Genomic DNA, 56,091 nt, shown 5'->3' with positions numbered 1-56,091 from the left:
TCTTACCACCAGCATTGGGACCGGAAATAACAATGATCCTGTTTTCTTGATGAAGTTCTATAGTCTGTGGAAAAGTCTTTTCCCCTTTGCGCTTATTGTTTAAAAATAACAACGGATGATATGCTTCCCTCAGATACAACCTATTGTCTGCATTGATTTCAGGCATTAAAGCGTTGATATCTTCCGCGTACTTAGCTTTTGCTGCTATGACGTCTATTTGTGTTAGAAATTCTTGATATGCGCTTAAAAGAGCTCTAAATGGTCTAATTTGGGAAGTTAACAGCTTAAGGATACGCTGTACTTCTTCCTTCTCTTCAAATTCTAGGTTGTTTAGCTCTCTGCTGTACTTTAAGGCAGCTTCCGGTTCTATGTAAACTATACTTCCTGTCTTTGATGTACCCATGACGGCACCTTTGATTTTTTTACGGTACATGGCCTTGACCGCCAACACGCGTCTATTTTCTACGACCGATTCCCTTATTTCATCAAGGTAATCCGAGGCTTGGTAGGTGTTAAGGGCAGCACCAAAACTTTGGCTGATTTTTCCCCTTACGGCATTAATTTGTCGTCTTATGGCAAATAACTGATCGGAGGCATTGTCTTTAACCTCTCCAAATCGATCAATTACGCCATTGATTAGATTGGGTATTTCAGTATTGGGTTCAAGTTTAACGGCAAAATCATTTAATAATGGATAGTAATCCTTGAATTTTTTAAAAAATTTTTGATGTTGTGCCACCGTTAAGCAAATACTGGCTATACGTTTAAAACCTTGGAGTTCTAAAGTGGTGTTTTCAATTTTCAATAGCTTTAAATCGGTATTGATACTATCAAAACCATGATTTGGAATACGATTTTCACTTACTAATGAAGATAGGTATTCAGCAGTTTTGCCCAGTTCAATTTTGATGACCTCTTCCGTAATGAAAGGGGCAATTTGTAAAGCGGTTTCTTTACCTAGTTCAGTATGGCACCTAAGGGATACTTGTTGTAATACCGATGGAAATTCTAGGTCTTGTAATGTTTTGGAATGTATGTTGGCCACGTTATCTTAATAATAAGTGGCAAAGGTACACATTGACAATGAAATCTAATAGATGGAGCAATTATCGGTTGATCCGATGAAATGTGTTCTGGGGCTAATTAATGGAATTATGTTTAGTATTTAATTGTTATGACATGAGTTGACTTGTGATAATCATAATATTACATTTGAAAAAGATGAATGATCTATTGAATACCTTACAAAATAAACTAGTTCCAAGTTGGCGACATCAACTCGTGGGTGAATTTGAAAAGCCTTATTTTAAAGATCTTATACAATTTGTGGACAATGAGTATAGTGAGCACACTTGCTACCCCAGTAAAAATGACATCTTTGCGGCATTTGATTATTGTGATTTTAATGATGTAAAAGTTGTAATTATAGGGCAGGATCCCTATCATGGTCCTAATCAAGCTAATGGATTATGTTTTTCGGTAAAGGATGGTGTAAAACATCCACCATCATTAGTGAATATATTTAAGGAACTGGAAAATGATATAGGCAAAACATACCCGCAGAGTGGAAATCTTGAAGATTGGGCTAAACAGGGTGTTTTATTGTTAAATGCTACGCTTACCGTACGGGAACATGAAGCCGGAAGTCATCAGAAAAAGGGGTGGGAAACATTTACCGATGCTGTTATAAGATCGCTTTCAGAGAACAGAGAGCAATTGATTTTTCTATTATGGGGTGGCTTTGCCAAAAAAAAAGCGAAACTGATCAATGCAAAGAAGCATTCGATTTTAACATCGGGTCACCCATCGCCATTAAGTGCTAATCGTGGGTACTGGTTTGGTAATGGACATTTTTCTGCCAGTAATAAAATTTTGAATGATTTAGGCAATAAAATGATAACGTGGTAAGTTAGATAATAAATAAATACTTTAAATTTAGTAGGTATCAAAAGGTACACCACTCAATCAAACAAACTAAAACTACTTAAATGAATAACTTAGACAGGCTGAATACTATTTTACTGGTCGATGATGATGATGCAAGTAACTTCTTGCATTCTATTTTTATCAATAAGCTGGATATGGACGTCAATATTAATTCTGCATTAAACGGTCAAGAAGCTTTAGATTTTATTCTAGGTAAAGGTCAAGAGCAGTTGGAATTACCTTGTATGGTCATGTTAGACCTAAGAATGCCGGTGATGGACGGTTGGCAGTTTATGAAAGCTTATGAGGATATGGTTCCTAAAAAGCTTAAAGATCAAATAACCATTGTTCTAGTTACAATTAGTGATAATAAAGACGATAAAGAGAGAGCTAATACAAACAAATATGTTGCCGATTATGCGCAAAAGCCTTTGTCAGATGATACCTTTAAAGCATTGATTCAAAAGCATTTTAGTTTAGCGACAATATAAAACTATTTTAAAATATCTGTTACGGGAATTGAATCTTCTATAAGATTTAGTTCCCGTAATGTGTTTTGTACATGGGTCAAAGTCTCTGCGGGTAGCTGTTTTTGACTCCAATCGGTTATTTGCAACCACTCTTGAATATCTTCCAATTGTTGATGATACCTATTTGCTAGCGTAGTATCTATTTTAGGTATTTGTTTAAATTCTCTAGTATAGGTATTGATTATCTCAAGTATATGATCTAGAATTCCGCTATTTTCTTCAAGAAAGGTGTTGGTTCCTACAAGAACAAAACAAGGCCATGGTGTAGGGCAATTTCCTAAATGTCTAAAAGTACCTTTATCTACCAAAGGCTTTGTGGTAAAACGCTCCCACATAAAATAATCAGCATCACCAGAAGCTAAACCATTAATTGCACCTTCAAGATTGTTTATAATGTTGAATTTTAGATTATAGGTGTCCCATCCCATTTGCTTAGCTTGAACGTAAGCCATTAAATGGCTGCCACTGCCAAAGCGACTAATGGCTGCAGTGGTATTTTCTAACGCATTTAATGATTGGAACGAACTTTTGGCGTCTACGTGTATACCCCAAAGCAGGGGAGATGCAATATATTCTTGAATAATTTTTACGGGGTTACCTTCGGTGATGCTCTTAATAATACCTTCTGTCAAAATGATTGCCAGGTCTGTTTCCCCATCCTTGAGCATTTGGCTCATTTTACCTGTTCCTTCAGGTATATCTGTCCATTCAAGTTGAATACCACGCTCCTCAAAAGCACCTTCTTCAATGGCTAGATGCCAAGGAAGGTTAAAATGTTCTGGAACTCCAATTATCTTAACCGTTTTCATTCAATTTACTTTTTAGATAGTCATAGATTGCGTATTGTGATCTTGTTGGTGCGTCACCATCGGCCATATCGACTTTTTTGTTGGTGTTGTTTACATCAAGTATACGTGCTTTTTGATTGTCATTTAGCTGCAATGACAGAATATGCTTCAATTCGTTAAAGATGTCCTCGTCCAAAATGGGTGTTAATACCTCAATTCTTCTATCAAGGTTACGGGTCATCCAATCAGCCGACCCAATGTACATTAGTTCGTCTCCGCCATTTTCAAATAAATAGATACGCCCATGTTCCAAATACCGATCTACAATACTAGTAATGTACACGTTGTCTTTCATGCCGTCACTAGGATTTTCGTTAGATGTTAAATAGCAACAGAACCCTCTTACGATTAACCTTACATGAACACCTGCATTAGCAGCTCTGTACAGAGCCTTGATCATGTTAGAATCTTCAAGGCTGTTCATTTTCGCAGTAATACCAGCTTTCTTTCCGTTCAATGCCGCCGTAATCTCATTTTGAATAAGGTTCATAAACGTAATTCTGGTTGTAAACGGCGAAACCAATAAACGCTTCAATTTAGGTACGATCAATTTACGTTCCAGCACCTGAAAAACCTGGCTTAAATCTTTGGTTATTTTCTTATGAGCGGTAAATAAACCGTGATCACAATAAATTTTGGATGTTTTAGCATTAAAATTACCAGTGCCAATATAAGCGTAGCGCTTTTCAATTTCGCCCTCCGTTCTATATACCATGGCAATTTTTGAATGCACCTTTACTTGTGGTATGCTGAAAATTACTTTAGCGCCTTTCTCCTCAAAAATACGTCCCCATTTAATGTTATTGGCTTCATCGAACCTTGCTTGTGCCTCTACGAATAAAGTGACCTCTTTATGATTATCCAATGCGGTCAATATGGCATCTGCTAGAGATGATGACTTGGCAATACGGTAAATGGTCATTTTTATAGCTTTTACCTGTGGGTCTGTGGCTGCTGCTGTCAAAAAATCTTCAACCACCTTAAAATCTTGGTACGGAAAATGTACCAATTGGTCTTTTGTGGCAATACTATTAAATATATCCGTTGTAAATGATAATTCTGGGTGAGGCAATGCCGGTTTCCCTTGGTATTGTAAATGTGCTGTTCCATCTGGAGCGGGAAAAGAGAAAAAATCGGATAAATTATGGTAAGTGCCGCCTGGTGAAAGATCAACGTCTCCTAGTTTAAAATCACGTTTCAATGAATCTATGAGCCAATTTGGCATTGACTCATCATAAAGTAGTCTGGTGGCCTGACCGGATAGGCGTTTGTCCAAAGAATTGTAAATTTTCTCAACAAGTTCTACATCAGAGTAATCGTCATCCAAATATAATTCCGCATCTCTAGATAGTTTAATAGAATAACAACCAAGGACCACTTTTGACGGAAGTAATTTTTCAATATTAAGCCTTATTGCATCATCTATATAGCAAAATTGATGACCATCTCCTGGAATAGGAATAAAGCGTTCTTGTCCATCTGTTGGTATTTTAACAAGGCTATATTCATCTCCAGGGTGTGCTACTACTAAATAAAGCGCACCATCGGTTAAAAATGCATTTTCCTCATGAATCTCACATGCATCTTTTATGTCATTCAAAAACAGCTCTTCTAAAAATTGCTTCTGGTTTTCACTAATGTTTTTGGAGTTCTTAATGAATATGTCATGTTCTTCCAATTGAGCTAGGGTAGAAGCTATGACTTTGCCAAATTGTACTTGTTGTTCGTTTACGGTTTGTAAAATATGCTGTAAGGTAGAATTAGCCTTGAACATTAATTTTTTACGAAACTTTTTATCAAGATTTTTAATTTGACGAAGCTGAGAGACACGAACCTTAAAATACTCATCTAGATTAGATGAGAATATCGCCAAAAACTTTAATCGCTCTAACAACGGTGTGTCACCACTTTTAGCTTCAAGTAGAACACGCTCGTTAAAATAGAGCCAATTAATATCCCTATGCTTTAAATTGTCTTTTTTCATTGTAAGATTTGCGTAAAAATAAGTAGTACAATTTTAAGATTATTGTAAATCTATGTTAAGCCAATCTTTCTAAACAGAATTCAATAAGTTTATCTACCGAAGCGGTTGGGGTAGTAGAGAACTCCCCGGTTGACCTGTTCGCTAAAATACAATTTAGTGATACGGCCTCGTGACCTAGTAGCTGTGAAAGGGCATAAATACCCGAAGTTTCCATCTCAAGGTTGGTCAATTGAAGATCATTATAGGAAAAAGAGGATAATTTCTCCATTAATTCCATTTGACTTGGCTTAATTCGTAATTGTCGCTGTTGAGGACCGTAGAACCCTGTATTTGTTGCTGTGAATCCTAATCGTATACGATTATCCGTAAACAGTTCTCCTAGTTTTTTTGAGTAGGATAGTACGTATGGCCTTGCTTTGGTCTTATGCCAAGAGGTGTGTGCTATGAATGATTCTTCTATTTCTGGATAATTGATGTTATTGTGCTCATAGAAATGCAAAAGCCCATCAAATCCTATAGCATATTCACTTATTAAAAACGAATCAATGGGTATGTTGGGTTGTATGGCCCCACTGGTCCCTATTCTAATAATATTTAAAGAAGTGTGCTCTTTTTTTAATGTTCTTGTCTTAAAATCAATGTTTACCAATGCATCTAACTCGTTTAAGACAATATCAATATTATCCGTACCTATGCCGGTAGAAATAACAGAAATTCGTTTGCCGTTCAAATGCCCGGTATGGGTATGGAATTCACGCTTTCCTTTTCTGACCTCAATGGTATCAAAAAAACGGGAAACCTGACCAACCCTATCTGGGTCGCCAACGGTGATAACTGTGGTTGCAATATCTTCTGGTAATAAATTCAGATGATAAATACTGCCATCTTCATTGATGACAAGCTCAGCAGGCTTTAGTTGCATGCTATAATTTTAAGATTCGGTTCGTAGTAGTATTATAAAGGAAATTGTACTTTAAAGCACCTCCTAAATACACATCGTTGTCTTGAATACAAGAATAATAGCTTGTTTTGCCTTCTAGGATTTCCTTTCCTTTTTTGGAAATACGGACAGGATTTAAGCTGGTGATCAAAGGTTTTAATCGTGTTATGGCACGATCATATTGAGTATTGGAAAAACCAAGATTTCCCTGATTTTTAAGCAGCACATCCATGTATTCTGTTTTGGACTTTGGTTTTTTGTCAATGGCCAATTTTAAAATGGTATTCTCCATATCATTAAGTCCGTTATTAATGCTTGGAAAACGTTTTAAGTGGGATTTTACGGCATCACCTAAATAATCAAACTGATAATCCTTAAAGTCGGTCAGGTTCTCTAACCGAATAGGGTTATTGCTACAGTAAAGTTGCCAAACATAATCGGCATATTCGGTATCATCTTGTGTTAATACCTTTTTGTTTTTGTAAAGACCCAATAATTGTTCGTCAGATAGCTCGTTAAGGCTATACATCTTATCAGATTCATCTTCCTTACCACTACATACCAAAGATATTTGGGCATATTTTCTATGGGTGAGAAGCCAGCTAATGACCGCTAGCATATTCACTTGACAAAAAAGATCATATTCGAACCAAAGTACGATATGATCTTGTTGTTTATGACTACAGAGCGATCTGTATTCTTTGAGTGTCTTTTCTATAAACCACGATTTTGAAACTTTATAATTTTTATGGAGAAACTCAAAACGTGCTTTCCAAAATGTTTCCGTACCTACGTTAGGCAGTGTTTGGCCTTCACAAAGCATTTCGCGCCATGTAATGACGTCACCGTCTAAATTTAATTTCTGAAGGCGTTCGGTAAAAACATCTCCATTGGTAATGTGTAAGAGAGAACTCATACCAGGTTTGATTTAGTTAGAATGATTAAAAATAATACTTATAACAACGTTATAAAATTATTTAACAGAAAACAAATGATAGTTTTAAAGACTGAAATAATGTTAAATTAACCGCCTACACGCTTCACTGCAAAGCCTTTATCTTTAAGTATTGACATGATTTTATCGCGATAATCTCCTTGAATTATAATTTTATCGTCTTTAAAACTGCCACCAACACTCAATTTCGTCTTTAGTTCTTTGGCCAATTTCTTAAAATCTTCGTCTGCACCGGTATAACCTTCCAATATTGTAATGGGTTTACCTTTGCGTTTCTCGTACTTACAGATTATTGGGTCGTCTTGAAGCCAAATAGGGTTTTTCTCCTTATTTTCTACCTCGTTTTCTTCGGGTTCGTGGTCTGGAAAAAGATTCTTTAACTGGTCTTTTAGATCCATGGTTATTATTTTTTAATTAACCCTAACTCAATTAATCTTTCATGTAAAAATTCTCCAGCAGTAATATCTTCATATAGTTTAGGATGCTCATCATCAATACAGTTCTCTAAACAGTTTAGCGGCATTTCGCTAACAGGATGCATAAAGAAAGGAACAGAATATCTAGAAGTGCCCCAAAGTTCCTTAGGAGGGTTAACCACCTGATGGATTGTGGAAAGCAATTTATTATTTGTTAATCGTGACAGCATATCGCCAACGTTGATCATTAACTCATCTGGCTTTGCAATGGCATCTACCCATTCGCCTTCGTGGTTTTGCACTTGTAAACCTTTACCATGTGCACCCATTAAAAGGGTAATCAAATTTATATCGCCATGTGCAGCAGCTCTAACGGCATTCTTTGGCTCTGACTTTATAGGTGGGTAGTGGATTGGACGTAAAATTGAATTTCCGTTTTTTATGAAGTTATCAAAATAAAACTCATCTAAGTTTAAGTGAAGGGCCAATGCGCGTAAAACGTATTTTGCCGTTTTTTCCAACATTTTATACGTTTCCTTACCTACTTTGTTAAACTCAGGTAATTCTTTTACAATGACATTTGCAGGATATTCCTTTTCTAACTTATCATTATCCTCAACATACTGTCCAAAATGCCAAAACTCTTTTAAATCACCTTCTTTTCTACCTTTGGCATGTTCTTTACCAAATGAAGTATAACCACGTTGCCCGCCTATGCCTTCAATTTGGTACCCGTCTTTTACATCATCAGGTAAATCAAAAAAAGCTTTTATCTCTGCATAAAGCGAATCTACCAGCTCATCGGACAGGAAATGTCCGCCCAACGCAACAAAGCCAATCTCTTCAAAGGCTTTTCCAATTTCATTTATAAATTTCTGTTTTCTTTTTGGATCTTCCGAAAGAAAGTCAGTCAAGTCTACACTAGGTACCAAACTCATATTTTAAAGATTTTACGTAAAATTAATAATTATTGCTGATTTAATAGCGTTGTTATAATCGATACTTGCTATATCCATTTTTGTTACATTTATAGTTTAATAGTCTAAATTGACCTTATCAATGAATTACACCGATTTTAAAGTAACGGAAGACGTTAAGTTAAAACTTTATAAATCAATGCTTAAACCTCGTATGGTAGAGGAGAAAATGTTGATATTACTGAGACAGGGCAAAATTTCCAAATGGTTTAGTGGTATTGGTCAAGAGGCTATTTCTGTAGGGGTAACTACGGCTTTAAAGGAAGATGAATATATATTGCCCATGCATAGAAACTTGGGTGTTTTTACAACCAGGGAAATTCCATTATATAGATTATTTGCGCAATGGCAAGGTAAAGCTAGCGGATTTACACAGGGTAGGGACCGTAGCTTTCATTTTGGCACACAAGATTTCAAGATTATCGGTATGATCTCTCATTTGGGTCCGCAGTTAGGTGTTGCAGATGGTATTGCTTTGGCTCATAAACTCAAAAAGGAGAAAAAAGTAACTGCTGTATTCACAGGGGAAGGAGCAACAAGTGAAGGAGATTTTCATGAAGCGTTAAATGTCGCCGCTGTTTGGGAACTTCCTGTACTTTTTTGTGTTGAAAACAATGGGTATGGATTGTCTACTCCCACAAACGAGCAATTTAAGTGTGATAATATCGCCGATAAAGGTGTGGGTTATGGTATGGAATCGCATATTATTGATGGGAACAATATTTTAGAAGTTTATTTTAAAGTTGCTCATTTGGTAAGGGATATGCGTATAAATCCAAGACCAATTTTGTTGGAATTTAAGACGTTTCGCATGCGCGGACATGAAGAGGCCAGCGGAACAAAATATGTGCCTCAAGAGCTTCTGGATACCTGGGCGGCTAAAGATCCGCTAGAAAATTTTACGACTTATTTGATCGGCGAAAATTTGTTGACTCCAGAAAGTATGGCGGCTTACAAAACTGAAATACAGGTAGAAATTGATGAACATTTGAGAATTGCTTTTGCTGAGGATACTATTAAACCTAATGAAACTATAGAGTTAGGTGATGTGTATCAAAAATTTGATTATAAAGAAGTTAGACCTAGTAAATTTATTACAAAAATCCGTTTGGTAGATGCCATATCAGAAGGTTTGAGACAGGCTATGAAGAAGTTTGATAACCTGGTGATAATGGGACAAGATGTCGCTGAATACGGTGGGGTATTTAAAATTACCGACGGGTTCGTTAACGATTTTGGTAAAGAAAGAGTACGTAATACACCTATTTGCGAATCGGCAATTGTTTCGGCTTCTATGGGTTTGTCCATAAACGGTATGAAGGCGGTTATGGAAATGCAATTTGCGGATTTTGCCAGTAGCGGATTTAATCCTATTGTAAATTATTTGGCAAAGAGCTATTACAGATGGGGAGAAAACGCAGATGTAGTTATACGAATGCCCTGTGGTGGTGGGGTAGCGGCAGGTCCTTTTCACTCCCAGACCAATGAAGCATGGTTTACCAAAACACCCGGTTTAAAAGTTGTGTACCCCGCGTTTCCATATGATGCAAAAGGATTGCTTGCTACGTCAATTGAAGATCCGAATCCGGTATTGTTTTTTGAACATAAAGGGTTGTACAGAAGTGTATACCAAGAAGTACCTGTTGATTACTATACCCTGCCCTTGGGGGAAGCCAGTCTTTTAAGGCAGGGAGATCAAATAACTATTATTACCTATGGTGCAGGAGTGCACTGGGCATTGGAAACTTTAGATAAGCATACGGAAATTAGGGCAAATGTATTGGATTTAAGAACTTTGCAACCCCTAGATACAAAAGCTATTTATGATTCGGTTATAAGAACAGGAAAAGTTATAATACTACAGGAAGATAGCCTTTTCGGCGGAATTGCAAGTGATATTTCTGCAATGGTCATGGAGAATTGTTTTGAGTACCTGGATGGTCCAATAAAAAGAGTTGGTAGCTTAGAAACGCCAATACCTTTTAATGCCGAACTAGAAGCACAATATCTTGCAAAATCTAGGTTTGAAAAAGATTTGCTAGAGCTCATAGCTTATTAAAGGAAACAGGTCAACAAAAATGTTAAAAGAGGCAATAAGTATATTTGTTTAAGAGCATCTTTGCAGTGTCAATTGGTCGAAAATATAAAAAGTTTCCATCCAAATAATGACAAACGACGTATATAGATCAAACCTAAATAATTTACTTATGAAAAAAATGATTTTGCTTTTTAGTGTGGTACTCTTAATATCCTCATGCTCAATTTCGAAGGATGCTAGGGGCAAGCGCAACCTACTAAGCGGTACTTGGACCTTGAACAATGTTTCTTTTGAGGGTAATACGGGCAATGTTAAGGCTGTTTTGTTCAATGATGTTGAAGATATTTGTTTAGAGGGCAGCGAATGGTTCTTTAGAGATAATAACAGCACTGGTAGATATACCATTGACCAATCCACATTTTGTACAGGGGGCGATCGTTATATTAGATGGTCAGTTGTAGAACGTGAAGAAAATTATACAAGCCAACTACAGTTCAAATTCATTAACGAGAAAAACCAGGATATTTCCGGAGGTGCGGGTTACCGTTTAAATATTGAAAACCTTACGGAGTATGCAATGACCCTAAAATCTAACGTTATGGTAGAAGGATCACCCGTGAACGTAGTTTATGAATTCAGTAAAAAATAATTACCTACTTATAAATTAAATAAAGTATATGAAAACAATGATATTACGCAAAACTAGTTACATAATCGCTCTTGCCATGGTAATGAGCTGTAGTACAGTAAAAAATGCAAATAAAACCCAAAAAGGTGCAGTAATAGGCGCAACGGGTGGAGCGGTAATCGGTGGTGTTTTAGGAAATAACGTAGGTAGTGGAAATAATACCGCTCTGGGTGCAATTTTAGGTGCTGCCATAGGTGGCGCTGCCGGTGGATACATAGGAAATAGAATGGACCGCCAAGCTGAACGTATAGAAGAGGAAATTCCAGGAGCAGAAGTGAAAAGGGTAGGTGAAGGTATCAATGTTACGTTTAACGAAGATGCCGGAGTTTATTTTGACACCAATAAATCAAATGTACAAGGTACATCTGCAACTACATTGAACAAATTGGTTGGTATTTTCAAAGAATACCCAAAATCAAATATTTTGGTAGAGGGACACACTGATAGTGCAGGTGCAGAAGAGTATAACCTTAATCTTTCTAAGCAAAGAGCGGAGTCGGTAACCAATTATTTGATAAGCCAAGGCATAGACGCTAGTCGTTTTGATACCAAATGGTATGGAGAAACACAGCCAGTTGGTGATAACAGTACCGCTGCGGGAAAAGCAAAGAATAGACGTGTGGAGTTGGCAATTGTTGCCAGTGAGTCTCTAAAACAAGAAGCTAAAACCCAGACGAACTAAGATTTTCAAGTTTGGTATTGAGTTAAAAATAAAAGCCCTGCATTGCAGGGCTTTTTTGTTTTTGGTGTAACTTCCATGCAATGAAGGAGCATAGCATACTGATAATTGGAGGTGGTCTAGCGGGACTTTGCGCCGCGGTTCATTTGGCTATGGAAGGATTGGATGTTGCCATATTGGAGAAACAGACTTATCCACATCATAAAGTATGCGGTGAATATGTGTCTAAAGAAGTTGAGCCATATTTACAACGTTTGGGTATAGACTTAAGAGCCAAAGGAGCTATAGAAATTTCCCGGTTTAGTATGAGTGCCATTGATGGTTATAGTATAGTAACCAAACTGCCTTTGGGCGGATTAGGTATAAGTAGATATGCATTTGATAACTACCTATATCTACGGGCAAAAGAACTTGGGGTCATTTTTTATTTTGAAAAAGTAATTTCTACGAGGTTTAAAAATGATCAATTTACCGTGGTAACAAATGTAAAGAACTATACGGCAAAAATAGTCATTGGCGCATATGGTAAGCGTTCTGTACTAGATAAGAATCTCAATAGAAACTTCAGTAGAAAGAAGTATTCTTGGTTGGCGGTAAAGGCACATTATAAGGTTGCTGATTTTCCAAAGGGTATAGTAGCATTACACAATTTTAAAGGAGGTTATGGTGGCTTGTCCCAAACAGAAACAGGAGCAATAAATTTTTGTTATTTAGCACACTACAAAAGTTTTAAAGCTTGTAAAGATGTGGATAGCTACACACAAGAAATTGTTGGGGAAAATCCGTCTTTAAGAAAATTTCTAGAAAATTCCGAACCTGTTTTTGATAAACCCATGACCATAGCACAAATATCCTTTGATAAAAAAGACAGTATAGTAGACCATATGCTAATGTGTGGAGATACTGCGGGACTTATACATCCACTCTGTGGCAATGGTATGGCTATGGCAATACACAGTGCTAAAATTGCTTCAGAACAGATTGTTCTATTTTACGGTCAAAGCAAATATAGTCGTGTTGCTTTAGAACAAGGTTACCGGAAAGCTTGGTCTAAAAATTTTGCTAGAAGATTATGGTTTGGCAGAATATTACAAGGCATATTATTAAATGAAAAATGGGTTTCAATAGGCTTAAAAACCATTGGAAGATCAAAAACAGTATTAAGATATATTATTTCAAAAACACATGGTAAGCCTATAGTTTAATGATAGATTTTAAGCATAGAAGTGAAGAAGTGGAGATTATGGATACCTACAAAGGTACCAGCTCCGAGCTTGAGTTAATATTAAATGATATTAATAGGGTCAATAATTTGCTAGGTGGTTACCGTATTACTTTAAATGCTGTTTTTGAATTACTTAGGTTTAAAAAGAAAGAATCGTATACGATTTTAGATATGGGTTGTTCCGATGGAACCATGCTGAAAAAGCTTGCGTCTGCAGCCAGAAAGAAGAATATGGACCTTAAATTAATAGGAATAGACTTAAATGCAAAAGCACTGGAGTTGGCAAAGCGGAATACCATAGATTATCCAGAAATTAGCTATATACAGGCTGATATTCTTTTGCATGATTTCTCCAATTTAAAAATAGATATTGTGATGTCTACATTGACCCTTCACCACTTTACGGATGATGGTGTTTTAAAGTTTGTAAATCGGTTTGTACAATTAGCTTCAATTGGGGTGGTCATCAATGATTTGGAGCGTAGTCCGGTTGCCTATTACTTGTTTAAAATATTTAGTTGGTTTTTTATAAAAACTGAAATTGGCAAAAAAGATGGCTTATTATCTATTCGAAGAGCAATTAAAATAAATGAATTGCGACAAATAGCTCATAGGGTTTCTAATGTTACGCATCACATACAATGGAAATGGGCATTTAGATATGTATGGGTTTTAAAAAAGAAGTAGTAGATTGAAGAATAAGAAAGCTATGAATTACACAAGAATTGTAACTGTCACCAAAGAATTACCACCGTATTATAGAAATACCGAGGATATTATTCCCCTTGTTGAATATTGGTTAAGTGGGCAAGAGCAACGGTTTACCAGAAAAGTGGTTAAAATATTTGAAGGCGCTGCGGTAGATAAACGTTATTCAATTATGCCACCGGAAGATGTGTTTCAAACAACTTCTTTTGAAGATAAGAACAAGATTTATAGCAGAGAGGCCAAACGTATGGGGGGCAATGTTTTAAAGAAAGCCTTGGGCAAAAGTAATTGGGCGGCTTCATCAATAGATTACATTATTACGGTTAGTTGTACAGGTATAATGATTCCATCGTTAGATGCATATTTGATCAATGAATTGGGTATGCGACAAGATGTAGTTAGACTTCCCGTAACAGAAATGGGTTGTGCAGCTGGCGTTTCTGAGCTCATATATGCACACAATTTTTTGAAATCCAATCCGGGTAAGCGCATTGCCTTGGTATCGGTAGAAAGTCCCACCGCAACCTTTCAGCTTCAAGACTATTCCATGGCAAATATGGTGAGTGCGGCAATTTTTGGTGATGGGGCGGCATGTGTGTTATTATCATCCGAAGAAAATGCAATTGGACCTAAAATAATTGGAGAGGAAATGTACCATTTTCATAATGCTACCCAAATGATGGGGTTTGACCTTACCAACCACGGATTGAAAATGATACTTGATCCCGCAGTACCCGAAACCATTGCTGATCATTTTGCAGAAATAGTACATCCTTTTTTAGGAAAGTACGGTAGTTCCATTCAGAAAGTAGACCACTTGGTATTTCATCCTGGTGGAAGAAAAATTGTGCAGACCGTAGAAGCTTTATTTGGCGCTTTAGGTAAAAACATTGATGACACTAGAGAGGTATTGCGTCTTTATGGAAATATGAGCAGTGCTACGGTGCTCTACGTTTTAGAGCGCTTCATGGATAAGAAAATTCCGGAAGGAGAGCAAGGGCTCATTCTAAGTTTTGGACCAGGATTTTCGGCACAACGGATATTAATAGAATGGTAGTATATTTTAGGTATGGAAAATAGGTATTGGGCATTAATTTTAGGCGGTAGTAGCGGGTTAGGGTTGGCAACGGCAAAGAAATTGGCTTCACATGGCTACCACATCATCATAATTCATCGGGATAGACGAGCAAATATGGATATCATCGAAGAACATTTCAAGGAAATTGAAGCATTAGGCAATCAATTACTGGCAATGAATGTAGATGCCTTAAATGCTGAGAAAAGAAAAGGAATTATTGATGATATAAGGCAGAAGTTGCCTTTAGGGCATAAGATTAAGGTAATGGTACATAGCGTGGCAAAAGGAACATTAAAGCCTATGTACTCCAAAACAGCACCTACCTTAACAGATGTAGATTTCAGAATAACTTTTGACGCAATGGCATTAAGCTTGTTCGATTGGACAAAAGCCTTGGAAACAGCAGGGTTGTTTGCTGATGATACTAGGGTAATATCGTTTACCAGTGAAGGTAATATCAAGGCCTTACCTAATTATAGCGCTGTTTCAGTGGCTAAGGTGGCGTTAGAGGCATTGACAAGAAGTATTGCACTGGAGTTCGCTTCCGTAGGTATAAAGGCAAATTGTATACAAGCGGGTATTACAATGACCAAATCATTATCAATGATTCCCGGTTTTGAACAAATTAAAGAAAATGCCCTGAGTAGAAACCCTAATAATCGTTTAACCACTCCAGAAGACATTGCCAATGCAGTGTATTTACTTACCACTGATGAGGCAAAATGGATAACGGGTACCGTAATCAAGGTAGATGGTGGTGAAAGTTTATTGTAAATGTAAAACATATGAAAAAATCATATTCTTATATATTGGACCAATTGCCTTATGCGCATCCTTTTTTATTTGTAGATGAAATTTTAAATGCGCATGATACTGGTATTGATGGCTCATATACGTTTAAGGCTGATGCTGATTTTTATAGTGGTCATTTTAAGAATAACCCTGTAACGCCTGGGGTCATATTGACGGAGTGTTGTGCCCAAATTGGTTTGGTGTGTTTGGGCGTATATTTAATGGGGAAAGATGAGGCAGAGAAAACGGTTGGTATAAGTATGAGCAGTTCGGAAATGGATTTTTTATTACCTGTTTTTCCTGGAGAACGGGTAAAAGTAATTTCAGAACTGAAGTATTTTAGATTCCAGAAATTAAAGTGCCATGTAAAAATGTATAATGAACAAGATAAATTGGTCTGTAAAGGTATATTGGCAGGCATGATGAGATAGTTAATGGGTAGACGCGTTGTAATTACAGGTTTAGGAGTTTGTGCACCAAATGGTGTAGGTCTTACTGATTTTACCCAGGCATTATTGGATGGTAAAAGTGGCATTAGGCATCAACCAAATTTAGAGAAACTTGGCTTTGGTTGTCAAGTAGCGGGAGAGCCCTTGGTGAAAGATAATTTGATCAATTCTTATTTTACTCCCTTAGAAAGAAGGGGGCTAAATGCTTCGGGAATTGTGTATGGTGTAATTGCAGGTGTGGATGCTTGGAATGATGCGGGACTTGTTAAGAACACGACAAATGAGCCTAGTTGGGATCGTGGAATTGTTTTTGGAACAGGTATACTAGGGGTAGATAAATTTAGGGAAGCCATTCATTTAATAGATGATGGTAATGTGAGAAGATTGGGTAGTACTTCGGTTATTCAAACCATGGCAAGTGGAATTAGTGCTTATTTAGGAGGTATGTTAGGGTGTGGAAATCAAGTGACCACCAATTCTGCAGCTTGTACCACGGGAACAGAAGGTATAATTATGGCTTATGATAGAATAAGCCAAGGAAAGGCGGAAATTATGCTCACAGGTAGTTGTAGTGACAGCGGACCGTATGTGTGGGGAGGTTTTGATGCCATGCGTATATTGCCTAGGGGATATAATAATGACCCGGCAAAGGCGAGCCGGCCAATGAGTGCAACTGCAAGCGGATTTATACCGGGTAGTGGGGCAGGAGCTTTGGTATTAGAATCTTTAGAAAGTGCGCAAGAACGTAGTGCACACATATACGCCGAAGTTTTAGGTGGGGAAATCAATAGTGGAGGGCAAGTAGGTGAAGGTTCTATGACAGCTCCCAACAGCTTGGCGGTACAACGCTGTATTACGAATGCTGTAGTCAATGCCGGTATAGAAGCATCGGATATAGATGTTGTTAACGGACATTTGACGGCTACCTCAAAAGACGGCTTGGAAATTGAGAATTGGAGCGTGGCCTTAAATAGAAAAGGGGCGGATTTTCCTTTAATCAATTCTTTTAAAGGTGCAGTAGGTCATTGTTTGGCAGCTGCAGGTAGTATAGAATGTGTGGCAGCTATTCTTCAATTTAAAGAACAAGTTGTTTTTAAAAATATCAATTGTGAAGATGTTCACCCTGAAATAACTGAACTGATTGCAGATTCATGTATCCCAAGAAAGACGTTAGAATATGCACCTAGTATAATAGCCAAAGCCAGTTTTGGATTCGGAGATGTCAATGCCTGTGTAATTTTTAAAGCGTTTACTAAATGACCCTATAAGTTTATACCGAATAGTATTAAAAATTGAATAGTAGTATGCAAAAAGAAGAAAAGTATCAAAAATTAAAAAATATAATAAAAGTCTACCTTCCTGAAGACGTAGCGTTTTCTGATATTTCAGAAGATAGCCATCTGATGAACGACTTAAATATCAATTCTGCCAACTTGGTAGATATTGTGTTGGATGTGGAGGATGCTTTTGATATTCGGTTAGAGAACGAGGATATGGAAAAAATGCAGACCGTTAATGATGCCGTTGCTATTATAGATGCAAAATTAAATACAAAATAATGTTAGCTCTCCGTACCGTGTTCCTTGTTCTTATCCTTAATTAGAGTAGATGCAAGAATACCGGAAATCAGTGCTACCGAAATTACGGTCAGCGAGACCCATTCAGGTAAATGAACATAATGTGAGAAAAGCATTTTTAGACCTACGAAAGCTAAAATAACCACTAAGCTATAATTGATGTACCTGAATTTTTCTAGCATTCTAGATATTAGAAAATACATAGATCGTAAACCTAAAATAGCAAGTATGTTAGAGCTGAATACAATAAACGGGTCAGCTGTTATCGCTAATATGGCAGGTATACTATCAAGTGCAAAAAGAATATCTGTCAATTCGATCACTATTAATGCAACAAAAAGCGGTGTAGCAGCATTGAGCCCCATTCGTTTAACAAAAAAATCGTGACCATGCATAGTCGTCGTTACGGGGTAAATCTTCTTTATTTGTTTAAACACAAATGAATTTTTGGGGTCAAAATTATCGTCATCGCCCTTTAACATTTTAAAGGCGGTATACAATAAGAATACTCCAAAAACGTAAATGATCCATTCGAATTTGGTTATTAATGCAACACCAAATAAAATCATTAATGCTCTAAATACGATTGCCCCTAGAATTCCCCAAAATAGCACACGGTGTTGGTATAAAGGCGGAATTTTAAAGGATGAATAAATAACGGCGATTACAAATACATTGTCCACACTAAGTGAAAGCTCAATGAGATAACCCGTTATATATTTTAAAACGGCGTCATTTGGCGTAAGTGCAGTTGGGTTGTCAATTATTTCCGCATTGAAGAGCCAATAAATAACACCACTGAATGCTAGGGCAACCGTTACCCATATAGCGGTCCAGATGCCTGCCTCCTTAGATTTGATTACATGTTCGTTCTTGTGGAATACCCCTAGGTCAAGGGCAAGAAATACAAGTACAAATGCGATAAAGACTATCCAGACTATCATATAAAATTTTTGAAGTTGCAAAGGTATTAAAAAATGGAAAGTAGCACTGTGATTTGTTTAAAACGTTAATGCTTGATTATCATTTATTTAAATACCTTATCGTTTTTGCAAAGGTGATATTTGTGTTTAAAAAGCATTACATCTTTTGACTATATTTTTAGCCTATTTGCCATAAGTATCTAAAAAGCTTGGCAGATTACCTTTTGCAGTTAAAGCGAGCAATACTTTCGATGAAGTGCAAGTAAGTTGCTAGTTTTTTGACCGGTAGTAATAAAATTGCTACTTTAAGGGTAGAACAACTATATGAAATGAAAAAACTAGCTCTTTGGGGTGGTGTTTTCATGTGCCTTTTTTTGGGGATGAACACTGCTGTTGCACAAAATTCAGATACTGTTAGTGCAAAAGTAAACAAACGCCCTTTGTTGAATCAATTTGAATCCGATTACGTTTTAACTGCTTCGGAACGAATTGCATTGAAACAAAGTCGTATCGCATATCAATATCGTGTAAAGGAAATCTTGGATTCTGTTGAAATATCGGATCGTAAAAGAAAACGGTTGCTTTTAGAATTAAAGCGAAATCCTTTCTCTGAAAAAATTAAAGAAGCGGTCGCGGAATATACGTTGATTGAAGAATAGGAAGTGGTATAAAAAAATGCAGTCTAATGAGACTGCATTTTTGCTTTTCTTTTTTCTAATTGTCGGTGTAAATCCTCAATCGAAGAAGCTATGGAAGCTTCAAAACTAGCTGAAGAGGATTGCGCAAATAATCGCGGTCCCGGTGCACTTAAGCGTATGTTGCAAACCATACCTGTGTCGGGGGAAGAGGTATTCTCTTTTTTGAAAAAAACATCGGATCTTACAATAAAATCATACTTATCCAATAATTTCTCTAATTTTTGCGCTGCCATAATCTCTAAACGATTACTGGCTTTTACATCGTCGTATTCAAAATTGATATTCATAGGCTATAAGTTTAGTTTAAGATACTCATTTTGGTAATGCTTCACAATTAAAAATATCTTAATAATATGGTAGGTCAATATTAAGTTTTGCTAACTGTTTTGTTTTTATAAGGTTAGCAGTTTCGGTTCCATTTTAAAATTAAGTTAAACTTACACAAACATAGTACAAATATGAAGTGTTTATCTTAAATTGAAGTAAAATTCCCACATTTTTACTTTTAAATCAACCGCCATGGAAAATGTACAGGATAAATCTCAGTGCTTAGGTAAGTTGGAACGTTGTAAAAACACTATCCAACATTTTAAAATTAGGGTAGATTCCTATTTATATGAACCTACAACGATGGCATTGTTTGAAACCAAGGTGCATTTGAAAAATACGATTAAGAAGCTTTCAGAGGTTAATAAAAGTTTGCTTGAGTATTTAAAGTCTACTAATGATCTATTGCCGGATCAATACAACATGGTCAATTTTCATATCAGGGAAACTTCTGAACTTGAATTCGATTTTATGGAGTACACGTTAAAATTTAGAAAGCGTATTGATTCAAGACAAACCGTTTAAAAGCTTATTTCTTAGGTGATTGGTAAATTTGAATATTATTTTTCTTTAACTATTGGGTTTCTTTACATTTTAAAATAATTGTTCTTAATTTAGAGGTAGAACACTTATGAAATTGATATGAAACTATTTATGCGGCTAGCTATTTGCTGCACATTTTTTTGTACTAGTTTGTTGTACTCACAACAGAACACTACGCCTTCTGTAAAACCTAATGAAGAAGATGAAGGACCAATAATGTTTCAGTTTGAGCCTAATTATGAAACTGCCGTTATGTTGCAAAGGGCAGCTTTAAAGCAAAAAATAAAGGCACTTGATACATTGGATATTTCAGATAGAAAACGTCAACGATTGATAAAGGCATTGTACAAAGAGTCCCACAGTGTCAATTTTAAGAAATCGGTTTTAGCGAATACCGAGTTCGAGGAAGAAGAATTTGAAGATTAATTTACACTCTTTGGCATAAAATTGGTAGCGATTAGGGTGTGTAAAGTTAAACCTTATGAAAGCACCATTTTTATTTGTACTTATCTGTTGTATCATGTTTAGTTGTAAATCATCTAAAACCTTAATTGATGATGCGCATCCTATACATGCCTTAATTTCGTCAAAGAATTTTGAGTTTTCAGCTAAATCTGCTAGTCCCATGGCTACGCAGAGTTTAACTGCTATTGCCAACAGCGGACTTTTACCACCTGGAAATAGTGTTTCTAGAATAGACTTAAATGGTAACGGATATTTTTTAAAAGTATTCAATGATAGTGTTTCCGCAAATTTGCCTTACTACGGTGAAAGACAATTTGGAGGTTCTTACGGTATTGCGGATGGGGTTGAGTTTAATGGTGTTCCCAGCGACTATGAACAAATTTTCAGTGAAGACAAACAAAAGTATATCATCAACTTTCAAATAAGCAACAAAACGGATCGGTATACTATAACCATGCATATATTTCCAAATAAATCTTGTTTGGTAAATGTGAATACTACCAATAGGAATACTATTCAATATAATGGTAATGTTGAATCCTTACATTCTGAAAATATAGATTAAGTTTGGTCGTAATTAAAGGTAATCGATCATAAAGGGTAGGCTTTTAAAGGTTTACGTGCTAATAATGTTAAGATGAGGCTAAAAAAGGAAGGTTTTTCTATAATCTTCGTTATTCCCTATTAAGAACAATACCTTTGTATCTTAATTAAGTGAAATAGTAGAAATTAATAGTATGAGCAAAGTAAAAGCAGATAGTCAAGTACGTGTACATTACACAGGAAAATTAAGTGATGGTCAAGTATTTGATAGTTCGGTAGACAGAGAACCTCTAGAAGTAAAATTAGGACAAGGTAGTTTGATTCCCGGTTTTGAAAAAGGTTTGTTGGATATGGAACCTAACGAGAAAAAGACTATCGTCATAGCTAAGGAAGATGCATACGGGGAAAAGCAAAAAGAGCTTTTTCAAACTGTACCAAAATCTGAATTACCAGCTGAAATTGAGCCAAAAGTAAATATGGCTTTAATGGCCACTAATGCAGATGGTAGTGAAAGACAATTGCGCGTAGCAGAAGTAAATGAAAATGACATAGTGGTTGATGCAAATCATCCATTGGCCGGTGAAGATTTGACCTTTGAGCTAGAGCTTGTTGAGATCAAATAAATAAACTCGGTAATAAATTAAGAACCGCCTAATAGGGCGGTTTTTTTTTGGTTTAATTTCTAATGTTTTAAACCATTGAAATATTATATTTGGGTATGTATTTAAAAACACTGTTAATCATAGTTTTGGCTACTGCCATGGCAAGTTGTAAAGATGTTAACACCAACACTCAGAAGGCAACGGTTAATGAAGATAATGTAGTTGAAAAGAAATCGACTGCTACCTATGAAGATTTGGAGGGCAACGCAATTTCCTTAAGCGATTATAAAGGCAAACGGGTACTCTTAAATTATTGGGCTACGTGGTGTAGGCCATGTATTGCGGAAATGCCGGATATGGAAAAGGCGCAGGCTATATTAGAGAATGAAAATTATGTATTCTTATTTGCTTCGGACCAGTCCGTGGCAAAAATTGAAAAATTTAAAGAGGCACGAGGTTTTAATCTGAATTTTATCAAATTTAATGGTGTCTATGCAAACAAAGGGGTAAGTGCCTTACCGGCTACCTTCATCTTTAATGAATTAGGTGAACAGGTGTTACGTTTTGATGGAGGCTTAAAATGGGACAGTCCAGAAATGATTGAAAAACTTAGAGCTGTTCAATAATGCGTAAATTAATATGTACTGCTGTTGTATTCTTGGTTTTAGGTATCAGTTTTGGGTGCAAAAATTCAACCACTAAACCGGAACCCAATAAGCAGCTGCCACTGGTGCAAAAAATGACTTCTCCTGCTGCCATGGCTAGCTCTTTACCTCATATCATGGTAAATAAAGATGTTGCCTTAATGTCTTGGGTAGAAACTGTTGATGATACTTTGACCACTTTAAAATATTCAGAATTAGTGGATGGTGAATGGCAAGAATCAGAAAGTATACTGAGTGGTACAAACTGGTTCGTGAATTGGGCAGATTATCCTATGATCTCTGAAAATAATGGTAGCCTTTGGTCTCACGTTTTAAAAAAATCTAGCCTTGGCACGTATTCTTATGATATTAAAATGAACGTGAAACCAAAAGGAGAAACACATTGGAATACAGATTTGCGTTTGCATACGGATGGCACGCCTACTGAACATGGATTTGTAAGTATAGTTCCTTATCAGAACAATTTTTTTGTGAATTGGCTAGATGGAAGAAATACCGAAATAAATGAATTAGGGGAGCGCGGGGCAATGACACTGCGTGGTGGTGTAGTTTCTGCAACGGGTAAACTTATTGAGGAATATGAATTAGATGACAGGACTTGCGATTGCTGCCAAACAACTTCCGCGATTACCGATAACGGTCCTATTGTAATTTATAGGGACCGATCAAATAAAGAAGTTCGTGATATAAGTATAGTTCGTCAGGTTAACGGGGCGTGGACGGCACCTAAAGTAATACATGAAGATGATTGGCAGATCAAAGGATGCCCCGTGAACGGTCCTAAAGTTGATGTTTTAGGTAATAATTTGGTCGTAGCTTGGTTTACCGGTGCTGGCAATAAACAAAAAGTACAACTGGTATTTTCCGCTGATGGTGGTGCTCAGTTTTCAACTCCAATTACCATAGTTGAGGGAAAGGTAATGGGTAGGGTAGATGTACTTTGGGCAGATGAGGAAATCGCTGTTGTGAGTTGGATGGAAGCAAATGATAAGAACGCTTTGTTCAAAGCAATGGCAATTACTTTGAGCGGGAAAACGTCTCAGCAACAAGTAATTACCGAAATGGTAGATTCTAGAAAATCCGGTTTTCCTCAAATGGAAATTATGGAAGAGACCTTGTACTTTGCTTGGACGGAACAGGAAGCAGCCGTCACCCAGGTTAAAACCGCAAAAATGCAGGTAGAAGCGTTATCGTTTAATTAACCGAAATCAATTCAACTTCAAATATTAATACTGAACCGCCTGGTATTCCATTGACATCAAAACTACCATAACCTAGGTGTGCCGGTATTAGTAATATTCCATTTCCTCCCTCATTAAATAAGGGTATACCCTCGGTCCACCCGGAAATCACTTGGTCTAATCCTATGGTAAGTCCATCCGTATTTTGGTCAAAAACACGTCCATCAAGTAAGTATCCTTTGTAAGAAACGGTTACATTCGATGTTGCTGTAGGTTTTGCGCCCTCTCCTTGGTTTTCAATAATGTAATGTAGACCAGAATCCGTTTTTTGAGATTGAAGAAAATTATCTTCTAAATACGTATTAATTTGCTCTTCGTTGATTTCAGTATAATCAATTGGTTCAACAACTATAGGATTGGTATCATCCGATAACTTGCAAGAAACCAATGCGGTAAAAAGAAAAAAGCAGGTAATATATTTCATATGTTTTTTAAGGTAAGATACGTTCTAGGTTGATTATACTTTTACTCCTTAAGAAGTAATTAACCCATTTTAAAAATGATAAACTTAAACTTTTAGGCAATAAAGGTGTTCACAGAGAACCTTACACTACAATGCTTATATAAGTATTTTTGAAATTTAAGTGCTTGGGATTGCGACTCAAAAATAACAGCTTCTGTAATACTGTTGGCTAAAACAAGATGCCCAATTAGGTATTCTACGTAGTAGGTGTTGTTTTCAGAAAGAAGAACAAAATTTGGTTTCGTTGTCACGCTTATTAAATTATGGTACTAAAATAAAGTTTTTATTTTATTGATCCTAATTTTTTCTTTTTTCCTTGTTGAACAGTCTTGAGATCGTAGTGATTTTACTTTTACTGTTTCTGAAGAAAATGTTGATGTTCATCTATTTGTTTAGATGGTGAATGATTAATTTGGATTGTTTTATGATGGATAAAATCAATAGAATTAGCAAAATAGCACCTTTTGTATTAAGATAATTAGTAATTTTGCATGTAATGAAAATGTTAGCTCACAAATTTATCTCTGTTGTTATGGCAGTTGTAGTGCTTTTATCTACAATGTCATTTAGTGTAGATATGCATTATTGTGGAGATATGTTGGTTGATTTTTCTATCATGGAGCAAGTGAAAACTTGCGGTATGGAAATAGTTAAAACTGATTGTGAGAACACCACTATAACGGAAAAATCTTGCTGTACAGATGCTCAATTGAATGTTGAAGGAGCGGAAAGCATGAAAGTATCGTTTGATCAATTATCTTTTGATCAACAGGTTTTTGTGGCTACATTTACTTATTCTTATATCAATCTTTTTCAAGGAATTGATTCTAATAAATTTTCCTATAAAGATTATTCCCCTCCGTTTGTCAAACAGAATGTGCAAGTGCTGCACCAGACGTTTTTAATTTGATTTATTAAATAGTTCCGGTTTTTGATCGGAAATTGAGCCCTACAGGATACCTGATTTGGGCATGTTTTGTTTGTTATTGTTTTAACATCTAAACTTTTAATTCAACTATTTAATATCAATGATATATGCTAAATAAGAGCATTAAATTTCTCATAGAGAACAAGTTGGTTGCTGTATTGTTACTGGTCTTGTTTGTATGTTGGGGTATTGTAAGCACTCCTTTTAATTGGAACACGGGTATTTTACCTTCTAATCCGGTGGCAGTAGATGCCATTCCCGACATTGGTGAAAACCAACAGATTGTTTTCAGTAAATGGGAAGGTAGATCTCCTCAAGATATTGAGGACCAAATTACCTATCCTTTAACGACAACCTTATTGGGTATACCTGGGGTTAAGACTATCCGTAGCTCATCTATGTTCGGATTTTCCAGTATATATATCATTTTTGAGGAAAATGTTGAATTTTACTGGACCCGGAGTAGAATTCTTGAAAAACTAAATTCACTACCTAGTGGTCTGCTACCGGACGGAGTAAACCCCACTCTAGGTCCAGATGCAACAGGGTTAGGACAAATTTATTGGTACACTTTAGAAGGGCGTGATAAAGATGGCAATGTAACTGGTGGATGGGATTTACAAGAATTACGTAGCATACAAGATTATTATGTAAAGTACGGTCTTGCATCGGCTGGCGGAGTATCTGAAGTAGCATCTATTGGTGGGTATGTACAGGAATATCAAATTGATGTGGAGCCTGAAAAAATGAGGCAGTACGGTATTGGATTGGGAGATGTAGTTAAAGCGGTGAAGGAGTCCAATCAGGATATTGGAGTGCAAACCTTAGAGATGAACCAGGCGGAATATCTGGTTAGAGGTTTAGGCTATGTAAAATCAATTGCAGATATAGAGAATGCCGTAGTTACCTCAAAGGATTTTGTTTCAATACGTGTTAAGGATGTAGCTAACGTTCACTTGGGACCACAAACTAGAAGAGGTATTTTAGATAAGGAAGGTGCAGAAGTTGTTGGTGGGGTTGTAGTGGCTAGGTATGGCGCCAATCCGTTAGAGGTAATAAACAATGTAAAGGAACAAATTACAGAGATATCTTCTGGTTTGCCTTCAAAAATATTAAAGGACGGTCGTACATCTCAATTGACCATAGTACCGTTTTATGACCGTACGGAACTTATTCAAGAAACCTTGCATACTTTGGATGAGGCGCTTACCCTAGAGATTCTTATAACCATTCTTGTAATTATCGTAATGGTATATAATCTGCGTGCATCCATCCTAATATCGGGATTATTGCCCGTTGCCGTATTAATGGTTTTCATAGCAATGAAACTATTTAATGTAGACGCTAACATTGTGGCCTTATCGGGTATAGCTATCGCTATTGGTACCATGGTAGATGTAGGTGTAATCCTGGCGGAGAATATGATAAGACATCAAGAGGACGATAAACTACGCCTTAATGCCAATGGGGAGGAATACACTACCAATGAAATTATTTATAATGCCACTTCAGAAGTTTCTGGAGCCATACTAACGGCGGTTTTAACCACTATCATTAGCTTTTTGCCTGTATTTACCATGATAGGGGCAGAGGGAAAACTTTTTAGGCCATTGGCATTTACAAAAACCATGGCATTAACGGCATCACTGGTTATTGCACTTTTCTTAATACCGCCCATTGCCGCATTTCTTTTCAGAAAAAGAAGTATAAAAACAGGTACGGCCTATGTTGTAAACGGTCTTTTCGTTTTACTTGGTATCACTGCGGTTATATATGGTTTTTGGTTAGGATTGCTATTAGTTGCCTTTGGGATAATTGCTTTTTTAAAGTTGAAATCATTTATCTCTACAAGCCAAGAAAATCTTATCAATATAGGTGTTTCTACTTTAGCAATCGTAATGTTATTGGCAACGTATTGGAGACCACTTGGTTTTGATCGAAGTATTATTTTGAACTTGATTTTTGTCTCCATTATCTGCTTTGGTCTTTTGGGGGTTTTTGCAGTTTTTAGAAGATATTATGATCAAATTCTGCGTTGGGCACTAAAAAATCGTTTGCTCTTTTTAACGATTCCCACTACTGTTTTGCTATTGGGGTTCTTGATCATGAGAAATACGGGTAAGGAATTTATGCCGGCACTTAATGAAGGTTCTTTCCTCTTAATGCCCACTTCTTTGCCGCATGCCGGTGTAGAAGAGAATAAGCGTGTATTGCAGCAGTTAGATATGGCCGTAGCCGGTATTCCTGAGATAGAGACGGTGGTAGGTAAGTCTGGTAGAACGGAGTCTGCACTTGATCCAGCTCCGCTATCCATGTATGAAAATATGATTCAGTATAAGTCTGAATATATGCGGAATAGTAATGGTGATAGACAACGTTACAAAGTAAATAATGATGGCTTGTTCGTTCTCAAAAATGGTCAGTTTGTCATAAACCCGAATAACCAGATTAATGAAGACGCCAGTTACAAAGCTTCACAGCTTAAGACAACTGCTACAAATAAAGATCTGATAGCGGATGAAGACGGATTATATTATAGAAATTGGCGCCCCGAAATTAACAGTCCAGATGATATTTGGAACGAGATCGTTAAAGTGACCAAATTTCCAGGTGTGACTTCTGCCCCAAAATTACAACCTATAGAGACCAGGCTTGTAATGCTACAGACCGGTATGCGTGCTCCAATGGGTATTAAGGTGAAAGGTCCTGATCTTAAAACCATAGAGAATTTTGGGCTGCAATTGGAATCTATTTTAAAAGAAGTAGATGGGGTCAAAAAGCAAGCTGTATTTGCAGATCGTATTGTTGGTAAACCATACCTGCTAATTGATATTAAACGTGATCAGCTAGCGCGTTATGGACTTTCTATTATGGATGTGCAAGAGGTGTTGCAGGTTGCCGTTGGGGGTATGCCATTAACACAGACCGTTGAAGGAAGGGAGCGTTATGGTGTAAGGGTTCGTTACCCTAGGGAATTAAGGTCCAATCCCGATGATTTAAAGAACATATATGTTCCTATAAAAAATGGGTCTCAAGTACCCTTGGATGATCTAGTTACTATTAGGTATGAACAGGGTCCGCAAGTAATTAAAAGTGAAGATACTTTTTTAATAGGCTATGTATTGTTTGATAAATTAGATGGTTTTGCCGAAGTAAATGTTGTTGAGAGTGCCCAAGCTTTAATTGATAAGAAAATTGAAGAAGGCAGCTTAACGGTACCTCAAGGTATAAGTTATCGCTTTACGGGAACTTACGAAAACCAACTAAGAGCAGAGAAAACCCTTTCTATTGTGGTGCCCATGGCATTATTGATCATTTTCTTGATCTTATATTTTCAATTCAGGTCGGTAACCACATCCTTAATGGTGTTTACGGGTATAGCGGTTGCTTTTGCCGGCGGGTTTGTAATGATCTGGCTTTACGGACAAGATTGGTTTTTTAATTTTAGCTTGTTCGGTGAAAACCTGCGCACACTTTTTAATATGAAGACCATTAACTTAAGTGTGGCCGTTTGGGTTGGTTTTATTGCCTTGTTCGGTATTGCTACAGATGACGGCGTGGTCATGGCAACCTATTTGACCCAGACATTTGATAGTGAGAAACCTACGGATAAGACTGGAATTAGAAAAGCAACTTTAGAAGCTGCAGGTAAACGCATTCGTCCTTGTTTAATGACTACCGTAACCACAATATTGGCATTGCTACCGGTATTGACATCCACAGGAAAAGGTAGTGATATTATGATACCTATGGCAATTCCAATATTTGGAGGAATGATTATAGATATCACTTCATACTTTTTAGTTCCGGTATTGTTTAGCTGGAAAAAAGAATATCAACTTAAAAAATTAAACAGATGAAAAATAGTATTCTAAATCTCTGTTTTTGGTTTGTTGTTCTTTCCGTAAAAGCACAACATGTTCAAAAGTATATAGAAGAAGCGGTTGAAAATAATCCTGAGATTCAATCTCTGGAATTAAGATATCAAATTGCGGATGAAAAAGTAAATGAGGCGGCTTGGATTCCTAATACGGAAATAAGTGCCGGCTATTTTGTAAGTGAACCAGAAACTAGGGTTGGAGCACAACGTGCAAGGATAGGGGTAAAACAAATGTTGCCATGGTTTGGTACAATTACCGCCCGTGAAAATTACGCTACCTCAATGGCAGATTCGGAGTATGTGGAAATCGTTATCGCAAAAAGAAAATTGGCGCTATCGGTATCCCGATCATATTATGAGTTATTTCTAATACGTTCAAAGCAAGGAATACTTGAACAAAATATTCAACTATTACAAACCTATGAGCGCCTGGCATTGACCTCGGTACAAGTTGGAAAGGCTTCTGCGGTAGATGTTTTACGATTACAGATTCGCCAGAATGAGCTACAGCAGCAAATAGAAATACTAGAAGAAGCTTTTATTTCTGAACGGGCAGCCTTCAATATTTTACGCAATAGAGAAGAAAATTCAGCTGTGGAAATAGTTGCCTTATTGGAAATTCCCAATGAAGATTTTGGTATAGATACAGAAAAACTTGCCCTTAACCCAGAGCTATTAAAATATGATAAACTTTATGAGTCTGTTGTAAAATCAGAATTGCTTAACCAGCGTGAAAGTGCACCTGCAATTGGGTTTGGTATAGATTATTTACCGGTTAGCGAACGTACCGATATGGTCTTAGATGACAATGGTAAAGATATTTTAATGCCCATGGTTTCAGTTTCAGTGCCCATTTTTAATCATAGGTATAAATCTATTTCCAAGCAAAATGAATTACGAAAACAAGAAATAGAATTTCAAAAGAACAGTCGCCTTAATGTATTGGAGTCTGCTTTTGCAAAAGCGATATCAGAACGTAACCAAGCTAGGATAGCCTACAACATTCAAAGTAAAAATGTAGCGCAGGCCAAAGATGCCGAGCAAATTCTAATTGCCAATTATGAGACCGGCACAATTGACTTTAATGATGTGTTGGACATACAGGAACTACAGCTCAAATTTGAGTTGAATCAAATAGCATCTATTCAGCAATACTACCTGCAATCGGCAATTATTAATTACTTAATAGACTAGGCTATGGACAAGAAATTATTTGTAAAGAATATGGTGTGTAGTCGCTGTATTAAAGTCATTAGAAGTGAAATTGAAAAGTTAGGTATTACATTGAAAAACATTGAGTTAGGTACAATTACTTATACGGAAAATTCTAGTAATGACTTTGTAAATATACAATCGGCATTAGAGCAAAATGGTTTTGAAATATTACTTGGTCAAGAGCAACGATTGGTAGAACAAATAAAAATTGAACTCATTAAGTTGTTACAAACATTACCGTTTCATTTAGAACATACACTGTCTAAGTATTTAGAGGGTTTAATGGGCTTGGAGTATTCAAAAATCAGTAAGATATTTTCCGTGAATGAAAATGTTACTATTGAAAAATACTTTATAAAACTTAAGCTGGAAAAGGTGAAAGAATTGGTGCAATTGCAAGAATACAACTTTACCGAAATTTCACAATTACTTGATTATAGCAATGTAAATCATTTAAGTAGGCTTTTTAAGAAAGAAACAGGTATGAGTTTAACGGAATATAAAAACAATCAGTTGAATAGAAGAAACACCTTAGACGGAATTACGTAGATAAGAACCATAATTATGACACAATAAATTTTAATTAGTGCATAATTTTATTTGGAAAAACTAGCATATGAAAATCAATAAAATACTAATGTTTTTAATAGCCTTGACTTATGGAGTTTATGGTCAAGAAGAACAAGGTAACGTTAATAATCTTCCAGTAAGAGAGCACACGATTACATTACGTGAGGCTACTGTTAATAAGGCGGGAAAAGATGTTATGGGTATGACCGTTGACGGTACAATTCCAGGTCCAACTTTAGAATTTACAGAAGGGGATTACGCGGTTATATATGTGAAAAATGAAATGAGTGTAGAGACTTCTGTGCATTGGCATGGTCTATTGCTACCAAACTTTTATGATGGAGTACCATATTTGAACACGCCGCCTATAGAACCGGGACATACTCAAAAATATGAGTTTCCAATAAGGCAAAGTGGAACCTATTGGTACCATTCCCATACTATGTTACAAGAGCAAAGTGGTGTTTATGGTTCTATTGTTATAAAGCCAAAGGAAAAAACTTTAGAGTATGACAAGGAGTTGGTTTTGGTGCTTTCTGACTGGACTAATGAAAAACCTAGGAACGTACTTAGAAACCTTAAACGTGGAAATGAATGGTATGGCATTAAAAAGGGAACGGCTACACCCTTGAATCAAGTTATTTCTCGTGGGGCTTTTGGGGCACAATTAGATTTTTGGCGACAACGTATGGAAGGTGCGGATATTGCAGATGTATATTACCCAGCTTTTTTAATTAATGGGGAAGAAAGTATTGAATATTCCCAGTTTAATCCTGGCGAAAAAGTGCGTTTAAGAATTATAGACGGGGCAGCATCTACATCATTCTGGATGACCTTTGGGGGCAGTGATCCGTTGTTAGTGTCGGCCGACGGTCTTGACGTAGTACCAGTTAAAAAGAATAAAACATTTATAGGGATAGCAGAAACATATGATTTTATTGTGACTATTCCTGCAGAAGGCAAAATAGAATTCAAGATTATGGCGCAAGATGGATCGGGAACGGCATCCGCGTTTCTTGGTACTGGCAGAATTTTACCTGCTCCTACAATTCCTAGACCCGATAAGATTGGGATGATGCAGAAAATGGCAAAGATGGATATGAAAATGGGGGCTCATGCCTTGAAGTTTCGTCCTAAAAAAGATGAGCGTTTTGAGATCAAGGCCGAATATGGAATGCAAATGGATAAAATGGAGCATTCAAAAACGGCAGAAATGGATATGAAGAAAGATAAACCAATGTCTGGTATGAATATGACCAAAGACTCAATGTCAAGGTCTATGGATCATTCTAATATGTCAGGAATGAATATGAATAAAGAGCAGACTATGCCAGCAACGCAAATGGAGGGTATGGATATGTTTGCCGAATATAATTATGATTACTTAAAGTCGCCCGAAAAAACTAGCTACGACAAAAATGTTCCCGTCAAAGAAATATTATTAAATCTTACGGGTAATATGAACAGGTATATTTGGAGTATGAATGGAGTACCATTATCTGAAGCCGACAATATTAAGATAAACAATAAAGAGGTAACTCGTATTACTTTCAATAATCTTACCATGATGCACCATCCTATGCATTTGCACGGGCACTTTTTTAGGGTACTCAATGATAATGGTGAGTATTCACCTTTAAAGCATACTGTAAATGTACCGCCCATGCAACAGGTTACTATAGAGTTTTATGGTAATGATGGCGATGAATACGGTGATTGGTTTTTTCACTGTCATATACTTTACCATATGATGGGGGGTATGGCTAGGGTAGTTTCTTATGATACACCTAGAGATCCTAGAATGAAGGATTTTCCGGTCTCCAAAATTATTGATGAAACAAATGAATGGTATTCTTGGGGTATGGCGGATCTGGCTTCCCATACTAGCGGATTTAATTTGGTTACATCAAATATTAGAAACCAATTCAATGTTACACTTGAGTATGGTTGGAACCAAAACTTGGAAGCTGAAGTTACGTATGAATATTATTTACATGATTATTTGCGTGTATTCGGAGGGGTAAACATGGAAAATGAAATTCAGGATAGTTTAGATGAATTAAGTACAACAGCTGTTATAGGTGTAAGGTATTTGACTCCGTACCTGTTTAATTTAGACGTTCGTACGGATAATAAACTAAGACCCCGTATTGGTGTTGGTCGTAGTGTAATGATATTTCCTAAGCTATCTATTTTCGGATATTATGAATACCAAATTGATTTAGGGTTGGTCAATGACCTTCCAATGAACAAAGACTACGTTTCAGAAACTGTGTGGAGTGCGGGAGCGGAATATATGCTTTCCAGAAATTTTTCACTAATGGGTAGTTATGACAATCGTTTTGGAGCGGGAGCAGGATTATCGGTAAGGTTTTAATCAAATAATGAATATTAAATAAATAAAAATGAAAACAAAGAAAAGAAGTATAGTTTCAGTAGCATTGCTTGCTACTATAATGTTAACTGTGTCATGTAAAGACGCAGATAAAAAGTCAACACCTTCGCCTAAAGAAAATGTAGAAAAGCAAAAGGATATGGGGAAATCAGGGACTATGGGCAGTGAACAAAATGCAAGCTCAGAAATTATTCTTGAAGATTACTTCAACTTAAAGAATGCTTTGGTCCAAGATGATAATAATAAAGCCCAAAAGCTAGGCGGTGCACTTGCGAAATCATTGGGTAACCTTAATAGATCGGCATATACAGAAAGTCAACAGGTAACTTTAACGGATATTATTGAAGATGCAATAGAACACTCGGAGCATATTTCGGAAAGTGATATAGACCATCAACGCGAACACTTTAAAATACTGAGTAAGGATATAACCGATATGATCGCTATTACAGGTAGTGAAAATACATTGTATGAGCAGTTTTGTCCAATGTATGATGGCGGTACAGCTTGGTTAAGCAAAAATGAGGCTGTACTTAACCCATATTATGGTAGCTCAATGTTAAAATGTGGTAAAGTACAGAGAGAAATCAACTAAGTGAAAAAGATAAAATTCATAGCCTACATAGGTCTCGTTGTATTAGGGATTATTCAATTTTTTCCTACGGATAAGAATGAAAGCAACTTGATTCTTGATACTGACTTTATGAAAGTGAACAAAGTGCCGTTAGAGGTTGAGAAACAGATTAAGGTGTCTTGTTATGATTGCCATAGTAATAACACAGTATATCCTTGGTATAGTAAACTGCAACCAGCGGCATGGTTCTTAGAAGATCATATCAATGAAGGTAAAGTAGAGTTGAATTTTAGTGAATGGGGAGCATATTCTAATCGAAGAAAGGTTAGTAAGCTTCAATCTATCATAAAACAAATTGAAAATTCAGAAATGCCACTTTATAGCTATACACTAATGCATAGAGATGCAATTTTTTCTGAACAAGAGAAATTAATGGTAATTGATTTTATGAGTAGGTTAAAAGATAGTAAAGAATAAAGTCCTGATACAGGAAGTGTATTTCTTATGTTAATGGTTAGTGTTTAATCGCTTCCATATCAGGCATTTTTTAAGGTTTAATAACAATTTTTTTTCGGTTCAGGTTAAGCTGTTCCCAATTAATTGTTGAATTTATGGTAGTCCAAGTAAGGCGTTATAGAATCGGTTTTCTATGCTAAACCTTATGATTAAGAAATTAAACTAAAGTGCATTATGAAACACGTTTATCACATACACGGAATGACATGTAACGGATGCCGAAGTCATGTTGAGCAGACACTTTCAAAAGTTGATGGTGTTACCAATGCATCTGTAGATTTAGAAAAAGCGGAGGCAACTATTGAAATGCAATCGCATATTCCAATAGCGACTTTTCAGAATGTACTGGAGAAAGAAGGCGGTACATATTCTATTCATGGTTCTAGTGAAGATTTTAATAAGGATGTATCTAAGAAAGATAACCATGTAAAGAAATCAAAGAAGGGTAACGGCACCTTTTATTGTCCCATGCATTGTGAAGGTGATAAAACGTATGATAAGCCGGGTGATTGCCCGGTTTGTGGTATGGATCTGGTTGAAGAACAGAACCTCTCTTCTACATCATCAGAACAGTGGACTTGTCCTATGCACCCAGAAATAGTTAAAGATGAAGCGGGATCATGTCCTATATGTGGTATGGATTTGGTTCCTATGGAGGCTGATAGTTCTGCAGAAGAGAAAACCTATAAGAAATTGCTCAAAAAATTCTGGATCGCATTAGCATTTACCTTGCCCATATTCATTATTGCTATGAGCGAAATGATTCCGGATAACCCTTTATATAAGGTTATGCCCCAGAAACAATGGAACTGGATTCAGTTTGCCTTATCAATTCCGGTGGTGTTCTATGCTACGCTCATGTTTTTTGAAAGAGCGTATAGAAGTATAAGGACATGGAATCTTAATATGTTTACCTTAATTGGTATCGGTGCCGGTGTCGCATGGCTTTTTAGTGTCTTTGGTATGTTGTTTCCAGATTTTTTTCCAGCACAATTTAAAACGGAATCCGGTGCAGTGCATGTGTACTTTGAAGCCGCAACGGTAATATTGACGTTGGTATTAATGGGTCAGGTATTAGAGGCCAGGGCACATAGCAAAACAAATTCTGCGGTAAAGGAACTATTGAAACTTGCCCCAAATAAAGCCATAAAAGTTGTGGATGGCAAAGAGGAAGAAGTAGCTATAGATACCATTGAAAAAGGAGATGTTTTACGAGTAAAGCCAGGTGATAAAATTCCTGTAGATGGTAAGATTACTAAAGGAGACACTACTGTGGACGAGTCCATGATCTCTGGTGAACCCATACCGGTAAATAAAACCGTTGGTGATCATGTTAATAGTGGAACCATAAACGGAAACCAATCTTTCTTAATGCAGGCGGAAAAGGTAGGCAGTGATACCCTTTTATCTCAAATTATCCATATGGTGAACGATGCTAGCCGTAGTCGTGCGCCTATACAAAAGTTGGCCGATACCGTTTCCGGGTATTTTGTACCGGTGGTTGTCCTTGTTTCCCTAATAACATTTGTAGTATGGGCGATCTGGGGTCCTGATCCTGCTTATGTATATGCTTTGGTGAATGCCATAGCGGTTTTAATAATTGCTTGTCCCTGTGCTTTAGGGTTGGCCACGCCCATGTCAGTAATGGTCGGTGTTGGTAAAGGAGCTCAAAACGGGGTACTCATTAAAAATGCTGAAGCACTTGAGAAAATGGATAAGGTAAATACCCTTATTGTTGATAAAACAGGTACCATAACAGAAGGAAAACCAACTGTTGATAAAATAGGGGTTTTCTCTAAAGATTATACTGAGAATGAGATTTTACATCTAATTGCATCTCTGAACAACTCCAGCGAGCATCCACTGGCCCAAGCCACGGTAAAGTATGGAAAAGAAAAACAGGTAGAGATATCTAAAACAGAACAGTTCAATTCCGTAACAGGTAAAGGTGTAGAGGGTAGTGTAGACGGTAAGTCTCTCTATTTAGGCAATGCCAAAATGATGGAATATGCAAATGCATCGGTATCGTCACAAATGCAATCAGAAGTTCAAGACCATCAAAAGCAAGGTAAAACAGTTTCATATTTAGCGGTAAATGAAGAAGTAGCAGGGTATGTTGTTATTGGTGATAAAATTAAACCCTCTAGTGCAAAGGCCATTAAAGAACTACAGGATAAAGGCATAGAGGTGATAATGTTAACCGGTGATAACCACAATACGGCACAAGCTGTTGCCGGTGAATTGAACCTTACCGATTTTAAAGCTGAAATGTTACCCGAGAATAAGCTCAATGAAGTTGAAAAATTGCAAGAGCAGGGTAGGGTTGTGGCTATGGCCGGTGATGGCATTAATGATGCTCCTGCCTTGGCTAAAAGTGATGTGGGTATTGCCATGGGCACAGGAACGGATGTTGCTATTGAAAGTGCCATGATCACATTGGTAAAAGGAGATTTACATGGTATTGTAAAAGCTAGAAACCTTAGTCATAAAGTTATGCAGAACATAAAACAGAATCTCTTTTTTGCTCTGATCTATAATACACTTGGTGTGCCTATAGCTGCGGGAGTGTTATTCCCATTTTTTGGCATACTGTTGTCGCCAATGATCGCGGCTTTGGCAATGAGTTTTAGTTCTGTATCGGTAATTGCAAATTCATTAAGGTTAAGAGGTTCGGATTTAGATTGATATATAAAATGGTAAAGCGTAAAACGGCATTAAGAATCAGAAAAGCACATAGGTATTTGGGTATCTTTTTAGGTATTCAGTTTTTGATGTGGACTATTAGTGGAATGTATTTTAGTTGGACGGATATAGATGAAATACACGGGGATCATTATAAGAAAGTAGTTCCTGAACAGGCATCTTTTTCAAATTTGATAGGAAGCTCCCAAATAGATGTTCAAGAACCTATCAAAACTTTAGAATTGCTTGAAATTGCTGGGCAACCGTATTATTGGATCAACAATACAAAGCTCTTTAACGCACGTACAGGGGCAATAAAAGAAGGGCTCACAGAACAAGAGGCATTAAATGTTGCTGACCGCTTTATGCTTTCTGACTTAGAACTTGGGCAAATACAGAGAATTGATGCTGTGGGCAAGCATCATGAATATCGCGGAAGACCTTTACCTGCTTATGAAATTTCTTATAAGACAGATAAAAACTTAAAGGCTTATGTAGCTGTCAACAATGGCAGGTTTCAAACAGTTAGATATAGAGATTGGCGCTGGTTTGATTTTCTTTGGATGACCCACACTATGGATTATCAAGGCAGGGACAATTTCAACAATATAATACTTAGAGCCTTTTCCCTTTTAGGATTGATTACCGTTGGTAGCGGATTTTTACTGTGGTATACAAGTTCGCCTACTATTAGGAAAATTAAAAAGAAGTTGAATTAAAACTAAAAAATCATGAAATCGGAAGAACATAAAAATCATAAAATGGATACCAATAACTATACAAAATTTGCACTGATGCTAGGGGCATCGTTTGTGGCCATGTACATCACCATGTACTTAAATACCTATGCTATAGACCATGTTTATTTTAGTCTCACAAGGTTCTATATGAGTTGTTTGGGTATTTCTACCATGGCATTGATCATGTTTTTTGCCATGCGTAATATGTATAAGAACAGAAAGAAGAATATGGTTATCATCTTTGGCAGTATAGCTTTGTTTTTAGCTGCTTTGGGCTTGGTTAGGGTACAAGCGCCCATTGTAGGCGATGTGTTGTGGATGAAGGCAATGATACCGCATCATTCAATTGCAATTTTAACCAGTGAACGTGCAGATATTCAGGATCCAGAGGTCAAAAAGTTGGCCAATGATATTATCAAAGCACAAAAAAAGGAAATTGAAGAAATGAAGGCGATGATCAAGCGCCTTGAAAACGAAAAATAAGTATGAAGAAAAATGTTCTTTACCTAGTTGCCGCCGTGTTCGTAGGGTTGCTTTGTGGCTATTTTATATTTGGCACTAATTCTACTGCCCCGGGTGAAAAAGTGCACAATGATCATGACCATGAAGAGGTTGGATCCAGTGAAATGTGGACCTGTTCTATGCATCCACAGATCATGCAGCCAGAACCAGGCGATTGCCCCATATGTGGTATGGATTTAATACCTGCGGAGACAGGTGCGGACGGACTTTCGGCCAACGAAATTAAAATGACCGAAAATGCCATTGCCTTGGCAAATATTCAAACAACGATAGTTGGATCGGTTGCTGGTGCATCTGGGGATAACAGTATTTTACTTTCCGGTAAAATTGTACCCAATGATGAGAATAATGCGGTACAGGCCAGTTATTTTGATGGTCGTTTAGAACGTTTACATGTGAATTATGAGGGGCAAAAGATACAGAAAGGCCAGCTATTGGCAACCATTTACTCTCCTAATTTGGTCGCGGCACAACAAGAGCTTTTGACCACGGCAACCCTAAAAGAATCTCAACCGGCTTTATATGAAGCGGTGAGGAACAAATTGAAATTGTGGAAATTATCCGATGCCCAAATTGCCGCAATTGAAACTACAGGTAAGGTTAAGGACAATTTTCCGATCTATGCTACGGTAACCGGTACCGTTACAGAGGTTACGGCTAGGGAAGGGGACTACGTAAAACAAGGCCAGCCTATATTAAAAGTGAGTAACCTTACAACGGTTTGGGCAGAATTCGATGCTTATGAAAATCAAATATCAAGTTTAAAAGTTGGGCAGAAAATAAAAGTAGTATCAAATGCTTATGCTGCAAAAGAATTTGAGGCAACAGTATCTTTTGTAGACCCAATTTTAAGCAATGCTACCCGTACGGTCATTGTTAGGGCCATTCTTAAAAATACAGATGATTTATTTAAACCGGGTATGTTCGTTACCGGTAAAATCTCTGGTGAAAATAACCATAATGAGGAAATTATAACCGTACCTGCAAGTGCTGTAATGTGGACGGGGGAGCGGTCTTTGGTATACGTAAAAACAAGTGTGGATCAACCCATTTTTGAAATGCGGGAAGTAAAGATCAACGGAAGAAACGGTGAGAACATAAGTATTGCAAGCGGTTTACAGCATGGAGAGGAAATTGTTACCAATGGTACGTTTACCATTGATGCTGCTGCACAGTTACAGGGTAAGAAATCTATGATGAACAAAATGGGAGGTAGGGTAATGACCGGACATGAACATCATACTGGGATGGAAGCTACTAGTAATAAAGCTGAAACATCATCTCATATGGAGATGGAATTTTCAAAGTCTTTTCAAGATGATTTTTCTAAGGCCTTGCATACCTATTTGGAAATGAAAGATGCATTTGTTTCTGGTGAACCCCAGCAAATTACTTCTTTGGCCAAAAAAGCTGCAGCTGCTTTTGAATCATTACCAAAAAAGGATTTGGGTACACTTGAAAAAGAACATTTGGAAAAAAGTATAGCCATGTTCTCGGCAATTGGTAATAGTGGCCATCTAGAACAACAAAGGGAACATTTAGTAGTCTTAAATGAACATATGGTAGCAATGGCCATGAATTTGAAATCACCTTCAGAAAATTTATACGTACAACGTTGCCCTATGGCCAATAGTAACCAAGGTGCGGTATGGCTAAGTCTTGATGAAGAAATAAGGAACCCATATTTTGATAGTGGTATGTTAACCTGTGGTAGTGTAGTACAGGTGATTCAATAGATCTTAGAACTTAAAATTGTAATGAAAAAGCAAATTAAAGAATTTACAGGTGCAATTTTAGTGCAGTTGCAACCTAAAAAAGCTGAATCTCTCATAAAAAAGGGAATCAGTTTTAATGTGGGTAATGAACTTAATTTAAATGAGCGGCTAATGCGTGCAGCCCTTTTAAAACAAGCTGAGAAAAATAAAGATTTCAATCTACTGGCCAACTATCATAAAAACTTTTGGGAGCAAACCGGCAGAAAATATTTTTCTGAGAAAGAGAGTGTATTAAACAATTTCTTTTTGCCACATTGCTTACCTGTATTTGAAATGCTTAAAAAGCTTCTTAAAGACAGTCCAGAAAAATACCATACCATGATAGAAATAGGTACGGGTAACGGTGAGGTTCTAGAGTATTTGAGTAGACAGTTTCCGCAAATAGAAAAATTCGTCGGTATAGATTTAAGTGCTGATCAAATTGGATTTAACACAAAAAAATACCAGCAATATCCAAATATTGACTTCGTAGCTGCAGATGGTGCTGAATGGATCAGGGAAAACGGAACGGATAATATAATTATTATTACTTCAGGTGGTGTTTTAGAGTATTTTACACAACAACAATTAACGCATTTGTTTAACTATTTAAACCATTTGAAGAACACTATCTTCATTGCCATAGAACCCATTGGGGTAGACGTTGATTTCACTAAAAACCCAAATTCGCAACCCTATGGAATAGAGCGGTCATTTTCCCATAACTACACACAGCTTTTTGAAGATACAGGATTTAGCTTATGGTACCAATCCGTGATAGAAGGGGTGCAAAAAGAAGCCGATTTTGGAGTGTTCGGCGCCATAAACCTTTAGGGAGTTTCTTTACATTTTAGATTATATTTGATCCGAATAACCAAACCACAACTAAGAGAATACCGATGACCACAAAAATGATCAACTTTTTAAAAAAGTATGAAATCTGGGTATTTTTAACCCTGGCGCCATTGTTGAATTTTGTCATCACCTACGCAAAAAGTAAGGGGATTATTGAGTTTTTTCCATATACCAATGGTAGGTTTTATGCACTGTTTTTCTTGTTAGTATTTATAGTGAAAATTACCAAGGGCAATGAGGGTATCAAGAATTTGTTCAGACCAATGGCAGTGTGGAAGATACACCCAAAATGGTATTTGTTTAGTTTGCTCTTTGCATTTACCATAGGTCTCATCACCTTATCGATCAAAGCCATATACCATAATGATATATCTTTTCTACAGTTCCAATTGTATATACCCACTTTAAAATTTACGTTGTTCTTGTTGTCATGGGCATTTTTGGGAGAGGTGGTCTGGATCGGGTATGCCGTGCGTGTACTGTCAAAGAAAATAAATCCGTTTTTGGCAACTCAGATTATTGGATTTGTATGGTCTTTATGGTGGTTGCCGTCTGTTTATATCAATGTGGGGGTTATAGAAGATTTACCGGTGTGGCCCTTATTCTTGAATATGATGGGCGCAGCAGGTATGTGTGCCATAGTATATTCAAAAACTAAAAGCGGTATTTGTGTTTTGGTGTTACAATCTATGTTGAACATGTCTTTGGTATTATTACCAATTTCTCCAGATGCAGGGGATTATACGTATACCATATTTGCCGTATTATATTTTCTGATTATGTTGGTATTTATGTATTTCATGCCGCTTAATATTCACTCAGAACCTAAAAAGGTTTCTTAGTTTGAAATTTGCTAACGTGAACTTATAATTATCCTATGGATGATTTAAAAGTTGGTGAGATCATGTAGGTGGACTTATAAGTTAGATTTTGAATTTTTATAATAGGGCTAAAATAAGTAACTAATAGTGGGTTATTAAATATTCTATTTTACATACACGAGCTTTTGAATTATCCTGAGGATGATTTAAAAGTCGGTGAGATGATGTTGGTGGACTTATAAGTTAGATTTTACAATGTTTATAATAGGGCTAAAATAAGTAACTAATAGTGGGGTTATTAAATATTCTATTTTACATAATATAAATTATAGTACAAATATAGTAGTTTAGTGGATAGCGCATTTCCGCGAAATTTTACATAGTTACGTTATAAGGCCCGCAGGAGAATTATAACAAAGTAATTATATAAAACAAAACTACGGTAAGTTCAACTATAATCTAAATGAGGCAGCCGCTTCATCTCGCCGCCAAATAATATCAGCCACTGGCTAATTATATTTGTCACGGGTTATGTAAAATAGCCGCTGCCAAACGCTCAATTGTTTTGTATAAATAAAATGCTCAGGCATTTTTTTCTACACACAATTTCCAGCCGCTTGCCAACGCCATTTAAAAGCTAACCTTTTTGCACTTATTAAAAATCACGTATTCCAAAAGTGGATTGCCACAACAGCATAAAATTTTTGACGAAAACTTTTTGAGGCTAAGTTTAAATTCAAGACTCTATTTTACATAATAATTAACAACAACTTTTGTTTTTCTGAATTGGCGGACAAGCAACTAATCCATACGAACAATAAACGCAACAATCACCTTCTTTGGGTTTTAATGTTTCTTTACAATTTTCACATTCATAAAAGAACTGACAATTATTTGTTGGCATTTCTTCTTCTTTCTTATGCCCACATTTTGGACACGTAATTGTTGATTTTAATTGTATTTCCTCCATCATTCTATAATCTTATAACCGGTTTTTCCTATGGCATCCTTAATTTCTTTAGTAGTCACTTTTGTTTTATCGTATTTGACAATTGTATTCGCTTTTTCGTGATTTGCTTTAACTTCAATTATTCCATTGAGTTCATTTACTTCACTTTCAATATGTACTTCGCATCCGGTACAAGTCATTCCTTTAATCTTGTATTCAACTTTACTCACATTAGTTTCTGATACGTAAACTACTTCCTTATTTGTATTTGGATAAAATATTTGAGTGTAATATGGAAATGCAAGCATTAATCCTGCAAATAACGTAACTAAAAGCAGAAATTTTTTTGAGTTAATAAATTTTGGCTTTTCGTCTTCACATTCACAATCAATTTTTTGTTTTTTTGGCTTCAAGATTTGATACCAAGCTATTGCTAATATTAAAAGTGTAAGCGCAATTAAGAAAGGTCTAAACGGTTCAATCCAAGAGAATGTTGATGCTATTCCACTTGTTCCTGCTAATAAAGCTAAAATTGGCGTAATACAGCATAATGAAGCTGCTATTGCAGTTATAATCGTTGTCCCAACTAACTTCTTTTCTGAAATCATAATTTATCTTCTAGAACTTTATTATTGTCTAATATTTTAAAAAACGGAACCAATAATGATATTTTTTCTTTCTTAATTGAATAGAATATAGTTTGTGCTTCCTTACAGGAGAAAATAATATTTCTGTCTTTTAATTTTCTTAAATGCTGTGAAATGGCAGAAACATTCATTTCTAAAATATCACTTAAATCACAAACACAAAGGCGTTCCTCTTGATTCAGCAAATACAATATCTTTAAACGAACAGGGTTACCAGTTAAACTTAAAATGTTAGAAAGTTCTTCAAAAGAATTTTCCATTTTTTGAACAACTTGCCTACAGTTCATTATTTGTTTAGCGTCGGCTTCTAATCTAATGCAAATGGCTTTTTCCATAGTTCAAATTTATAATTATTAACTTATTTAAGCAAATACTTAAATACATATTTAAATATTACTTCTATAGTCTGTCCATACACACACTTACATATACTCATAAATAGAATACACACCCCTCCTACCGTCAGGCACTAGTAATTGTTTACTCACAAGATATTTATTGTTTTTTAAAGGAGTTCATGAACCTCGTACCTCGGTTTCATTACCTTATAAAAGAGAATTGTTAGAAGATAGATTAAAGAATGTATAGCACCAAATACTTTGCTTTGCCCAAACAAAGTTACATAACCCATGACATTAAAGAACAGATTTATCTAATCTGTAAAACGGCGCATGCTTGCATTTTACATCATTGTAGATATGACCTTAACGCTAGCGAATCATATCGTCAGTCATGATGTCAAAGCCGTTTTACTGGAATGTTTATTGAAATCAATATGCCAACGCTTACCAACGCCATTTCTTTCATCCATGATTTCATGGGATAAATTTGCTATTTGTCCCGAATTGAGTCCATCCTTGAAAACATATCCGAGAACAATTTCAGCGTTTTTTCCGGATCATTGTCCGTCAATGCCATAAGACACATGTCTTTAAGGTCGTCTATGGCTATTGAAGCAACATCGGTATAATCCATTATTTCCAAAAGCTCTTTGTGTTTCTGAGGTTTCCAATAACCCTGTATTTCGCGTATGGTTTTTGAAGCTCGAGCAATCGACCGTAAATTTTATATTCATTGTTGTATTCTCTATTAGTTATGTTTTTTATACCCCAACAGGAAAACAGGTTACATGAAATTTTATAGGTTAGAAAATTAATAGTCGATATTCGAGGTGAACGGCTCTGAATATTTTGATGCACGCCCAACGACTGGTGCCATGGTCGCAAATACTTCCAACTTACGAGTATGAGGTGAATAGTCTCTATTTATCTTTCCCAGTTTCAAGGCCATTGGTGTTTCAATAGTAATTTCTTTCTTTGTGGCCTTAATGATTTCTGCTTTTTGCCCTAAAAAGTCATCTTTTCTATCCAAGGCAATGGGTACAACGATACTCTCGTCCCAATTAGGAATCACAAGTGGTGCGTCCAAATCGCCATGGATATCATATACGAAAATGTGTAAGCAATAGGGCATTTCCAGCTTCATGTCCAGTTCGTGAAACTGAATTTTAGTAACAACGGTAATATCGTTGATGTTATCACCAACGTTAATATATTTTGGTATGTTCAACAGTTTTACTGAAAGTATTTTGGCCATGGTCTAGTCTTTAGAATTTATCAATTTCTTTTTCATCGATACTAAGATGCCTACGAGCACTCCTATTCCAAAACTGCCCAATATAATCAGGACACGGGACAAAGTGAGTTTCCATAAGAGGAATTTCACATCTGTTACCTCAGAGTTTTGAAGAGAGAAAACGACAATGAGCGCTGCAAATACAAGCGCTAAAATAGTTTTGAGTTTCATATTTATCTGGTTATATACTTTATACACTTAATTTTAAATTGGTCACATCAAATGACAAGGATTTTTATTTGGGACATTTTTGCGGTTATTTCTTTGCAAGCTATTTTTAATGGCTCTATGACCAGATTGTCTATAATATCGCCATCCAACATTGTAACTGCCCTCCAATTAAGGATCATCACAAAAAAGAAGCCTTCCATTTGGAAGGCTTCCGAACAATACCAAGCTTATGTGCAGTAAACGCTAATGCTCTTATTTTTTAATAATTTTTGATTTATCGGTAAGTCCCTTTACTTCAACATTGGGATTACCATAAACATAGACGTTACTTTTGCCCTGTGCATAGACCTCAAGGTTTTTTGTGGCGTTAATATATACATCGGAATTATTTGAAGTATATAGGTCGGCCGAGGATACCTTCATTTTTTTTGCGTTCAGATTGGCTGATTTTTTAAGGTTAAAGGCAGCATAATCTGCATCGCCTTTCAAGTCTAAATCTGCAGAGTTGTTAAGGGTTACCCTTACTTTTTCAGCGACCACGTATGCTTTTAAATCAGTCCTGTCGTTCATCACAACTGTTGTATTCTCAGATTTTACCTTAAGGTCGCCCCCAGCATTTCTATGCATGGTGATAGTGACATCATCGGCACTTATATCTAGATCTTTCACGCGGCTTGAATTATATCCGCTCAAATAAAATCTATCAGCTTCAAATCTTCCTTCTCCCGTTACCTTAGCATCGTTCTTCAAAATTAAATGCTCAATTTCTGCAACGGTCAAGTTGATTTCCAATTTTTTGCTAGAGGTAATCTTATTGATTGTATATATCTTTAAGATACTGTCCATTACCTTGAACTGGATGACATCCACAAGGTTACTGTCCGTATTTAAGGCATAGGCGTTATTATTACCTTGGGTCAGGGTAACTTCAAGAGCATCGTCGATTTCAAGGGCGTTGAACACCTCTGGAATTTCTTTGATTACCTGTGTTACATCCTTGTTGCCTTGAATTTTTGGCTTCTTCTGTGCGGCTACCGATAAACTTACCAATGTTATTAAGAAGAAGATAGTTTGTTTTTTCATTATGTTTATTTAAAAATTATTTATTGTTTATCCTTTTTACACCATAATTCAAAAAGGTCACAATTTTTAGATAAATAATTTTTAAACCACTGTTATTCAGAATCCTTTGTAACCAAAATTTCCTCTTGGATAACTTTATGGATAGGTATAACTAATAGGCCATCCTTGGTTCTGATATCCATGGTAAGGGCTTCCAAAGCCTCAATAGTACCGGAAATATCTTTATAATTGACCTCTTGTCCTACTCTAAATTTTTTCCGAGCATAGGAAGTTCTAAGTATATCCTTTACCAAGTCTTTTGAACCTAGTCCTAATGATATGGCAATGGCCGCGACGAACCCACCGAGAATTAATGTTGCATTGTTCCTAATAATTACGGTGTTCACCCCCGCTTGGTTTAAAGCCGTTACTGTGATGATAAATGCAATTATATAAAATACGAGCGTACTTATTAGTTTAGCTCCTCTAAGGTCAAACGAATCAAAAACGCCTTTAATCGCTTTTTTTATGAAATTGGCAATATAGAGACCAACCATGAAAAGGGCTATTGCACTAAAGAGCCTTGGAAGGTATCGAAGTAAATTTCCCACTTCTTGAGATACGATTTTCCACTGCATGACATCTGCAGCGGCGATTAGAAAAACTAAGAACAATATCCATTTAACGAATACCAAAACAACTTTTGAAACATCGAATTTCAGGGTAGTTTTATCTGAAAGCACTTTTTCATTGAGTAATTTTGTCCAATGATCAGCCTTGACAAATTTTAAAATGCGCCTTAGTATTAAAACAAAAAGCTTGGTAATCAGCCAACCAAACAAAAGAATCAATAATGCCCCCACAATGTTAGGTACGGCCTCCATAATGTTCAAACCCATTTCATTGATCGTTTTGGACAATAGTTCTTTCCACGAAGTAATCTTTTCCATTATATTCTAATTTTATCTGGTTTTGTTATGTCTAATTTTCCTGAATATTTCATCCCCTGTTTTCGGATATTCCAATGAGAACAGGCTGGAAAGTTCGATAAGCGCATTGGCATCCTCGATATCTGCTAAAACCCTTTCCTTCAAATCCGGGGGAACCTCCTTCAAAGGGAGCCCAATTCTTTTGAATATGTTCTCTTTTGCCATGGACCTTTAAAATTGGTGTAGTGTATATACCCGAAAGTTTCAAAAGGTCACATCAATTTTGTGCTTTTTTAAAAAGTATCAAAAATGCCTTATTTTCCGGTTTTAAATAAGCTACCCAAAGCAGAAAAAAGCTCTGTTCCAAAAAGTTCGGCCAGTTCTTGGGCTAGTTTGGCAGATTCGATGGTGGTAATTACCTCTTGTTTTGATTCTTTCGGTAGCTCCTTTCCAGTCTCTATCCGCTTAAAAATATTCTCTTTCATAGCTATAGTTTTTCATAGGCTTTGATTACTTTGGCTTTTGCCCTGTTCAATCTCATTTTTACAGCACTAGCCCCGATGCCCATGGAATCTTGTAAATCCTTGATGGAAACATCGTCCTGATATTTTAACAGCAATAACGATTTATCTTCAGGGGGTATACTATCCAAGGCCTTTATCAATTTGCCTTCGTCTAGACAGTTAATTTTCTCTATATCGACTTCATCATTGGACAGATGGTACTCGTGGTCGTCCATTGGCTCATCCATGTACTTCTTTTTTTTATCTCGGTTTACATAATTCGTGCAAAAATTGTACGCCAATACATAGAGCCATGTAGAAAAAGATGCTTTTGAGGAGTTAAAAAGGTGGAGTTTAAGGAAAACCTTAAGAAAAATATCTTGGGTAAGGTCTTTGGCCTCGTCACTATTTTTGACAAAACTGTAACACTTGTTATAGACTTTGTTGCTGTATCTGTCGTATAGAATACCAAATAGTTGCGAATCCTTACTTTTAATGACTTTGTCGGCAATTTCCCCATCGGAAAGTTCCTTGGCCTTGGACAGGTAGCTTTTGGCATTTCTCCCAATTAAGACAAGTATCAATGATTTTAACAGAGACATCCAATTGTTGGTTTGTGAAATCTCAAGATAAGGTTTTGTTATAAAAATCTTGTGACCATTTTGAAAAAAAGGGTATCAAAAGTAAAAGATAAAAAGATAAGTAGATGATTTCAGTATCTAGATTATTCGAGACCGAGGAACAACAACGACGAATATCTCATTTTATAGCTTTAGTCAAAATGGCCTATATAGATGGGTTCGTGTACGAGGAAGAACAAAAAGTGCTATTAAAATTTGCCGATAAGTTGAACATCAATGAGGACCGGTTTGCTAAAATCTTGAGTGACCCTAACAGGTTTCCTTTGGAAGCCGTAAATTCTCAAGAAGAACGTTTAGAATACATCTACGACTTTTTTAAGATGATTTATGCCGACCATAAAATTGACCAGAGGGAAGTTGAACTGGTACATCGGTATGCCATAGGATTGGGATGTTCTCCCCAAAAAGCCATTAATGTCATTGAAAAATCGATTGCGATTTTTGGAGGTGAAATTGAAATTGAAGACTTCAAAAAATTGATGGAGGACGAATAATTTGATAAATCTGTGTACAAGTAACAATCTGTAACATTTTGTCCATTTGGTTATTTAAGATGAAACTTTAAGTGTTCAAACAGAATTTTACTAGTTATTTTAGATTTTGAAGTAAGAATATTATACCTTTTGTAGATAGAAGCCAAGATGTTTTGTAAAATGCCAATAAGTTATAACGATTTTTTTAACGAATCTTTCAAATTAGCAATATATCAACAGTGAACATGCTTACTTCTTGGAAGTCTGCTCCAAATAAGTGCTCTCAAAGATTTTATCTGCATTAGCAGCTTCAAAACCTTCCCTTCTATGCTCTCTTTGTATTTCGTTTTTATCTAAAAATGCAAATTCTGGGAGTACGGAACGCTCCGCAAATTCCACATAACTACCTGAAATTTTCATGGTTTCGTTATGGGCAAAAGTGGCATCTACCATTTCGGCTACCGAACTACTTTGGCGCAAAAAACCGTCATTGCTGGTTTTTATTTTTCCGCCAGAGGTATTAAGCACAATCCCCAATCCTTCTAAAAACTCATTAAATACTTCCAAAGAATTATATGGGGAAGGTAAGTCATGAACACTAATGGTGTAGTGATTTAAATAGTAACGATTGTAGATGACCCAAGCGGCATATTCGCTTTCTTCCGATAGTTGTTGAAAATGGGCTAACGTTGGCAACTTCCATAACGGCTGATAGAAAAAGTCACCAACTGACTTTGTATCGTCCAAATCAATGGTATCTATAGGGTCTGTGTTGATGGCGTTGGTATATTCAGAAATGATACGTTGCGCTTTACTAGATAGGTCTTGTACTCTTAGCTCGCTAATAAAAATTCTAGGATACTCAGGGCTTGGCGGTGCATACCAATAGGCATCTAGTTTTTTACCTGGAAAATAGTAGGAATCCATTTTGGTGTATCCGTAGTGCAAAAATATCTTTTCAAAAGAAGAAATTCCCAAATTAGGAACACCTAAGGTACGAAAAGCAATATGATCATTAACGATTTCATCTTCATTAGAAATCATATTGGCATCGATCATAGCCTTGGAAATTTTTTCTACATCGGTAACGCTTTTTTTATAGGGAAGAAACAAAGCGGTCAACACTTTATCTAAAGAAGTATTTTGTTGAAAATTCATAGCAACTAGGTATTAAAACTAAATATTAGATATAATTATTTTACAAAGTTCTTATCTAATTTGACAATTAACAATTAACATTGTACGTTTATTGATAAGTATGACTAATCAATTAGAATTTAGACATCTCCACTATTTTTTGGTGTTGGCAGATACCTTACACTACCGTGAGGCGGCAGAGAAATTGTACATTTCACAATCTGCTCTGAGCCAACAAATACAACGATTAGAGTTTATTTTGGGGAAAAGTCTGTTTATACGCAACAATAGAAAGGTACGTTTAAGTGCTGAGGGAATTCTTTTTAAACAAGAGGCAATGCTGATACAAAATCAGGCTACCATGTCCATGGAACGTTGGAAATCTGCAGTTTCTGGCAAACAAGGACTGCTTAAAATTGGATTTGTAGCTTCTGCAATGCAAACATACTTGCCCACTATTATCAAGAAATTTACCGAAACGCACCCGAATATTGAATTTTACCTGAACGACCTTAGTAACACCGATCAACTTTCCGCTTTGGAAGCAGGCAGCATTGATATTGGATTTATACGTTCTAATATTGTACCCGCTACATTGAAAATCAAGTCGGTCTTTAAAGAAAAATTCGCTTTGGTATTACCAAGAGATCATGCAATTTCTACATGTAATTTTAAGGATGTGTCGCAATTGTCAGATGAGTCTTTCATCTTATTGCCAAACGAGAACAGTCAAATGTATTATGACCAAATTGTAGCGCTTTGTAACGATTATGGATTTGCTCCTAAAATATCGCATCGATCAATTCATGCCCCTACAATTTTTAAGCTAGTGGAAGGCGGATTGGGTATTTCTATAGTACCCAACTCCCTTAGGGATGACCACAATACTAAAGTTAAATTCATTGAACTGAATAATGTACCTCAGGAAACCGAGCTGTTTGCCGTTTGGCATCAAAAAAACACAAATTTGGCTTTACCCTTTTTTCTGGAGATGCTGTAAGGCAGTTCTATTCTAATAATACAATCTAAAATCTAACAATTTATGAACGCTTGTAACTTAAGGTATCCAGGTTTATTCTATGGGCACATCGATACTAACTATAATTAAAGAATTGTATCTCTATTGAATCACTATTAGACCCTATAATGCCCTTTCGTAAATGTATACCCGTTCAAAATCCTCGTCTTCATTTTCAAAGGATAGAATGATTTGATCTATCTCTTCCGTACCGTTTATATAGCTGTAAGACATGTTAAAATCGTTGGTATATGTATTGCCAGAAGAAGTTCCGGTAATATTTAAGGTTAAATGAACTTCGTCATCGTACCAATTCCAGGTTCCTACAAATGTCTCCGGATTACAGGATTCTAGAGCCTCTGTATAAAAATAAACAGTACCTACATAATCACCCGAATAATCAAAACTAAAATCTTTATCATCATAAGGGTTCAATGTAAATTCTGAAAGGGTAGTTTTGTCACAATTTGTAATATTTTGTATTCCATCAAAGGTTACGGATATTAACTTCCACTTCCCTTCAATTTGTATAATTAAATCTTCTTCGTGTTCAATTTCTATAAAAGAACATTGTGTTGTTATACTGGCTAAAAATAATAATGGGATAAGTAACTTAAAATTCATGGGTTTCTTTCTTTTGTTTCAAATGTAATTACGAAGAAAAGCCCTTACAATACCCAATAAAGGGTAATTTACTCATACAGATATATTTATAGCCTAGTTGCTCTAATAATACAACCTAAAATCTAACAACTTACAGACATTGTAATGTCTTTGGTGTAGCTCCTCTACCACATCGAACATATTATCATCTTCTTTGAAAAGATTAAAAAAGGCTTTATCTAGGTTGGCACTACTAACCCCGTTAAAAGCATTACCATAACCAGAGACGGCTTTTGCATTGGTGATGTCCAAAAAGTACTGGGCTTCATCCTCGTCCAAATCTAATATTTTGGCGTTGGAGAAATGCAGGATTTTGCCTTTTAATCGCCCTTCAAAAATTTCCGCAATTTCCTGTAAGGTATAATAGTAATCGTTTAGGCAAATACTATTGGCTTCGCCATGCATGACCAAGTAGATTATTTCATAATCCTTAAAATTATAATCATCTAAGACCAGTGCGTTTAGACTGTCTTCCAAACCTTCAATAGTATCGCATGTTTTATAAATACTTGCAATACCATATTTCATGGCCAGTTGTTCCAAGCTCTGTTGCGCTTCGGTCAGCAATTCATTTTCAATATCATCTACACCTTCTAAACAGTAAATGAAATGGTCTTCATCTGTTAATTGGGTTTGGGGTAATTGTCGTCTTTTTTCTAGCAAGCTTTTGTATTATTTGGGGTGTATGAAATACAAAATTACAGCAACTGTTGTATTCTTTTTAGCGTTTTTGGGATAAACTATAATTGTTTTAAAAAGTTTTTTACGGCATTCCAATAGCCATCATTATCCTTGAACTTTTCCCATAACGTTCGCGAACCATGATTTCCTGCCGTTGCCGGTACATAGGTTACTTTTCTTGTAGTTGGTATCGCTTGGTTTATTGCCGCCCAATTATCTTGTTCGTTTTGTGCGGAAGTAATAAACGTAGGTACTTTAATGTGTGCGGCACTATTTTTTATAAAATCGTCTTTGCCAAAATATTCTCCAGGGGAAAATGCCATGGCAGCGTCTATCTGATCAGGATGGTCACCTGCATATTTAAGTACCAAAGAAGAAGAATAGGAACTGCCCCAAATAATGATTTTCTTTGGGGAATATGCTTTTTTAACATAAGCTACCGTTGCCTCAATATCTTGAAAAGCATCTAGGTATGTGGTCTCCTTCCCTGCCGCTACCGCTCTTTGATTGGTCTGGTTGGTAACGGAATTTACCGCTCCGCCAGAACGTTGGTCAATTGCCAAGCAACTATAACCCAAAGTGTTTAGTTTGGGTGCTATTTCTTTATATTCTCCACGGCTCCACCCTGCTTGATGAAAAAGGAGTATAAAGGTTTCGCTCCCTTTGTCTTCATAATAATCTGCAGTAATCAGTAAACCGTCTTTAGAAGGAAAGTCTATAGTTTTCTGAGCTAACATACAAATGGAGCTTAAGCTTAAAACAAAGGAGAAAATCGTTTTCATAAATAGTGTTGTTGGTTATACGTGTATGAGTCTGCCTTTAGGGTATTTGCTTACATGTAGTGGTAACTATATATTTTTAATTTTATAGATAAAGTGTATTTGTTTTGGGATGGTGTAGTATAAAATTAAAGCACTGTTTAGTTTTTACGTGTTTTTGGCGGTGCAGTGCGTTGTTTTAAAAAGTGCTTCCCTCCTATTGACAGTTCTTGAAGTTTTGTTAGTATTACAATTTTTAGCCTTTAGGTTTCAATGTACGATAACCGAGTACGATCAAGGCTACTATTAAAACTAAAAAATAAATACTTGTAGCACTACTTTTAATAATTGAAAATATACTGGTGAGATGTACAGAAGTTTCCGTAACCGTTGGGTAGGCATTCAGCATAGTAACAATACCAATGTTTTCAAAATAATCTGCTATACCGGCAATTACAGGTAAAAGACACAGATATAGGTAGTTTTGGTTTAGTCCAGGTAGTTTCTTTAGGAAATATGCTAGAACTGCTGCATAAGAAATACCAAAGAGTAATGGGTAAATCATATCAACAGGAATTTGTTTGGTAAGATACATTTGGCGACCGGTATTACCTAGTGTCTGCAAAAGGGTGTTAACATACTCCAAATCATATCCAGCGGGCATCATATTTAATAATTGCAATCCGTTAGAGAAAGTCATTGTTGCCGGTATGGTAACTAAAAGCATATACGCATAAACGATATTGGTTAACAAGAAAAGTACCAGAACCTTTTTCCCTGACCGTTGTTTTTCTAACTGTTTACTGATTCTTCCCATTTTTCTATTCTTTAATTAATTTTCTTTCGGTGAACTATAGATAACCGGCATCTTACCCTTCCATGTATTCCATAAGTTTTTGTCATGGATAAGGCTAGCCATAAAATGAGCGACATTGATCCGGCTAACTTTACCGGCATTGAATATAGCGCTACGCGTGGGTGAAGGAAAAATGTCATAATCACTTACTTTTTCTTCATTAATTAATCCGTCCGGTCTTACGGCGACCCATTCAATGGCTGCATTGTTTTGTCCAATTTGTGTTCTTAAATAGTCTGCCGCCTTTTCATTATCTACATGAGGAGGAAGTAGTATACGAAGCAAACCGATTACGCATTTTTGGGCGAAAGAGATACGTTCGTCCAAATCACGATTTCGATTACCGGTCGTATTCATTAGAACAAACTTTGTAGTGCGTTCCAAATTATTGGCTTCTATGGCATTGCATAAACGTTTGGTAGCATCTGTAACCAATCTTCTAGGTTGACCGTAAATACCTTTCCAAGTTAAATTGTGTCCTAGGCACGATGCCACTGCATGGCAATCGCTTACCAAATCTTGCATTTCGGTATTGGTAAGGTCTAATATACTAGCTGTAATCATTTGAAGATGCTCATTGTTCTTCCATGATTCAGGGAGCTTATGGGGAGAACGAACAACAACTTTTACGGAGTGCTGTTGCAAAAGAAGTTGCGCTACCAATTGACTACCTGTGGCACCACTGGCGCCGACCACTAAAACTTTCATATTGTTTGATTGATGATTGATGATTGATTGATTGATGATTGATTGATTGATGACTTGTCTGTAGGACGATGAAAAATTATAAGTGTTACATATTTAAGTGTTTAATTTTAAGAGAGTTATAAGGTTTTGGGGTTATTTTTCTTTACGTAGTATTTTAACTACTCTGCTATGTGTTATTTGTAGCAAATTCCATTGATAGCCTTCAAAATCGGTCGTATTCATGAATTGAACAACCACGGCATCAATATCTTTATGGTATTCAGCCAGACATTGGTAGCCTGCAGCTAAGCCACCGTGATTAAACTCATATAGTGATGTGTAGATTTCCATTTCTTGTTCATTGAGCAAGGTTCCGTTGTTCAATGCCCTTAAGAAGGTGCCAACATCTGCTGCGGTAGCCAACATCATGCCATTATCTTCATATTTAAAATCTTCATCGATACCTACATAATAACCGCTCATTACATCATCTATGTTTACTTCGCTAAGCGATCCGTAGGTATGGTTAAGCCCTAAAGGAATCAGTATTTCCTGTTTAAAATAATCTTGACGACTACCGCCTGTTACCTGCTCTATAATTCTAGAAAGTAATAGGTAATTGGTATTGGAGTAGCCATAATCCTTGTTGGGTTCAAATTCCGCTGGCAAATGGAGTGCATAAGTAAGTACATCTATATTGGTGTTCGGTTGATTTTTCCAATAGTCTGGATTATCGGTAAAATTGGGGATGCCGCTACGGTGCTGAACCATCATTCGTAATGTGATTTTATCGGCATTTTCAATACTACCTATAAGCTCGGGAAAATAATCGGAAAGCGGTTGGTTCAAATCTATTTGGTTCTCATATGCTAATCTAGTGATTGCAACCGCAACGTATAACTTGCTGATACTAGCTATTTTGAACAGAGCATTAGGTTTGGCAGGTATTTGCTGTTCTTTATTGTGGTACCCAGCGGTATAGAATGCCGGTGGTTTGCCTGCTTCATCAACATACACGATTACTCCGTCAAAACCATGGCTTAGCGTCTGGTCTACTTGCTCTTGAACCGTATTGGGCAATGGTAAAATCCATGCTTTTACTAAAATCCATGGGACGAACCATAAAGAAATGAATGTACCAGTAAATAATATGATTCTAAAAATCTGTTTATTCTTACTGACTTTAGGTTGGGCATTTTCCATGATGCGTTGCTTTTGGTTTGATTGATGATACAAACTTATAGCGTATCAGTAAAGAAATAAATTATGAATTACCGAAATGTATATTATTGAGGATGAATTGAATACTATTGATTTAACATAAGTAAACCAAATTTAAAAGGATGGCAGTTAGTATATAGCGGAGTAAGTACGTTTTAAAAATTTTGAACAAAAAAAAAGCGCATTTCTGCGCTATTTTTTATTTTACTATTATTAAGAAGTCTACAACCCCGCTAACTTAAACTGCGTAACAAAATCATCATCAATATCTTTGTAGCTATTGGTGCAATACACATGGTCAATGGTTTCTTTGAGTTCATCAAAACCA

At 36.4% G+C, this 56,091-nt stretch carries 63 protein-coding genes (1 of these 63 only partly in view); 35 read left to right on the top strand and 28 right to left on the bottom strand.

Annotated elements, in window-relative coordinates:
- Positions 1–1,045 carry the start of an endonuclease MutS2 gene (locus tag B2Z27_RS03335; protein ID WP_286812562.1) on the bottom strand. Its footprint begins 1,127 nt before the window's first position, so 1,045 of the gene's 2,172 nt are visible here — the first part of the coding sequence; its start codon is at positions 1,043–1,045; its stop codon lies off the left edge, out of view.
- 176 nt (positions 1,046–1,221) lie between these two features.
- On the opposite strand from B2Z27_RS03335, the gene ung reads away from it, so the two are divergent.
- Together ung and B2Z27_RS03325 are read left to right on the top strand one after the other, a co-directional pair.
- Positions 1,222–1,908 (top strand): uracil-DNA glycosylase, encoded by a 687-nt coding sequence (gene ung / locus B2Z27_RS03330; RefSeq protein ID WP_286812805.1) that lies wholly within the window; start codon positions 1,222–1,224, stop codon positions 1,906–1,908.
- 80 nt (positions 1,909–1,988) lie between these two features.
- A complete protein-coding gene (locus tag B2Z27_RS03325) occupies positions 1,989–2,417 on the top strand; it encodes a response regulator (RefSeq protein ID WP_058102886.1) in 429 nt (142 codons plus the stop codon).
- Between the two features lie 2 nt (positions 2,418–2,419).
- Here the strand turns inward: B2Z27_RS03325 and B2Z27_RS03320 are convergent, their stop codons facing one another.
- The 6 genes from B2Z27_RS03320 to B2Z27_RS03295 all read right to left on the bottom strand — a co-directional run bounded on the left by B2Z27_RS03320 (position 2,420) and on the right by B2Z27_RS03295 (position 8,537).
- Positions 2,420–3,265 carry a substrate-binding domain-containing protein gene (locus B2Z27_RS03320; protein WP_286812561.1) on the bottom strand — a complete coding sequence of 282 codons (846 nt, stop codon included), beginning with the start codon at positions 3,263–3,265 and terminating at the stop codon, positions 2,420–2,422.
- Entirely contained in the window at positions 3,252–5,288 is a 2,037-nt protein-coding gene (gene ppk1, locus B2Z27_RS03315) for a polyphosphate kinase 1 (RefSeq protein WP_286812560.1), read from the bottom strand. Before ppk1 ends, B2Z27_RS03320 begins: the two co-directional genes overlap by 14 nt.
- A 55-nt stretch (positions 5,289–5,343) precedes the next feature.
- Entirely contained in the window at positions 5,344–6,210 is an 867-nt protein-coding gene (locus B2Z27_RS03310) for a nucleoside phosphorylase (protein WP_286812559.1), read from the bottom strand.
- Between the two features lies 1 nt (position 6,211).
- Positions 6,212–7,144, bottom strand: a complete 933-nt coding sequence (locus B2Z27_RS03305; protein WP_058102882.1) for a DUF1835 domain-containing protein — start codon at positions 7,142–7,144, stop codon at positions 6,212–6,214.
- 107 nt (positions 7,145–7,251) lie between these two features.
- The gene (locus B2Z27_RS03300) at positions 7,252–7,581 is read right to left on the bottom strand and encodes a translation initiation factor (protein WP_286812558.1); all 330 of its coding nucleotides are present in this window, start codon (positions 7,579–7,581) and stop codon (positions 7,252–7,254) included.
- Between the two features lie 5 nt (positions 7,582–7,586).
- Complete coding sequence (locus B2Z27_RS03295) at positions 7,587–8,537, bottom strand: isopenicillin N synthase family dioxygenase (protein WP_286812557.1); 951 nt, start codon at positions 8,535–8,537, stop codon at positions 7,587–7,589.
- Positions 8,538–8,658: 121 nt separating this feature from the next.
- Here B2Z27_RS03295 and B2Z27_RS03290 point away from each other — a divergent pair, with 121 nt between their 5' ends.
- The 10 genes from B2Z27_RS03290 (at position 8,659) to B2Z27_RS03245 (ending at position 17,792) form a co-directional block, all read left to right on the top strand.
- On the top strand, positions 8,659–10,635 hold the full coding sequence (locus tag B2Z27_RS03290; RefSeq protein WP_286812556.1) for an alpha-ketoacid dehydrogenase subunit alpha/beta: 1,977 nt from the start codon (positions 8,659–8,661) through the stop codon (positions 10,633–10,635).
- A gap of 148 nt (positions 10,636–10,783) precedes the next feature.
- Positions 10,784–11,263 (top strand): lipocalin family protein, encoded by a 480-nt coding sequence (locus B2Z27_RS03285; RefSeq protein ID WP_058102878.1) that lies wholly within the window; start codon positions 10,784–10,786, stop codon positions 11,261–11,263.
- Between the two features lie 37 nt (positions 11,264–11,300).
- Positions 11,301–11,984, top strand: a complete 684-nt coding sequence (locus B2Z27_RS03280; RefSeq protein WP_394332422.1) for an OmpA family protein — start codon at positions 11,301–11,303, stop codon at positions 11,982–11,984.
- An 80-nt stretch (positions 11,985–12,064) separates the two neighbouring features.
- Positions 12,065–13,186 carry an NAD(P)/FAD-dependent oxidoreductase gene (locus tag B2Z27_RS03275; RefSeq protein WP_286812554.1) on the top strand — a complete coding sequence of 374 codons (1,122 nt, stop codon included), beginning with the start codon at positions 12,065–12,067 and terminating at the stop codon, positions 13,184–13,186.
- Positions 13,186–13,893, top strand: coding sequence for a methyltransferase domain-containing protein (locus B2Z27_RS03270; RefSeq protein WP_286812553.1), 708 nt, complete (start codon positions 13,186–13,188; stop codon positions 13,891–13,893). Before B2Z27_RS03275 ends, B2Z27_RS03270 begins: the two co-directional genes overlap by 1 nt.
- Positions 13,894–13,915: 22 nt before the next feature.
- A complete protein-coding gene (locus B2Z27_RS03265) occupies positions 13,916–14,971 on the top strand; it encodes a type III polyketide synthase (RefSeq protein ID WP_286812552.1) in 1,056 nt (351 codons plus the stop codon).
- Between the two features lie 12 nt (positions 14,972–14,983).
- A complete protein-coding gene (locus tag B2Z27_RS03260; RefSeq protein WP_286812551.1) occupies positions 14,984–15,766 on the top strand; it encodes an SDR family oxidoreductase in 783 nt (260 codons plus the stop codon).
- An 11-nt stretch (positions 15,767–15,777) separates the two neighbouring features.
- On the top strand, positions 15,778–16,215 hold the full coding sequence (locus B2Z27_RS03255) for a 3-hydroxyacyl-ACP dehydratase FabZ family protein (RefSeq protein ID WP_286812550.1): 438 nt from the start codon (positions 15,778–15,780) through the stop codon (positions 16,213–16,215).
- A 3-nt stretch (positions 16,216–16,218) separates the two neighbouring features.
- A complete protein-coding gene (locus B2Z27_RS03250; RefSeq protein ID WP_286812548.1) occupies positions 16,219–17,493 on the top strand; it encodes a beta-ketoacyl-[acyl-carrier-protein] synthase family protein in 1,275 nt (424 codons plus the stop codon).
- A 44-nt stretch (positions 17,494–17,537) separates the two neighbouring features.
- Complete coding sequence (locus B2Z27_RS03245) at positions 17,538–17,792, top strand: acyl carrier protein (RefSeq protein WP_286812547.1); 255 nt, start codon at positions 17,538–17,540, stop codon at positions 17,790–17,792.
- A 2-nt stretch (positions 17,793–17,794) separates the two neighbouring features.
- Here B2Z27_RS03245 and B2Z27_RS03240 read toward each other — a convergent pair whose 3' ends face one another.
- Entirely contained in the window at positions 17,795–18,754 is a 960-nt protein-coding gene (locus B2Z27_RS03240; RefSeq protein ID WP_286812546.1) for a TerC family protein, read from the bottom strand.
- A 308-nt stretch (positions 18,755–19,062) separates the two neighbouring features.
- On the opposite strand from B2Z27_RS03240, the gene B2Z27_RS03235 reads away from it, so the two are divergent.
- The gene (locus tag B2Z27_RS03235; RefSeq protein WP_143751763.1) at positions 19,063–19,392 is read left to right on the top strand and encodes a hypothetical protein; all 330 of its coding nucleotides are present in this window, start codon (positions 19,063–19,065) and stop codon (positions 19,390–19,392) included.
- 23 nt (positions 19,393–19,415) lie between these two features.
- On the opposite strand, the gene B2Z27_RS03230 is transcribed toward B2Z27_RS03235, so the two are convergent.
- Positions 19,416–19,718, bottom strand: a complete 303-nt coding sequence (locus B2Z27_RS03230; RefSeq protein ID WP_058102867.1) for an HPF/RaiA family ribosome-associated protein — start codon at positions 19,716–19,718, stop codon at positions 19,416–19,418.
- A gap of 232 nt (positions 19,719–19,950) precedes the next feature.
- Here B2Z27_RS03230 and B2Z27_RS03225 point away from each other — a divergent pair, with 232 nt between their 5' ends.
- The 6 genes from B2Z27_RS03225 (at position 19,951) to B2Z27_RS03200 (ending at position 23,778) form a co-directional block, all read left to right on the top strand.
- A complete protein-coding gene (locus B2Z27_RS03225; protein ID WP_286812545.1) occupies positions 19,951–20,283 on the top strand; it encodes a hypothetical protein in 333 nt (110 codons plus the stop codon).
- Between the two features lie 117 nt (positions 20,284–20,400).
- The gene (locus B2Z27_RS03220) at positions 20,401–20,727 is read left to right on the top strand and encodes a hypothetical protein (protein ID WP_139254416.1); all 327 of its coding nucleotides are present in this window, start codon (positions 20,401–20,403) and stop codon (positions 20,725–20,727) included.
- A 55-nt stretch (positions 20,728–20,782) separates the two neighbouring features.
- Positions 20,783–21,331, top strand: a complete 549-nt coding sequence (locus tag B2Z27_RS03215) for a DUF4251 domain-containing protein (RefSeq protein WP_286812544.1) — start codon at positions 20,783–20,785, stop codon at positions 21,329–21,331.
- A gap of 172 nt (positions 21,332–21,503) precedes the next feature.
- On the top strand, positions 21,504–21,932 hold the full coding sequence (locus tag B2Z27_RS03210; RefSeq protein WP_058102862.1) for an FKBP-type peptidyl-prolyl cis-trans isomerase: 429 nt from the start codon (positions 21,504–21,506) through the stop codon (positions 21,930–21,932).
- 95 nt (positions 21,933–22,027) lie between these two features.
- Positions 22,028–22,537, top strand: coding sequence for a TlpA family protein disulfide reductase (locus B2Z27_RS03205; protein WP_286812543.1), 510 nt, complete (start codon positions 22,028–22,030; stop codon positions 22,535–22,537).
- The gene (locus tag B2Z27_RS03200; protein ID WP_286812542.1) at positions 22,537–23,778 is read left to right on the top strand and encodes a hypothetical protein; all 1,242 of its coding nucleotides are present in this window, start codon (positions 22,537–22,539) and stop codon (positions 23,776–23,778) included. Before B2Z27_RS03205 ends, B2Z27_RS03200 begins: the two co-directional genes overlap by 1 nt.
- Here the strand turns inward: B2Z27_RS03200 and B2Z27_RS03195 are convergent.
- Positions 23,771–24,241 (bottom strand): FKBP-type peptidyl-prolyl cis-trans isomerase, encoded by a 471-nt coding sequence (locus B2Z27_RS03195; RefSeq protein WP_286812541.1) that lies wholly within the window; start codon positions 24,239–24,241, stop codon positions 23,771–23,773. The two genes, B2Z27_RS03200 and B2Z27_RS03195, sit on opposite strands and share 8 nt — an antisense overlap.
- A gap of 535 nt (positions 24,242–24,776) precedes the next feature.
- Between B2Z27_RS03195 and B2Z27_RS03190 the strand changes: the two genes are divergently transcribed.
- From B2Z27_RS03190 to B2Z27_RS03130, 13 genes are all read left to right on the top strand, one after another.
- Entirely contained in the window at positions 24,777–25,190 is a 414-nt protein-coding gene (locus B2Z27_RS03190) for an HYC_CC_PP family protein (protein WP_286827729.1), read from the top strand.
- Positions 25,191–25,315: 125 nt separating this feature from the next.
- The gene (locus B2Z27_RS03185; protein WP_286812539.1) at positions 25,316–29,068 is read left to right on the top strand and encodes an efflux RND transporter permease subunit; all 3,753 of its coding nucleotides are present in this window, start codon (positions 25,316–25,318) and stop codon (positions 29,066–29,068) included.
- Positions 29,065–30,282 carry a TolC family protein gene (locus tag B2Z27_RS03180; protein ID WP_286812538.1) on the top strand — a complete coding sequence of 406 codons (1,218 nt, stop codon included), beginning with the start codon at positions 29,065–29,067 and terminating at the stop codon, positions 30,280–30,282. Before B2Z27_RS03185 ends, B2Z27_RS03180 begins: the two co-directional genes overlap by 4 nt.
- Positions 30,283–30,285: 3 nt before the next feature.
- Positions 30,286–30,852 carry a helix-turn-helix domain-containing protein gene (locus B2Z27_RS03175; protein ID WP_286812537.1) on the top strand — a complete coding sequence of 189 codons (567 nt, stop codon included), beginning with the start codon at positions 30,286–30,288 and terminating at the stop codon, positions 30,850–30,852.
- A gap of 67 nt (positions 30,853–30,919) precedes the next feature.
- Positions 30,920–33,250 (top strand): multicopper oxidase domain-containing protein, encoded by a 2,331-nt coding sequence (locus tag B2Z27_RS03170; RefSeq protein WP_286812536.1) that lies wholly within the window; start codon positions 30,920–30,922, stop codon positions 33,248–33,250.
- Positions 33,251–33,278: 28 nt separating this feature from the next.
- Entirely contained in the window at positions 33,279–33,863 is a 585-nt protein-coding gene (locus tag B2Z27_RS03165; RefSeq protein WP_286812535.1) for a DUF3347 domain-containing protein, read from the top strand.
- Positions 33,864–34,319 (top strand): heme-binding domain-containing protein, encoded by a 456-nt coding sequence (locus B2Z27_RS03160; RefSeq protein ID WP_099192964.1) that lies wholly within the window; start codon positions 33,864–33,866, stop codon positions 34,317–34,319. It begins immediately after the preceding gene.
- A gap of 213 nt (positions 34,320–34,532) precedes the next feature.
- The gene (locus B2Z27_RS03155; protein ID WP_286812534.1) at positions 34,533–37,043 is read left to right on the top strand and encodes a heavy metal translocating P-type ATPase; all 2,511 of its coding nucleotides are present in this window, start codon (positions 34,533–34,535) and stop codon (positions 37,041–37,043) included.
- Between the two features lie 8 nt (positions 37,044–37,051).
- Entirely contained in the window at positions 37,052–37,759 is a 708-nt protein-coding gene (locus B2Z27_RS03150) for a PepSY domain-containing protein (protein ID WP_071342650.1), read from the top strand.
- A gap of 12 nt (positions 37,760–37,771) precedes the next feature.
- A complete protein-coding gene (locus tag B2Z27_RS03145) occupies positions 37,772–38,263 on the top strand; it encodes a DUF305 domain-containing protein (RefSeq protein WP_286812533.1) in 492 nt (163 codons plus the stop codon).
- 2 nt (positions 38,264–38,265) lie between these two features.
- Positions 38,266–40,038 (top strand): efflux RND transporter periplasmic adaptor subunit, encoded by a 1,773-nt coding sequence (locus tag B2Z27_RS03140; RefSeq protein WP_286812532.1) that lies wholly within the window; start codon positions 38,266–38,268, stop codon positions 40,036–40,038.
- 21 nt (positions 40,039–40,059) lie between these two features.
- On the top strand, positions 40,060–40,890 hold the full coding sequence (locus B2Z27_RS03135) for a class I SAM-dependent methyltransferase (RefSeq protein ID WP_286812531.1): 831 nt from the start codon (positions 40,060–40,062) through the stop codon (positions 40,888–40,890).
- 65 nt (positions 40,891–40,955) lie between these two features.
- Positions 40,956–41,753: a type II CAAX prenyl endopeptidase Rce1 family protein gene (locus B2Z27_RS03130; protein ID WP_286812530.1), complete on the top strand. Its 798-nt coding sequence runs from the start codon at positions 40,956–40,958 to the stop codon at positions 41,751–41,753.
- 739 nt (positions 41,754–42,492) lie between these two features.
- On the opposite strand, the gene B2Z27_RS03125 is transcribed toward B2Z27_RS03130, so the two are convergent.
- The 6 genes from B2Z27_RS03125 to B2Z27_RS19855 form a co-directional block, all read right to left on the bottom strand.
- Positions 42,493–42,702: a GDCCVxC domain-containing (seleno)protein gene (locus tag B2Z27_RS03125; RefSeq protein ID WP_099193379.1), complete on the bottom strand. Its 210-nt coding sequence runs from the start codon at positions 42,700–42,702 to the stop codon at positions 42,493–42,495.
- Positions 42,702–43,289 (bottom strand): mercuric transport protein MerTP, encoded by a 588-nt coding sequence (merTP, locus tag B2Z27_RS03120; RefSeq protein WP_286812529.1) that lies wholly within the window; start codon positions 43,287–43,289, stop codon positions 42,702–42,704. Before merTP ends, B2Z27_RS03125 begins: the two co-directional genes overlap by 1 nt.
- Positions 43,286–43,663 carry an ArsR/SmtB family transcription factor gene (locus tag B2Z27_RS03115; RefSeq protein WP_099192955.1) on the bottom strand — a complete coding sequence of 126 codons (378 nt, stop codon included), beginning with the start codon at positions 43,661–43,663 and terminating at the stop codon, positions 43,286–43,288. The genes merTP and B2Z27_RS03115 overlap by 4 nt, the downstream gene beginning before the upstream one ends.
- Before the next feature lie 496 nt (positions 43,664–44,159).
- Positions 44,160–44,303, bottom strand: a complete 144-nt coding sequence (locus B2Z27_RS03110) for a hypothetical protein (RefSeq protein WP_286812528.1) — start codon at positions 44,301–44,303, stop codon at positions 44,160–44,162.
- A 177-nt stretch (positions 44,304–44,480) separates the two neighbouring features.
- Positions 44,481–44,924 carry a hypothetical protein gene (locus tag B2Z27_RS03105; protein WP_286812527.1) on the bottom strand — a complete coding sequence of 148 codons (444 nt, stop codon included), beginning with the start codon at positions 44,922–44,924 and terminating at the stop codon, positions 44,481–44,483.
- 3 nt (positions 44,925–44,927) lie between these two features.
- Positions 44,928–45,134 (bottom strand): lipopolysaccharide assembly protein LapA domain-containing protein, encoded by a 207-nt coding sequence (locus tag B2Z27_RS19855; protein WP_414673363.1) that lies wholly within the window; start codon positions 45,132–45,134, stop codon positions 44,928–44,930.
- Positions 45,135–45,185: 51 nt separating this feature from the next.
- Between B2Z27_RS19855 and B2Z27_RS03100 the strand changes: the two genes are divergently transcribed.
- Positions 45,186–45,374, top strand: coding sequence for a hypothetical protein (locus B2Z27_RS03100; RefSeq protein ID WP_286812526.1), 189 nt, complete (start codon positions 45,186–45,188; stop codon positions 45,372–45,374).
- Between the two features lie 12 nt (positions 45,375–45,386).
- Here the strand turns inward: B2Z27_RS03100 and B2Z27_RS03095 are convergent, their stop codons facing one another.
- The 5 genes from B2Z27_RS03095 to B2Z27_RS03075 form a co-directional block, all read right to left on the bottom strand.
- The gene (locus B2Z27_RS03095; protein WP_286812525.1) at positions 45,387–46,217 is read right to left on the bottom strand and encodes a GIN domain-containing protein; all 831 of its coding nucleotides are present in this window, start codon (positions 46,215–46,217) and stop codon (positions 45,387–45,389) included.
- Between the two features lie 92 nt (positions 46,218–46,309).
- A complete protein-coding gene (locus B2Z27_RS03090) occupies positions 46,310–47,146 on the bottom strand; it encodes a mechanosensitive ion channel family protein (RefSeq protein WP_286812524.1) in 837 nt (278 codons plus the stop codon).
- Positions 47,147–47,158: 12 nt separating this feature from the next.
- Entirely contained in the window at positions 47,159–47,350 is a 192-nt protein-coding gene (locus B2Z27_RS03085) for a hypothetical protein (protein ID WP_286812523.1), read from the bottom strand.
- A gap of 89 nt (positions 47,351–47,439) precedes the next feature.
- Positions 47,440–47,610 carry a hypothetical protein gene (locus B2Z27_RS03080; protein ID WP_286812522.1) on the bottom strand — a complete coding sequence of 57 codons (171 nt, stop codon included), beginning with the start codon at positions 47,608–47,610 and terminating at the stop codon, positions 47,440–47,442.
- A gap of 2 nt (positions 47,611–47,612) precedes the next feature.
- Complete coding sequence (locus B2Z27_RS03075; protein WP_286812521.1) at positions 47,613–48,230, bottom strand: RNA polymerase sigma factor; 618 nt, start codon at positions 48,228–48,230, stop codon at positions 47,613–47,615.
- A 104-nt stretch (positions 48,231–48,334) separates the two neighbouring features.
- Between B2Z27_RS03075 and B2Z27_RS03070 the strand changes: the two genes are divergently transcribed.
- Entirely contained in the window at positions 48,335–48,763 is a 429-nt protein-coding gene (locus B2Z27_RS03070; RefSeq protein ID WP_286812520.1) for a TerB family tellurite resistance protein, read from the top strand.
- 228 nt (positions 48,764–48,991) lie between these two features.
- Here the strand turns inward: B2Z27_RS03070 and B2Z27_RS03065 are convergent, their stop codons facing one another.
- Positions 48,992–49,900: a DUF1338 domain-containing protein gene (locus B2Z27_RS03065; protein ID WP_286812519.1), complete on the bottom strand. Its 909-nt coding sequence runs from the start codon at positions 49,898–49,900 to the stop codon at positions 48,992–48,994.
- A 100-nt stretch (positions 49,901–50,000) separates the two neighbouring features.
- Here B2Z27_RS03065 and B2Z27_RS03060 point away from each other — a divergent pair, with 100 nt between their 5' ends.
- Positions 50,001–50,879, top strand: a complete 879-nt coding sequence (locus B2Z27_RS03060; RefSeq protein ID WP_286812518.1) for a LysR family transcriptional regulator — start codon at positions 50,001–50,003, stop codon at positions 50,877–50,879.
- Positions 50,880–51,020: 141 nt separating this feature from the next.
- Here B2Z27_RS03060 and B2Z27_RS03055 read toward each other — a convergent pair whose 3' ends face one another.
- The 6 genes from B2Z27_RS03055 to B2Z27_RS03030 all read right to left on the bottom strand — a co-directional run bounded on the left by B2Z27_RS03055 (position 51,021) and on the right by B2Z27_RS03030 (position 55,745).
- Positions 51,021–51,521 carry a DUF5004 domain-containing protein gene (locus B2Z27_RS03055; protein ID WP_286812517.1) on the bottom strand — a complete coding sequence of 167 codons (501 nt, stop codon included), beginning with the start codon at positions 51,519–51,521 and terminating at the stop codon, positions 51,021–51,023.
- 102 nt (positions 51,522–51,623) lie between these two features.
- A complete protein-coding gene (locus B2Z27_RS03050) occupies positions 51,624–52,223 on the bottom strand; it encodes a DUF6642 family protein (RefSeq protein WP_286812516.1) in 600 nt (199 codons plus the stop codon).
- Between the two features lie 77 nt (positions 52,224–52,300).
- Positions 52,301–53,023 carry an alpha/beta hydrolase gene (locus tag B2Z27_RS03045; RefSeq protein ID WP_286812515.1) on the bottom strand — a complete coding sequence of 241 codons (723 nt, stop codon included), beginning with the start codon at positions 53,021–53,023 and terminating at the stop codon, positions 52,301–52,303.
- A 232-nt stretch (positions 53,024–53,255) separates the two neighbouring features.
- Positions 53,256–53,816 (bottom strand): hypothetical protein, encoded by a 561-nt coding sequence (locus B2Z27_RS03040; RefSeq protein ID WP_286812514.1) that lies wholly within the window; start codon positions 53,814–53,816, stop codon positions 53,256–53,258.
- 15 nt (positions 53,817–53,831) lie between these two features.
- The gene (locus B2Z27_RS03035; RefSeq protein ID WP_286812513.1) at positions 53,832–54,563 is read right to left on the bottom strand and encodes an NAD(P)-dependent oxidoreductase; all 732 of its coding nucleotides are present in this window, start codon (positions 54,561–54,563) and stop codon (positions 53,832–53,834) included.
- A 132-nt stretch (positions 54,564–54,695) separates the two neighbouring features.
- Positions 54,696–55,745 carry a serine hydrolase domain-containing protein gene (locus tag B2Z27_RS03030; RefSeq protein ID WP_286812512.1) on the bottom strand — a complete coding sequence of 350 codons (1,050 nt, stop codon included), beginning with the start codon at positions 55,743–55,745 and terminating at the stop codon, positions 54,696–54,698.
- Positions 55,746–56,091: the final 346 nt, after the last annotated feature.

This window comes from Maribacter sp. UBA3344, from assembly GCF_002362375.1.
GTDB lineage: Bacteria > Bacteroidota > Bacteroidia > Flavobacteriales > Flavobacteriaceae > Maribacter > Maribacter dokdonensis.
This window is presented reverse-complemented; position numbering and strand designations above follow the sequence as displayed.

Excerpts from the sequence above, each read along its gene's own strand:
- ung (WP_286812805.1), top strand. The coding sequence starts at position 1,222 with ATGAATGATCTATTGAATACCTTACAAAATAAACTAGTTCCAAGTTGG.
- B2Z27_RS03325 (WP_058102886.1), top strand. The coding sequence starts at position 1,989 with ATGAATAACTTAGACAGGCTGAATACTATTTTACTGGTCGATGATGAT.
- B2Z27_RS03320 (WP_286812561.1), bottom strand. The coding sequence starts at position 3,265 with ATGAAAACGGTTAAGATAATTGGAGTTCCAGAACATTTTAACCTTCCT.
- ppk1 (WP_286812560.1), bottom strand. The coding sequence starts at position 5,288 with ATGAAAAAAGACAATTTAAAGCATAGGGATATTAATTGGCTCTATTTT.
- B2Z27_RS03310 (WP_286812559.1), bottom strand. The coding sequence starts at position 6,210 with ATGCAACTAAAGCCTGCTGAGCTTGTCATCAATGAAGATGGCAGTATT.
- B2Z27_RS03305 (WP_058102882.1), bottom strand. The coding sequence starts at position 7,144 with ATGAGTTCTCTCTTACACATTACCAATGGAGATGTTTTTACCGAACGC.
- B2Z27_RS03300 (WP_286812558.1), bottom strand. The coding sequence starts at position 7,581 with ATGGATCTAAAAGACCAGTTAAAGAATCTTTTTCCAGACCACGAACCC.
- B2Z27_RS03295 (WP_286812557.1), bottom strand. The coding sequence starts at position 8,537 with ATGAGTTTGGTACCTAGTGTAGACTTGACTGACTTTCTTTCGGAAGAT.
- B2Z27_RS03290 (WP_286812556.1), top strand. The coding sequence starts at position 8,659 with ATGAATTACACCGATTTTAAAGTAACGGAAGACGTTAAGTTAAAACTT.
- B2Z27_RS03285 (WP_058102878.1), top strand. The coding sequence starts at position 10,784 with ATGAAAAAAATGATTTTGCTTTTTAGTGTGGTACTCTTAATATCCTCA.
- B2Z27_RS03280 (WP_394332422.1), top strand. The coding sequence starts at position 11,301 with ATGATATTACGCAAAACTAGTTACATAATCGCTCTTGCCATGGTAATG.
- B2Z27_RS03275 (WP_286812554.1), top strand. The coding sequence starts at position 12,065 with ATGAAGGAGCATAGCATACTGATAATTGGAGGTGGTCTAGCGGGACTT.
- B2Z27_RS03270 (WP_286812553.1), top strand. The coding sequence starts at position 13,186 with ATGATAGATTTTAAGCATAGAAGTGAAGAAGTGGAGATTATGGATACC.
- B2Z27_RS03265 (WP_286812552.1), top strand. The coding sequence starts at position 13,916 with ATGAATTACACAAGAATTGTAACTGTCACCAAAGAATTACCACCGTAT.
- B2Z27_RS03260 (WP_286812551.1), top strand. The coding sequence starts at position 14,984 with ATGGAAAATAGGTATTGGGCATTAATTTTAGGCGGTAGTAGCGGGTTA.
- B2Z27_RS03255 (WP_286812550.1), top strand. The coding sequence starts at position 15,778 with ATGAAAAAATCATATTCTTATATATTGGACCAATTGCCTTATGCGCAT.
- B2Z27_RS03250 (WP_286812548.1), top strand. The coding sequence starts at position 16,219 with ATGGGTAGACGCGTTGTAATTACAGGTTTAGGAGTTTGTGCACCAAAT.
- B2Z27_RS03245 (WP_286812547.1), top strand. The coding sequence starts at position 17,538 with ATGCAAAAAGAAGAAAAGTATCAAAAATTAAAAAATATAATAAAAGTC.
- B2Z27_RS03240 (WP_286812546.1), bottom strand. The coding sequence starts at position 18,754 with ATGATAGTCTGGATAGTCTTTATCGCATTTGTACTTGTATTTCTTGCC.
- B2Z27_RS03235 (WP_143751763.1), top strand. The coding sequence starts at position 19,063 with ATGAAAAAACTAGCTCTTTGGGGTGGTGTTTTCATGTGCCTTTTTTTG.
- B2Z27_RS03230 (WP_058102867.1), bottom strand. The coding sequence starts at position 19,718 with ATGAATATCAATTTTGAATACGACGATGTAAAAGCCAGTAATCGTTTA.
- B2Z27_RS03225 (WP_286812545.1), top strand. The coding sequence starts at position 19,951 with ATGGAAAATGTACAGGATAAATCTCAGTGCTTAGGTAAGTTGGAACGT.
- B2Z27_RS03220 (WP_139254416.1), top strand. The coding sequence starts at position 20,401 with ATGAAACTATTTATGCGGCTAGCTATTTGCTGCACATTTTTTTGTACT.
- B2Z27_RS03215 (WP_286812544.1), top strand. The coding sequence starts at position 20,783 with ATGAAAGCACCATTTTTATTTGTACTTATCTGTTGTATCATGTTTAGT.
- B2Z27_RS03210 (WP_058102862.1), top strand. The coding sequence starts at position 21,504 with ATGAGCAAAGTAAAAGCAGATAGTCAAGTACGTGTACATTACACAGGA.
- B2Z27_RS03205 (WP_286812543.1), top strand. The coding sequence starts at position 22,028 with ATGTATTTAAAAACACTGTTAATCATAGTTTTGGCTACTGCCATGGCA.
- B2Z27_RS03200 (WP_286812542.1), top strand. The coding sequence starts at position 22,537 with ATGCGTAAATTAATATGTACTGCTGTTGTATTCTTGGTTTTAGGTATC.
- B2Z27_RS03195 (WP_286812541.1), bottom strand. The coding sequence starts at position 24,241 with ATGAAATATATTACCTGCTTTTTTCTTTTTACCGCATTGGTTTCTTGC.
- B2Z27_RS03190 (WP_286827729.1), top strand. The coding sequence starts at position 24,777 with ATGAAAATGTTAGCTCACAAATTTATCTCTGTTGTTATGGCAGTTGTA.
- B2Z27_RS03185 (WP_286812539.1), top strand. The coding sequence starts at position 25,316 with ATGCTAAATAAGAGCATTAAATTTCTCATAGAGAACAAGTTGGTTGCT.
- B2Z27_RS03180 (WP_286812538.1), top strand. The coding sequence starts at position 29,065 with ATGAAAAATAGTATTCTAAATCTCTGTTTTTGGTTTGTTGTTCTTTCC.
- B2Z27_RS03175 (WP_286812537.1), top strand. The coding sequence starts at position 30,286 with ATGGACAAGAAATTATTTGTAAAGAATATGGTGTGTAGTCGCTGTATT.
- B2Z27_RS03170 (WP_286812536.1), top strand. The coding sequence starts at position 30,920 with ATGAAAATCAATAAAATACTAATGTTTTTAATAGCCTTGACTTATGGA.
- B2Z27_RS03165 (WP_286812535.1), top strand. The coding sequence starts at position 33,279 with ATGAAAACAAAGAAAAGAAGTATAGTTTCAGTAGCATTGCTTGCTACT.
- B2Z27_RS03155 (WP_286812534.1), top strand. The coding sequence starts at position 34,533 with ATGAAACACGTTTATCACATACACGGAATGACATGTAACGGATGCCGA.
- B2Z27_RS03150 (WP_071342650.1), top strand. The coding sequence starts at position 37,052 with ATGGTAAAGCGTAAAACGGCATTAAGAATCAGAAAAGCACATAGGTAT.
- B2Z27_RS03145 (WP_286812533.1), top strand. The coding sequence starts at position 37,772 with ATGAAATCGGAAGAACATAAAAATCATAAAATGGATACCAATAACTAT.
- B2Z27_RS03140 (WP_286812532.1), top strand. The coding sequence starts at position 38,266 with ATGAAGAAAAATGTTCTTTACCTAGTTGCCGCCGTGTTCGTAGGGTTG.
- B2Z27_RS03135 (WP_286812531.1), top strand. The coding sequence starts at position 40,060 with ATGAAAAAGCAAATTAAAGAATTTACAGGTGCAATTTTAGTGCAGTTG.
- B2Z27_RS03130 (WP_286812530.1), top strand. The coding sequence starts at position 40,956 with ATGACCACAAAAATGATCAACTTTTTAAAAAAGTATGAAATCTGGGTA.
- B2Z27_RS03125 (WP_099193379.1), bottom strand. The coding sequence starts at position 42,702 with ATGGAGGAAATACAATTAAAATCAACAATTACGTGTCCAAAATGTGGG.
- merTP (WP_286812529.1), bottom strand. The coding sequence starts at position 43,289 with ATGATTTCAGAAAAGAAGTTAGTTGGGACAACGATTATAACTGCAATA.
- B2Z27_RS03115 (WP_099192955.1), bottom strand. The coding sequence starts at position 43,663 with ATGGAAAAAGCCATTTGCATTAGATTAGAAGCCGACGCTAAACAAATA.
- B2Z27_RS03110 (WP_286812528.1), bottom strand. The coding sequence starts at position 44,303 with ATGGATTATACCGATGTTGCTTCAATAGCCATAGACGACCTTAAAGAC.
- B2Z27_RS03105 (WP_286812527.1), bottom strand. The coding sequence starts at position 44,924 with ATGGCCAAAATACTTTCAGTAAAACTGTTGAACATACCAAAATATATT.
- B2Z27_RS19855 (WP_414673363.1), bottom strand. The coding sequence starts at position 45,134 with ATGAAACTCAAAACTATTTTAGCGCTTGTATTTGCAGCGCTCATTGTC.
- B2Z27_RS03100 (WP_286812526.1), top strand. The coding sequence starts at position 45,186 with ATGACAAGGATTTTTATTTGGGACATTTTTGCGGTTATTTCTTTGCAA.
- B2Z27_RS03095 (WP_286812525.1), bottom strand. The coding sequence starts at position 46,217 with ATGAAAAAACAAACTATCTTCTTCTTAATAACATTGGTAAGTTTATCG.
- B2Z27_RS03090 (WP_286812524.1), bottom strand. The coding sequence starts at position 47,146 with ATGGAAAAGATTACTTCGTGGAAAGAACTATTGTCCAAAACGATCAAT.
- B2Z27_RS03085 (WP_286812523.1), bottom strand. The coding sequence starts at position 47,350 with ATGGCAAAAGAGAACATATTCAAAAGAATTGGGCTCCCTTTGAAGGAG.
- B2Z27_RS03080 (WP_286812522.1), bottom strand. The coding sequence starts at position 47,610 with ATGAAAGAGAATATTTTTAAGCGGATAGAGACTGGAAAGGAGCTACCG.
- B2Z27_RS03075 (WP_286812521.1), bottom strand. The coding sequence starts at position 48,230 with ATGTCTCTGTTAAAATCATTGATACTTGTCTTAATTGGGAGAAATGCC.
- B2Z27_RS03070 (WP_286812520.1), top strand. The coding sequence starts at position 48,335 with ATGATTTCAGTATCTAGATTATTCGAGACCGAGGAACAACAACGACGA.
- B2Z27_RS03065 (WP_286812519.1), bottom strand. The coding sequence starts at position 49,900 with ATGAATTTTCAACAAAATACTTCTTTAGATAAAGTGTTGACCGCTTTG.
- B2Z27_RS03060 (WP_286812518.1), top strand. The coding sequence starts at position 50,001 with ATGACTAATCAATTAGAATTTAGACATCTCCACTATTTTTTGGTGTTG.
- B2Z27_RS03055 (WP_286812517.1), bottom strand. The coding sequence starts at position 51,521 with ATGAATTTTAAGTTACTTATCCCATTATTATTTTTAGCCAGTATAACA.
- B2Z27_RS03045 (WP_286812515.1), bottom strand. The coding sequence starts at position 53,023 with ATGAAAACGATTTTCTCCTTTGTTTTAAGCTTAAGCTCCATTTGTATG.
- B2Z27_RS03040 (WP_286812514.1), bottom strand. The coding sequence starts at position 53,816 with ATGGGAAGAATCAGTAAACAGTTAGAAAAACAACGGTCAGGGAAAAAG.
- B2Z27_RS03035 (WP_286812513.1), bottom strand. The coding sequence starts at position 54,563 with ATGAAAGTTTTAGTGGTCGGCGCCAGTGGTGCCACAGGTAGTCAATTG.
- B2Z27_RS03030 (WP_286812512.1), bottom strand. The coding sequence starts at position 55,745 with ATGGAAAATGCCCAACCTAAAGTCAGTAAGAATAAACAGATTTTTAGA.